This window comes from Novosphingobium sp. 1529 (assembly GCF_040544855.1).
Classification (GTDB): Bacteria; Pseudomonadota; Alphaproteobacteria; order Sphingomonadales; family Sphingomonadaceae; genus Novosphingobium; species Novosphingobium capsulatum.
The window spans coordinates 397,376-454,771 of sequence record NZ_JBEPKW010000001.1 but is presented as its reverse complement, the minus strand read 5'-3'; the positions used below and the strand labels follow the sequence as shown (position 1 = coordinate 454,771).

Annotated in this window: 51 protein-coding genes (2 of these 51 only partly in view); 32 read left to right on the top strand and 19 right to left on the bottom strand. The window is 66.2% G+C overall.

The window, feature by feature from the left end:
- On the bottom strand, positions 1-621 hold the beginning of the coding sequence (locus tag ABIC78_RS02080) for a TonB-dependent receptor (RefSeq protein ID WP_354487532.1). The gene continues 1,788 nt to the left of window position 1, outside the view; only the first 621 of its 2,409 coding nucleotides appear in the window; the start codon lies at positions 619-621; the stop codon falls past the left edge of the window.
- Between the two features lie 549 nt (positions 622-1,170).
- Between ABIC78_RS02080 and ABIC78_RS02075 the strand changes: the two genes are divergently transcribed.
- Genes ABIC78_RS02075 through ABIC78_RS02050 form a run of 6 tightly spaced genes read left to right on the top strand, consistent with a single transcriptional unit; the run spans position 1,171 to position 9,871 of the window.
- The gene (locus ABIC78_RS02075; protein WP_354487530.1) at positions 1,171-3,678 is read left to right on the top strand and encodes a GcvT family protein; all 2,508 of its coding nucleotides are present in this window, start codon (positions 1,171-1,173) and stop codon (positions 3,676-3,678) included.
- 5 nt (positions 3,679-3,683) lie between these two features.
- Positions 3,684-4,919: an aromatic ring-hydroxylating oxygenase subunit alpha gene (locus ABIC78_RS02070; protein ID WP_062785693.1), complete on the top strand. Its 1,236-nt coding sequence runs from the start codon at positions 3,684-3,686 to the stop codon at positions 4,917-4,919.
- Between the two features lies 1 nt (position 4,920).
- Positions 4,921-6,174 (top strand): sarcosine oxidase subunit beta family protein, encoded by a 1,254-nt coding sequence (locus tag ABIC78_RS02065; RefSeq protein WP_022675220.1) that lies wholly within the window; start codon positions 4,921-4,923, stop codon positions 6,172-6,174.
- Positions 6,175-6,196: 22 nt separating this feature from the next.
- A complete protein-coding gene (locus ABIC78_RS02060; protein WP_062785691.1) occupies positions 6,197-6,469 on the top strand; it encodes a sarcosine oxidase subunit delta in 273 nt (90 codons plus the stop codon).
- On the top strand, positions 6,466-9,348 hold the full coding sequence (locus ABIC78_RS02055; protein WP_354487527.1) for a 2Fe-2S iron-sulfur cluster-binding protein: 2,883 nt from the start codon (positions 6,466-6,468) through the stop codon (positions 9,346-9,348). Before ABIC78_RS02060 ends, ABIC78_RS02055 begins: the two co-directional genes overlap by 4 nt.
- A complete protein-coding gene (locus ABIC78_RS02050) occupies positions 9,341-9,871 on the top strand; it encodes a sarcosine oxidase subunit gamma (protein ID WP_084390952.1) in 531 nt (176 codons plus the stop codon). The genes ABIC78_RS02055 and ABIC78_RS02050 overlap by 8 nt, the downstream gene beginning before the upstream one ends.
- 18 nt (positions 9,872-9,889) lie before the next feature.
- On the opposite strand, the gene ABIC78_RS02045 is transcribed toward ABIC78_RS02050, so the two are convergent.
- Positions 9,890-10,873 carry a PAS domain-containing protein gene (locus tag ABIC78_RS02045; RefSeq protein ID WP_354487525.1) on the bottom strand — a complete coding sequence of 328 codons (984 nt, stop codon included), beginning with the start codon at positions 10,871-10,873 and terminating at the stop codon, positions 9,890-9,892.
- Positions 10,874-11,025: 152 nt separating this feature from the next.
- Positions 11,026-11,976, bottom strand: a complete 951-nt coding sequence (locus tag ABIC78_RS02040; RefSeq protein ID WP_022674616.1) for a LysR family transcriptional regulator — start codon at positions 11,974-11,976, stop codon at positions 11,026-11,028.
- 174 nt (positions 11,977-12,150) lie between these two features.
- On the opposite strand from ABIC78_RS02040, the gene purU reads away from it, so the two are divergent.
- The 5 genes from purU to ABIC78_RS02015 are packed head-to-tail and all read left to right on the top strand — an operon-like array spanning position 12,151 to position 16,582.
- On the top strand, positions 12,151-13,002 hold the full coding sequence (purU, locus tag ABIC78_RS02035; RefSeq protein WP_199223718.1) for a formyltetrahydrofolate deformylase: 852 nt from the start codon (positions 12,151-12,153) through the stop codon (positions 13,000-13,002).
- Positions 12,999-13,493, top strand: coding sequence for a prolyl-tRNA synthetase associated domain-containing protein (locus ABIC78_RS02030; RefSeq protein WP_171798334.1), 495 nt, complete (start codon positions 12,999-13,001; stop codon positions 13,491-13,493). Before purU ends, ABIC78_RS02030 begins: the two co-directional genes overlap by 4 nt.
- On the top strand, positions 13,490-14,881 hold the full coding sequence (locus ABIC78_RS02025; protein ID WP_354487522.1) for an L-serine ammonia-lyase: 1,392 nt from the start codon (positions 13,490-13,492) through the stop codon (positions 14,879-14,881). The genes ABIC78_RS02030 and ABIC78_RS02025 overlap by 4 nt, the downstream gene beginning before the upstream one ends.
- A gap of 22 nt (positions 14,882-14,903) precedes the next feature.
- A complete protein-coding gene (locus tag ABIC78_RS02020; protein ID WP_054130344.1) occupies positions 14,904-15,650 on the top strand; it encodes an electron transfer flavoprotein subunit beta/FixA family protein in 747 nt (248 codons plus the stop codon).
- The gene (locus ABIC78_RS02015) at positions 15,650-16,582 is read left to right on the top strand and encodes an electron transfer flavoprotein subunit alpha/FixB family protein (RefSeq protein ID WP_354487519.1); all 933 of its coding nucleotides are present in this window, start codon (positions 15,650-15,652) and stop codon (positions 16,580-16,582) included. Before ABIC78_RS02020 ends, ABIC78_RS02015 begins: the two co-directional genes overlap by 1 nt.
- A 125-nt stretch (positions 16,583-16,707) precedes the next feature.
- Here ABIC78_RS02015 and ABIC78_RS02010 read toward each other — a convergent pair whose 3' ends face one another.
- On the bottom strand, positions 16,708-17,172 hold the full coding sequence (locus ABIC78_RS02010) for a GNAT family N-acetyltransferase (RefSeq protein ID WP_354487517.1): 465 nt from the start codon (positions 17,170-17,172) through the stop codon (positions 16,708-16,710).
- 50 nt (positions 17,173-17,222) lie between these two features.
- On the opposite strand from ABIC78_RS02010, the gene ABIC78_RS02005 reads away from it, so the two are divergent.
- On the top strand, positions 17,223-18,164 hold the full coding sequence (locus ABIC78_RS02005; RefSeq protein ID WP_354487515.1) for an isoaspartyl peptidase/L-asparaginase family protein: 942 nt from the start codon (positions 17,223-17,225) through the stop codon (positions 18,162-18,164).
- A gap of 6 nt (positions 18,165-18,170) precedes the next feature.
- On the opposite strand, the gene ABIC78_RS02000 is transcribed toward ABIC78_RS02005, so the two are convergent.
- From ABIC78_RS02000 to ABIC78_RS01970, 7 genes are all read right to left on the bottom strand, one after another.
- A complete protein-coding gene (locus ABIC78_RS02000; protein ID WP_169041610.1) occupies positions 18,171-19,100 on the bottom strand; it encodes an RDD family protein in 930 nt (309 codons plus the stop codon).
- Positions 19,100-20,149: a stage II sporulation protein M gene (locus tag ABIC78_RS01995; protein ID WP_022674515.1), complete on the bottom strand. Its 1,050-nt coding sequence runs from the start codon at positions 20,147-20,149 to the stop codon at positions 19,100-19,102. Before ABIC78_RS01995 ends, ABIC78_RS02000 begins: the two co-directional genes overlap by 1 nt.
- The gene (locus tag ABIC78_RS01990; protein ID WP_354487512.1) at positions 20,146-21,522 is read right to left on the bottom strand and encodes a DUF58 domain-containing protein; all 1,377 of its coding nucleotides are present in this window, start codon (positions 21,520-21,522) and stop codon (positions 20,146-20,148) included. Before ABIC78_RS01990 ends, ABIC78_RS01995 begins: the two co-directional genes overlap by 4 nt.
- 22 nt (positions 21,523-21,544) lie before the next feature.
- A complete protein-coding gene (locus ABIC78_RS01985; protein WP_354487510.1) occupies positions 21,545-22,531 on the bottom strand; it encodes an AAA family ATPase in 987 nt (328 codons plus the stop codon).
- Between the two features lie 13 nt (positions 22,532-22,544).
- A complete protein-coding gene (locus ABIC78_RS01980) occupies positions 22,545-23,894 on the bottom strand; it encodes a DUF4350 domain-containing protein (RefSeq protein WP_309804760.1) in 1,350 nt (449 codons plus the stop codon).
- Positions 23,891-24,622, bottom strand: coding sequence for a hypothetical protein (locus ABIC78_RS01975; protein ID WP_354487508.1), 732 nt, complete (start codon positions 24,620-24,622; stop codon positions 23,891-23,893). The genes ABIC78_RS01980 and ABIC78_RS01975 overlap by 4 nt, the downstream gene beginning before the upstream one ends.
- A gap of 69 nt (positions 24,623-24,691) precedes the next feature.
- A complete protein-coding gene (locus ABIC78_RS01970; RefSeq protein WP_168351917.1) occupies positions 24,692-25,600 on the bottom strand; it encodes a prephenate dehydratase in 909 nt (302 codons plus the stop codon).
- A gap of 225 nt (positions 25,601-25,825) precedes the next feature.
- Here ABIC78_RS01970 and ABIC78_RS21510 point away from each other — a divergent pair, with 225 nt between their 5' ends.
- Entirely contained in the window at positions 25,826-26,776 is a 951-nt protein-coding gene (locus ABIC78_RS21510) for a c-type cytochrome (RefSeq protein WP_502915611.1), read from the top strand.
- Positions 26,777-26,863: 87 nt separating this feature from the next.
- Positions 26,864-28,201, top strand: coding sequence for an Nramp family divalent metal transporter (locus tag ABIC78_RS01955; protein ID WP_062783617.1), 1,338 nt, complete (start codon positions 26,864-26,866; stop codon positions 28,199-28,201).
- A 30-nt stretch (positions 28,202-28,231) separates the two neighbouring features.
- Here ABIC78_RS01955 and ABIC78_RS01950 read toward each other — a convergent pair whose 3' ends face one another.
- Positions 28,232-29,431 (bottom strand): LL-diaminopimelate aminotransferase, encoded by a 1,200-nt coding sequence (locus ABIC78_RS01950; RefSeq protein ID WP_354488111.1) that lies wholly within the window; start codon positions 29,429-29,431, stop codon positions 28,232-28,234.
- Positions 29,432-29,676: 245 nt separating this feature from the next.
- On the opposite strand from ABIC78_RS01950, the gene ABIC78_RS01945 reads away from it, so the two are divergent.
- From ABIC78_RS01945 to clpS, 3 genes are all read left to right on the top strand, one after another.
- A complete protein-coding gene (locus ABIC78_RS01945; protein WP_309804765.1) occupies positions 29,677-31,572 on the top strand; it encodes a PHA/PHB synthase family protein in 1,896 nt (631 codons plus the stop codon).
- 219 nt (positions 31,573-31,791) lie between these two features.
- The gene (locus ABIC78_RS01940) at positions 31,792-32,871 is read left to right on the top strand and encodes a TIGR01841 family phasin (RefSeq protein WP_354487505.1); all 1,080 of its coding nucleotides are present in this window, start codon (positions 31,792-31,794) and stop codon (positions 32,869-32,871) included.
- Positions 32,872-33,252: 381 nt separating this feature from the next.
- Positions 33,253-33,579, top strand: coding sequence for an ATP-dependent Clp protease adapter ClpS (gene clpS / locus ABIC78_RS01935; RefSeq protein WP_354487503.1), 327 nt, complete (start codon positions 33,253-33,255; stop codon positions 33,577-33,579).
- Positions 33,580-33,609: 30 nt separating this feature from the next.
- Here the strand turns inward: clpS and ABIC78_RS01930 are convergent, their stop codons facing one another.
- Positions 33,610-34,041, bottom strand: a complete 432-nt coding sequence (locus tag ABIC78_RS01930) for a hypothetical protein (protein WP_157088861.1) — start codon at positions 34,039-34,041, stop codon at positions 33,610-33,612.
- A 471-nt stretch (positions 34,042-34,512) separates the two neighbouring features.
- Here ABIC78_RS01930 and lptF point away from each other — a divergent pair, with 471 nt between their 5' ends.
- Both lptF and lptG read left to right on the top strand, forming a co-directional pair.
- On the top strand, positions 34,513-35,754 hold the full coding sequence (lptF, locus tag ABIC78_RS01925; protein WP_354487501.1) for an LPS export ABC transporter permease LptF: 1,242 nt from the start codon (positions 34,513-34,515) through the stop codon (positions 35,752-35,754).
- The gene (gene lptG, locus ABIC78_RS01920; protein ID WP_054131808.1) at positions 35,744-36,844 is read left to right on the top strand and encodes an LPS export ABC transporter permease LptG; all 1,101 of its coding nucleotides are present in this window, start codon (positions 35,744-35,746) and stop codon (positions 36,842-36,844) included. Before lptF ends, lptG begins: the two co-directional genes overlap by 11 nt.
- A gap of 64 nt (positions 36,845-36,908) precedes the next feature.
- Here lptG and ABIC78_RS01915 read toward each other — a convergent pair whose 3' ends face one another.
- Positions 36,909-38,069 carry a fatty acid desaturase family protein gene (locus ABIC78_RS01915; protein WP_354487499.1) on the bottom strand — a complete coding sequence of 387 codons (1,161 nt, stop codon included), beginning with the start codon at positions 38,067-38,069 and terminating at the stop codon, positions 36,909-36,911.
- Between the two features lie 156 nt (positions 38,070-38,225).
- Between ABIC78_RS01915 and ABIC78_RS01910 the strand changes: the two genes are divergently transcribed.
- The gene (locus ABIC78_RS01910; RefSeq protein WP_054131881.1) at positions 38,226-39,383 is read left to right on the top strand and encodes a GNAT family N-acetyltransferase; all 1,158 of its coding nucleotides are present in this window, start codon (positions 38,226-38,228) and stop codon (positions 39,381-39,383) included.
- Positions 39,384-39,525: 142 nt separating this feature from the next.
- Positions 39,526-39,975 (top strand): response regulator, encoded by a 450-nt coding sequence (locus ABIC78_RS01905; RefSeq protein WP_054131807.1) that lies wholly within the window; start codon positions 39,526-39,528, stop codon positions 39,973-39,975.
- A 251-nt stretch (positions 39,976-40,226) separates the two neighbouring features.
- Here the strand turns inward: ABIC78_RS01905 and ABIC78_RS01900 are convergent, their stop codons facing one another.
- Positions 40,227-40,919, bottom strand: coding sequence for a Crp/Fnr family transcriptional regulator (locus ABIC78_RS01900; RefSeq protein ID WP_051146283.1), 693 nt, complete (start codon positions 40,917-40,919; stop codon positions 40,227-40,229).
- 283 nt (positions 40,920-41,202) lie between these two features.
- Here ABIC78_RS01900 and ABIC78_RS01895 point away from each other — a divergent pair, with 283 nt between their 5' ends.
- Together ABIC78_RS01895 and ABIC78_RS01890 are read left to right on the top strand one after the other, a co-directional pair.
- Entirely contained in the window at positions 41,203-41,559 is a 357-nt protein-coding gene (locus ABIC78_RS01895) for a response regulator (RefSeq protein WP_062783602.1), read from the top strand.
- 122 nt (positions 41,560-41,681) lie between these two features.
- The gene (locus tag ABIC78_RS01890) at positions 41,682-42,482 is read left to right on the top strand and encodes a response regulator (RefSeq protein WP_022675674.1); all 801 of its coding nucleotides are present in this window, start codon (positions 41,682-41,684) and stop codon (positions 42,480-42,482) included.
- Between the two features lie 122 nt (positions 42,483-42,604).
- On the opposite strand, the gene ABIC78_RS01885 is transcribed toward ABIC78_RS01890, so the two are convergent.
- Complete coding sequence (locus tag ABIC78_RS01885) at positions 42,605-44,239, bottom strand: CHASE domain-containing protein (RefSeq protein WP_354487495.1); 1,635 nt, start codon at positions 44,237-44,239, stop codon at positions 42,605-42,607.
- A gap of 443 nt (positions 44,240-44,682) precedes the next feature.
- Here ABIC78_RS01885 and ABIC78_RS01880 point away from each other — a divergent pair, with 443 nt between their 5' ends.
- The 3 genes from ABIC78_RS01880 (at position 44,683) to ABIC78_RS01870 (ending at position 46,937) form a co-directional block, all read left to right on the top strand.
- A complete protein-coding gene (locus ABIC78_RS01880; protein ID WP_157088860.1) occupies positions 44,683-44,859 on the top strand; it encodes a NepR family anti-sigma factor in 177 nt (58 codons plus the stop codon).
- Positions 44,852-45,478 (top strand): sigma-70 family RNA polymerase sigma factor, encoded by a 627-nt coding sequence (locus ABIC78_RS01875; protein WP_028657704.1) that lies wholly within the window; start codon positions 44,852-44,854, stop codon positions 45,476-45,478. Before ABIC78_RS01880 ends, ABIC78_RS01875 begins: the two co-directional genes overlap by 8 nt.
- 187 nt (positions 45,479-45,665) lie before the next feature.
- Positions 45,666-46,937, top strand: coding sequence for an AI-2E family transporter (locus ABIC78_RS01870; protein WP_354487492.1), 1,272 nt, complete (start codon positions 45,666-45,668; stop codon positions 46,935-46,937).
- 75 nt (positions 46,938-47,012) lie between these two features.
- On the opposite strand, the gene ABIC78_RS01865 is transcribed toward ABIC78_RS01870, so the two are convergent.
- Entirely contained in the window at positions 47,013-47,627 is a 615-nt protein-coding gene (locus ABIC78_RS01865; RefSeq protein WP_022675669.1) for a superoxide dismutase, read from the bottom strand.
- A gap of 136 nt (positions 47,628-47,763) precedes the next feature.
- Positions 47,764-48,999: a dicarboxylate/amino acid:cation symporter gene (locus tag ABIC78_RS01860; RefSeq protein ID WP_354487490.1), complete on the bottom strand. Its 1,236-nt coding sequence runs from the start codon at positions 48,997-48,999 to the stop codon at positions 47,764-47,766.
- Between the two features lie 133 nt (positions 49,000-49,132).
- On the opposite strand from ABIC78_RS01860, the gene glmM reads away from it, so the two are divergent.
- From glmM to ABIC78_RS01845, 3 genes are all read left to right on the top strand, one after another.
- Positions 49,133-50,473 carry a phosphoglucosamine mutase gene (gene glmM, locus ABIC78_RS01855; RefSeq protein ID WP_354488108.1) on the top strand — a complete coding sequence of 447 codons (1,341 nt, stop codon included), beginning with the start codon at positions 49,133-49,135 and terminating at the stop codon, positions 50,471-50,473.
- Between the two features lie 14 nt (positions 50,474-50,487).
- Positions 50,488-50,712, top strand: coding sequence for a DUF1272 domain-containing protein (locus tag ABIC78_RS01850; protein WP_022675443.1), 225 nt, complete (start codon positions 50,488-50,490; stop codon positions 50,710-50,712).
- Between the two features lie 66 nt (positions 50,713-50,778).
- Entirely contained in the window at positions 50,779-52,017 is a 1,239-nt protein-coding gene (locus ABIC78_RS01845) for a DUF3422 family protein (protein WP_354487488.1), read from the top strand.
- Between the two features lie 36 nt (positions 52,018-52,053).
- Here the strand turns inward: ABIC78_RS01845 and ABIC78_RS01840 are convergent, their stop codons facing one another.
- Entirely contained in the window at positions 52,054-53,214 is a 1,161-nt protein-coding gene (locus tag ABIC78_RS01840) for an aminotransferase class I/II-fold pyridoxal phosphate-dependent enzyme (RefSeq protein ID WP_022675441.1), read from the bottom strand.
- A 171-nt stretch (positions 53,215-53,385) separates the two neighbouring features.
- Here ABIC78_RS01840 and ABIC78_RS01835 point away from each other — a divergent pair, with 171 nt between their 5' ends.
- The 3 genes from ABIC78_RS01835 to ABIC78_RS01825 all read left to right on the top strand — a co-directional run.
- Entirely contained in the window at positions 53,386-53,850 is a 465-nt protein-coding gene (locus ABIC78_RS01835) for a hypothetical protein (RefSeq protein WP_354487486.1), read from the top strand.
- A 101-nt stretch (positions 53,851-53,951) separates the two neighbouring features.
- Positions 53,952-55,109, top strand: a complete 1,158-nt coding sequence (locus ABIC78_RS01830; protein WP_107716485.1) for a helix-turn-helix transcriptional regulator — start codon at positions 53,952-53,954, stop codon at positions 55,107-55,109.
- Positions 55,110-55,224: 115 nt separating this feature from the next.
- On the top strand, positions 55,225-57,396 hold the 5' portion of the coding sequence (locus tag ABIC78_RS01825; RefSeq protein ID WP_354487483.1) for a TonB-dependent receptor. Its footprint extends 213 nt past the window's final position; only the first 2,172 of its 2,385 coding nucleotides appear in the window; it begins with the start codon at positions 55,225-55,227; its stop codon lies off the right edge, out of view.

Sequence of the window (57,396 nt, the reverse complement as noted above, 5' to 3'; positions counted from 1 at the left end):
GCCGGAATCGCGATCATACACGCCCGAAACACGGGCCGAGAGCGTCTGGGTCAGCCCGCCGGTGACCGCGCCTTCGAAGATCGACTGGTTGAAGCTACCGGTGGTGGCAGAGAGATAGCCGCCGAATTCGTGACTCGGCTGGTTGGAAATGAACTGCACCGCGCCGCCGGTGGCATTGCGACCAAACAGGGTGCCCTGTGGCCCGCGCAGCGCCTCGGTGCGGGCCAGGTCAAAGATCGGGAAGCCGGCGGTGGTGATCGAGGCCGCGTAGCTGTCGTCCTGATAGACGGCAACCGGCGGTTCCTGCTGGTCGCCATAGTCGTTCTGCGACACGCCGCGAATGTTGAACACCACCTGGCTCGAGCCATAGGCGTTGTATTTCAGGTTGGGGATCGCGCGCACGATATCGGTGGCATTGTTAATGTTGAGCGCGCGCAAGTCCTTGGCGGAAATGACCGAGACGGCGATGCCCACGTCATTGAGCTTCTGCTCGCGGCGTTGTGCCGTCACCACGATGTCGCCCGTGCCGTTGTCGGTTTGCGGGGCGGCGGCGGTTTCGGCCGGGGCGGGCGCCTGGGCCTGGGCCAGGCCGGGGATCAGCGCCGTGGCGGCCAGCGCCATGATGCGGATGCCCGATCGGCCATGGCGCGCACGCGCACCAAAGTGTTGGAGAACAGATTTTTGATTCAGGACAGTGCCCGAGAATACCAGGTGACGCATGACAGCTTCCCTCCAAGCCGGCCCCTCGTTCGGGGGCACAATACCTGCACCGGGATCGTGCATCAGGAACGCAGGCGCAGCAAGCCTTCAGCAACAGTGGAAAAGCTTTCTTCCGGCCTTGTGGGATTACGGTATCATAAAGATCAAGTATATGATTTTAAGATATAAAATTAACTTCACCAGTTTTGCTTGGTAATAACACCTACTTACTACTCTCATTAACTTGCCTAATGCCTACCGTGCCGGGCGCCGTGGCGGCAGGGCCGGGTGCGCGGGTTCGAAATGGCGCGGTGGCGGGACTCGAAACGCCGCGCACCCCGACCTTGGGGCAAGCATTATTTCTAATCCCTCGCATTAGTTTCCAAAATGGTGTGGCACCGTGATTGCGCCGGTTCCCGCGCTGGAATAGCCCTTCTGCAAATAGGCAGCCAAGCAAAGCCGAGGCATGACATGAAGACTAGTGCGCGCGTTGTGGTGATTGGTGGCGGCGTCGTCGGCGTCAGCACGTTGTATCACCTGGCCAAGATGGGCTGGTCCGATGTCGTGCTGATCGAGCGCAAGGAACTGACCTCGGGCTCTACCTGGCATGCCGCCGGCCTGCTGCCGCTGTTCAACCTGTCCTACTCGGTCGGCAAGCTGCACCAGTATTCGGTTGATCTCTATCCCAGCCTGGAAGCGGAAACCGACCTCAACGTCGGCTTCTCGCGCGTGTCGAACATTCGCCTCGCCAACAGCCCCGATCGCATGGACGAATACCGCTATTATGCGGGCGTGGCCAAGACCATCGGGGTGGATGTGAACTTCCTCACCCCTGAGCAAGTTCATGAAATCTGGCCCCTTGCGCAGATGGACGGGGTGCTCGGCGCGATCCAGCATCCCGCCGATGGCTATATCCAGCCGGCCGACTTGACCCAGGCCCTGGCCAAGGGTGCACGCCAGCGGGGCGCCACGATCATGCGCAATACCACGGTCACCGGCATCACCCAGAAGGCCAATGGCGAATGGGTGGTGGCCACCGACCAGGGCGATATCACCTGCGAGCATGTGGTTTCGGCCACCGGCAGCTTTGCCCGCCAGACGGGCGCGATGGTCGGCCTGGATGTGCCGGTGATCCCGGTCGAGCATCAGTACATCGTCACCGAACAGCACCCCGCGATCATGGAGCGCCGCGCCAAGGGCCTGCCCGAAATGGGCGTGCTGCGCGAAAGCGACTCGAGCTGGTACATGCGCGAGGAAGCCGGCGGCCTGCTGCTTGGCCCGTATGAAGTCGGCGCGCCCGCCTGCTATGTGAAGGGGCCGGCCGCTAACAGCGAATATGAACTGTTCCCCGATGCTCTCGAACGTTTGGAGCCCTATATCCTCTCGGCGATCGAGCGCGTGCCCGCCTTTGGTGAGCTGGGGATCAAGAAGGTTTACAACGGCGCCATTGCCTACACGCCCGACGGGTCGCCCATCGTCGGTCCTGCGCCGGGGCTGAAGAACTTCTGGCTCAATGAAGGTCACAGCTTCGGCATCACGGCAGCCGGCGGCGCGGGTTGGCAGCTGGCCCACTGGATTGTGGACGGCGAACCCACCATCGACATGATGGGGGTCGATCCGCGCCGCTTCGGCACCTATGCCGACGAAGGCTATCTCATCGAAAAGAACGAGGAAGCCTATGCCAAGGTGTTCACCGTTCACTATCCCGATGAAGAGCGCGAGGCTGCCCGCCCGCTGCGCCAGACGCCGTGCTATGACCGCATGAAGAAGCTGGGCGCGGTGTTCGGCAGCGTGTTCGGCTGGGAGCGCCCCAACTGGTTCGCGCCCGAAGGCTATGAACTGACCGACGCCGATCTCGACCGGCCTGAAACGCTGCTCAACCACAATCATCCCGATGTGCCGGGTGCGCCGATCCGTGAAAAGTGGTCGTTCCGCCGCTCCAACTATTTCGAGCATGTTGGCAATGAATGCCGCCATGTGACGGAAAAGGTTGGCATTCAGGACATGAGCGCGTTTGCCAAGTGCCTGATTTCCGGCCCCGGTGCAGAAGAATGGCTGGGGAAGCTGTTGTCCAACGCGGTGCCCAAGAAGATCGGCCGCGTAGCGCTGTCGTATCTGCTGACGCCGGCTGGCGGCGTGCGCAGCGAGTTCACCGTCTACAAGCGCGGGCCGCAAAGCTATTACCTGGTTTCGGCCGGCGCGCTGGAGCAGCACGATCATGACTATCTGATCAAGGCGCTGCCCGCCGACGGTTCGGTCAAGTTCGAGCGGCTGACTACGGCAATGGGTGTGCTGGTCCTGGCCGGGCCGCGTGCCCGCGACGTGCTGGCCAAGGTGACCCGCACCGATCTGTCGAACGAGGCGTTCCCGTGGCTGACGGGCAAGCGCATCTCGATCGGCGCGGCGCCGTGCGATGCGCTGCGCGTCAACTTCATCGGCGAGCTGGGTTGGGAATTCCACCACCCGATCGAGATGCAGAACTACATCTTCGACAAGCTGATGGAAGCCGGCGCCGAATTCGACATCAAGCCCTTTGGCATCCGGGCGATGACGTCGATGGCGCTGGAAAAGAGCTACAAGCTGATCCCGCGCGAACTTTCGGTGGAATACAACGCGCTGGAAAGCGGGCTTGAACGCTTCATATCCATGAAGAAGCCGGACTTCGTTGGCCGTGACGGGCTGCTGGCGAAGAAGGAAGCCGGTCTTTCTTCTACTCTGGTTACCCTGGAGGTGCTGGGCGTCACCGATGCCGATGCCCGCGGCTCCGAAGCGATCTATCGCGATGGACAACTGGTTGGCCGCGCCACTTCGGGCGGCTATGGTTGGCGCACGGCCAAGTCGCTGGCGCTGGCGATGATCGCACCTGAACACGCAAACCTTGGCACCGAACTCGAGATTTCCATTCTCGGAACGATGCACAAGGCCGTGGTGATCCCAGACTCGCCCTTCGACCCCGAAAACCTTGCATTGCGGAGCTAGTTCCCATGCGCAATTTCGCTTCGATTGCCGAACTGCTGAACCAGGATCGCCCCGGCTACACCCTGCCGCAGGCGCTTTACACCAGCGAGGAAGCCTTTCGCTTCGATACCGAAGTGATGCTCAAGTCGGTGTGGCTCTATGCCTGCACCGTGGCCCACGTGAAGAACCCTGGCGATTTCTACGTCTTTGAAATGGCCAACAACTCGGTGTTCATCGTGCGTGGCCGCGATGGCGAGGTGCGCGCGTTCTACAACACCTGCACCCATCGCGGATCGCGCATTTGCCAGGTCCAGGCCGGCACGATGCCGCGCATCATGTGCCCCTATCACTTCTGGACATTCGGGCTTGATGGCAAGCTGATCGCCGCGCGCGGCATGCCCGACGATTTTGACAAGGGCGCGCACAACCTGCGCCAGGTGGCGCTGGAAAACTGCGGCGGCCTGCTGTTCATCTGCCTGGCGGACAATCCGCCGCCGATCGAACCGGCCAAGCAGGACATCGCGGCCGCGATCGGCATCTACAACATGGACAAGCTCAAGGTGGCCGCGGTCGAAGACCTGCATGACACGGCCAACTGGAAGCTGGTCATGGAAAACAACCGCGAGTGCTATCACTGCGAGGCCAACCACCCCGAGCTGCTCAATTCGCTGAGCGGATCGGGCTTTGGCCGGGGCAACCCGGAAGACGGTGACGCTGCCGACGAGGACGATATCACTGCCCAGGTGGAGCGCTGGAAGGCCATGGGCGTGTGGCGCGACCTGGTGGAATTTCCCGATGGTGGCTGGCATCGCGTGGGTCGCCTCAGCCTGGCGCACGGGGCGCTGTCGCAGACCATGGATGGGCAGCCGGCTTCCAAGAAGCTGATCTGGCCGGTCGAGCACGCCGAACCGACCAGCGTTTCGGTATGGACCCAGCCCAATTCCTGGCACCACTTCTGCTGCGACCATGTGGTGACATTCAGCGTGATGCCGCAGGGGCCGGATCGTTCGATCCTGCGCACCTCGTGGCTGGTGCACGAAGACGCGGTGGAAGGCGAAGACTATACGGTCGAGAACCTGACCCACGTGTGGAAGGCGACCAACCGCCAGGACCGCCACCTGGCAGAAATGAACCACGCCGGCATCGTTACCGATGGCTATCGCCCCGGGCCCTATGCGCTCGAGGAAAACCTCGTCGATGCCTTCAAGACCTTCTACGTCGAGCGCGCCAAGGCCGCGCTGGAAGCGGCAGGACAGCCATAAGATGATGCGCTTTTCCGGGCTCAATCTCATCGCGCAGGCCTTTTCGGGGCACCAGTCGTGGCCGGAACAATGGCCCGACAAGGCACCCAAGGCGGCCTATGACGTGATCATCGTGGGCGCGGGCGGGCATGGCCTGGGCGCGGCCTATTACCTGGCGGCCAAGTATGGCATCACCAATGTCGCGGTGATCGAGAAAGGCTGGCTCGGCGGTGGCAACACCGGGCGCAACACCACGATCATCCGCTCGAACTACCTCTACGATGAAAGCGCCCACCTCTATGACCATGCGGTCAAGCTGTGGGACGGGTTGAGCCAGGAGCTCAACTACAACGTGATGTATTCGAAGCGCGGCGTGCTGATGCTCGCGCACAACGTGCACGACATCCAGAGCTTCAAGCGCCACATCCATGCCAACCGCCTGAACGGCGTGGACAATGAATGGTTGAGCCCGGAAGAATGCCAGGCCTATTGCCCGCCGCTCGATATCTCGCCCAATGCGCGCCATCCGGTGCTGGGCGGGGCGTTGCAGCGGCGCGGCGGCACCGCGCGGCACGATAGCGTGGCCTGGGGCTATGCCCGCAAGGCAACGGCGCTGGGCGTCGATATCATCCAGAACTGCGCCGTCACCGGCATCCGGCGCGGGCCCGATGGCGCGGTGCTGGGGGTGGAGACCGAGCGCGGCTTTATCGGCGCGAAAAAGATCGGCGTATCGGCGGCGGGCAATACCTCGGTCGTCATGAACATGGCCGGCCTGCAATTCCCGCTGGAAAGCTATCCGCTGCAGGCCCTGGTGTCAGAGCCGGTCAAGCCGATCTTTCCCTGTGTGGTGATGTCCAACACCGTGCATGCCTATATCAGCCAGTCCGACAAGGGCGAGCTGGTGATCGGCGCGGGGACCGACCAGTACACCTCGTATTCGCAGCGCGGCGCGTTCCACATCATCGAGCATACCCTGGCGGCGATCTGCGAGATCTTCCCGATCTTTACCCGCATGCGCATGCTGCGCACCTGGGGCGGGATCGTCGATGTGACGCCCGATCGCTCGCCGATCCTGGGCAAGACTCCGGTTCAGGGCCTCTATGTCAACTGCGGTTGGGGCACGGGCGGGTTCAAGGCGACGCCGGGCGCGGCGGATCTGCTGGCGCATACCATCGCCCACGATGCCCCGCACGCGATCAACGCGCCGTTCACGCTCGATCGGTTCCGCAACGGGCGGATGATCGACGAGGCGGCCGCAGCCGCCGTGGCCCACTGAGCAAGGCGCAGGGAACCAAGCCATGCTGTTGATTCATTGCCCCTATTGCGAAGAAGACCGCCCCGAGGTGGAATTCGTCTATGGTGGCGAGGCGCATATCGCGCGCCCGCTCGATCCCGCGACGCTGAGCGACGAGGAATGGGAGCACTATCTCTACATCCGGCGCAATCCGCGCGGGCGCCATCACGAACGCTGGCGGCATACCCACGGTTGCGGGCGTTTCTTCAATGCCGTGCGCGATACCGTGAGCGATCGTTTCGAACAGACCTACAAGGCCGGGGAACCGCGTAAATGAGCGGCTATCGTCTTCCTGCCGGTGGCCGCGTCAACCGCGCCGCGCCGCTGGATTTCACCTTTGACGGGCGCGCCCATCGCGGCTTTGCCGGCGACAGCCTGGCTTCGGCGCTGGTGGCATCCGGGCAGATGCTGTTCGGCCGCTCGTTCAAGTATCATCGCCCGCGCGGCATTCTGGGCATGGGGACGGAAGAGCCCAATGCCTTGGTGACGGTGGACCGCGGCGGGGCCGGGCCGGGTTGGGGCCGGCGCACCCCCAATCTCCGCGCGCCATCCGTGCCGCTGTATCAGGGCCTTACCGCGCAAAGCCAGAACCGCTATCCCTCGCTCAAGTTCGACCTGGGCGCGGTCAACGATCGGCTTGGCGCGTTCTTTCCGGCCGGGTTCTACAACAAGACATTCATGTGGCCGCGTTCGGCTTGGGAAAAGCTCTATGAGCCGGCGATCCGGCGCATGGCCGGGCTGGGCACCAGCCCAACGGAGCGCGATCCAGATCATTATGACGCCACTTATGCCCATTGCGAAGTGCTGGTGGTCGGCGGCGGCCTGGCCGGGATCGATGCCGCGCTGGCGGCGGCGGCCGACGGCGGCCGGGTAATCCTGATCGACGAGCAGGACGAGTTGGGCGGCGGTGCCCTGTCGGACCAGGCGCTGTGGGGCGAGGTGGCCGACAAGACCATGGCACTGCGCCGGCTCGGCAACGTGACGGTGCTGAGCCGCACCACCGCGTTCGGCTATTACCACCAGAACTTCGTGGGCGTGGTCGAGCAGCTTACCGACCACCTAGCCCCGGCGCAGGCCAGCGGCGCGCGCGAGCGGCTGTGGCGCATCCGCGCCGGCGAGGTCATCCTGGCCCAGGGCGCGATCGAGCGCCCGCTGGTGTTCGATGGCAACGACGTGCCGGGCGTGATGCTGTCGAGCGCCGGGCGCACGCTGGCGGTGCGCTATGGCGTGGCGGTGGGCCGCGCGGTGGCCGTGATGGCGGTGCATGACAGCGGCTGGCGTGATGCGCTGGCGCTCAAGGCTGCTGGCGTCAACGTGGTGGCGGTGATCGACTTGCGGGGCGAAGTGGCGGCCGATCTGGTTGCTGCCGTGCGCGGCGCGGGGATTGCCGTGCATCTTGGCCATGCCGTCACGCAGGTGGCGGGCCGCCATAGGGTGAGCGGTGTGACCTTCGCCCCCGGCGGCACCGGGCAGGGCCAGCAACTGGCGGTCGATGCCCTGCTGATGGCCGGTGGCTGGACGCCGACGGTGCATTTGTGGAGCCACGCCAAGGGCAGCCTGCGCTGGGACGATACCTGGGGCGCCTATCTGCCCGATGTGGCGCAGGAAAACTGCCGCGCGGTGGGCGCCGGGGCAGGCGCCTGGGACATGGGCGCGGGCCTGGCGCTGGGCACGCTGCCTGGCCCCAAGCCGATCTGGCAGACCAAGGCTTTCGTCGATTTCCAGAACGACGTGAAGGCGCGCGATATCGATCTGGCGGTGCGCGAGGGCATGCGCTCGATCGAGCATATCAAGCGCTATACCACCAATGGCATGGCCACCGACCAGGGCAAGACCAGCAACCTCAACGGCTTGCAGATTGCCTCGGGCAGCCTGTCCAAGCCGGTGACCGATATCGGCCTCACCACGTTCCGCCCGCCCTATACGCCGCAGACGTTCGGCGCGCTGATGGGGCATCACAAGGATGCGCTGTTCCAGCCGATCCGCAAGACGGTGATCGATGGTTGGGCCGATGCGCGCGGGGCCGTGTTCGAGAACGTGGCGCAATGGCGCCGTGCGCGCTATTTCCCCCAAGGCGGAGAAGACATGCACGCCGCCGTCGCGCGCGAGTGCGTGGCGGTGCGCCAGCAGGTGGGCATGTTCGATGCATCGACCCTGGGCAAGATCGAGGTGGTCGGGCCCGATGCCGCCGAATTCCTCAACCGCATGTACACCAACCCGTGGAAGGCGCTGGCACCCGGCCGCTGCCGCTATGGGCTGCTGCTGCGCGAGGATGGCTTCATCACCGACGATGGCGTTTCGGCGCGCCTGGCACCCGATCGTTTCCACCTGACCACCACCACCGGCGGCGCGGCGCGCGTGTTGGCGATGATGGAAGACTATCTCCAGACCGAATGGAGCGATCTCGACGTCTGGCTGACCAGCACGACCGAGCAGTGGGCGGTGATCGCGGTGCAGGGCCCGCTCGCCCGCGCCGTGATCGCGCCGCTGGTCGAAGGCATCGATCTGGCGCCTGGCGCCTTTCCGCACATGGCCATTCGCGAGGGCCGCATCTGCGGCGTGCCGACGCGCCTGTTCCGCGTGAGCTTTACCGGCGAGCTTGGCTATGAAGTCAACGTGCCGGCCGAGCATGGGCGCATGGTGTGGGAGGCGATCCACGCCTCTGGCCAGGCCCACGGCATCACCCCCTATGGCACCGAGACGATGCACGTGCTCCGCGCCGAAAAGGGCTATGTCATCGTCGGGCAGGATACCGACGGCACGCTAACCCCGGATGACGCCGGCATGGCCTGGGCCGTGGGCACCAAGAAGCCCGATTTCGTCGGCAAGCGCTCGCTCGCCCGGCCCGACATGAGCGCGCCGGGGCGCAAGCAACTGGTCGGCCTGCTGACCGAAGACCCGCAGGAAGTGCTGGAAGAAGGCGCGCAGATCGTGGCCGATCCCGATCAGCCGGTGCCGATGACCATGCTCGGCCACGTCACCTCGTCGTATCACAGCGCCACGCTGGGCCGCTCCATCGCCATGGCGGTGATTGCCGACGGCCGCGCGCGCGATGGCCAGGTGATCCATGTGCCGATGCCGGGCCGCACGATCCGCGCGCGGGTGAGCGCCAGCACCGTGTTCTATGATCCGCAAGGGAGCCGCCTCGATGTCTGATGTCCTTGCGATCCCCGCCCTGGCCGTGGCCGGCACCGATCTGGCGCTGGAGGCCCAGGCAGTTACCGCCTCGGGCGTGGCGCTGACGCTGGAAGCGCCGGCCAGCCGCTGGTCGCTGCGCGCCCGCACGGCGCAGGCGCTTTCAGGCGTGATCGGCCGCGCTGTACCGGCGCGCATTGGCGAGACGCTGGATGGCATCGCCTGCCTCGGGCCAGACGAATGGCTGGCCGATCTGCCTGCCGGCACCGCGCTGCCCGATGGCGCCGGGCAACCGGTGAGCGTGGTGGACATTTCCGCGCGCGGCGTGGTCATCCGGGTGGAGGGGGCAGGGGCGGCCACTGTCCTCTCATCGGGATGTCCGCTCGATCTCGACCGGTTTGCCGTGGGCCGCGCCACCCGCACCGTTTTCGAAACGGTGGAAGTGATCCTGTGGCGCGAAAGCGCAACCGTGTTCCGCGTGTTCGTGTGGCGCAGCTTTGCCCCATGGTTGTGGCACGCACTCAAGGCGGCGGAACGCGGCTAAGCAGAATTGGCCTGAAATTCAGGCCGCCACACCGCCCTTGAAGCGCAGGCGCGCGGTCAGGCCATCGGGCTGCCAGTCCAGGTCGATCGCGCCCTCGCGCAGCCGTACGATGCGGTTGATGAGGTTCAGCCCCTGGCCGCCATCGCGCGAGGTTGCCTGCACGGGGCGGTTCGAAACCTCGTGCCAGGTGATCACGATGTCGCCGTCCTGATCCTCGCTCGACAGCGTGATCGCGCCGCCATGCGCGATCGCGCCATGCTTCGAGGAATTGACCGCCAGTTCACCCACGACCAGGGCGATCGTGTCAGCCAGGGGGCGCGCAATCGGCATGTCGCGCACCTGGTCGGTCGCCACCGGGCAGAACGCACTGCCAAAGGGCAGGACCAGCGCATCGATCAGTTCGACCAGGCTGCACGGCACGTCCAGGCTGGTGAACAGGGCCTGGGCGCGGCCCATGGCGATCAGGCGTTCGGCCATCTGCCCGGCAAAGGCATCGTTGTGCGCGTCGCCACGGGCAAAGCCGCGGATCAGGCTGGAAATCATCGTATAGGTGTTGCGCAGCCGATGGTGCAGTTCGCGCGTGGCGGTTTCCAGCACCTGGCGGGAGAGTTCGGCATCAGTCACGTCGCGCGACACGGCCAGATAGCTGATCAGCTTGCCAGTATCGTCACGCAGCGCCGAAACACTCACGTCCCACCAGCGGCTGTTGCCCTTGGCCGTGGGGCAATGGGCGCGAAAGCGCGAGACACCGCCGGCCTGGGCCGTGGCAAAGCCGCTGGCGATATGCGGCCGGCCTTCTTCGGGCCAGAGCGTGTCCCATTGCTTGCCCAGCACGTCGGACGGCGTATCGATCTCCATGGCGCACAAGCCATTGGGGTTGACATAGGTTACCGCGCCATCAAGCCCGATAACCTTGACGCAATCCACGCTCTGGTCGAGCGCCGCAGCCAACGAGAGTTGCGAGATTCCGGCAACCTGCCGTGAAAGTTCGTTGTTAGTCATGATTACTGCCGGAGTTCCCCAACACCCGGTCAGGCGTGCCCCACGCGCACCTTCGCGACAGCACCATAATCGTTAGTTAATGTAAAAGTTCCAGCAAAAATTGGCGGAAAAGCGCACTTTTCGGGCTTGCGGCGATTCCGCTGCCGGCGGCATCACCCCAGCAGTGGCCCGGCCCAGGGCAGATTGGTCATCAGTGGCGGCAGCACCTGATCCAGCAGGGTCTCGCGCGCCAGGGCGGCCGTCTGGCCGGGCAGGTCGCCCAACTCGCCCATGCGTGCTACCACCTGGATGCGGCGGGCAAAGCGGCCGCGCGGCAGGGGTTCGACGCGCAGCTGCGGCATCAGCTGGGGCAGGGCCGCGAGGCACAGCAGCGAGGTTATGCTCCAGCCGATGCCCATGCCCACCGTGGTCAATTGCTGGTGGATGATCTCCACCTCGATCACATTGGGCAGGCGCAGCTTCATGCGGGTCAGCTGGCTTTCGATGCGCTGGCCCATGCCGGTATCGAGCGAATAGCGCACGAACGGCATGCGTTCGGCCACGTCGGCCGGATCGATGCTGCCGCTGTGGTCGGCCGGAAATATCATCACGAAGGGATCATCGATCACGTCGTGATGCTCGATGCCCGGGTGTTTTTCCAGGGTATTGCTGCCGGTCACCAGCATGTCGCAGCGCCGGGCCAGGAATTCCTGCTGCTGGCGCAGCGAAATGCCCGATCGCACCCGCCATGAACCCACGCGCATGCCGTGCCGGCGCAGCAGCGGCGCGGTGAGCAGGTTGGCGAGGCTCTCGCTCATGCCCACGGTCAATTGGTCGATCGGCTGCTGCGCGCCTTCGCGCACTTCGTCGTAGGCAGTGCGCGCGCTGGCCAGCAGCTTGCGCGCGCGCTCGTGCAGGGCGCGGCCCGATGGCGTCAGGCCCAGTGGCCGCAGCGAGCGATCGAACAGCGGCGCGCCGATGCCCTGTTCCAGCCGGGTGATGGTTTGCGAAACCGCCGACTGGGTGATCCGCAACTGTTGGGCGCAGGCGGTCATCCCGCCCAGTTCCACCGTCAGGACAAACACTTCCAAGCCGTGCAGATCGAATTCGGCGGGCAGGCGCATGGGCATGATCCTTTGGGTGCGCGCCCTCTCGCGCCCCCGTGCTGCACTCTTGTGCCATCATGATGCCTGAACTACCAGATTATATCTGCTTATTGTCTGCGCTGCCCCGTTCCTGTTGCGGGCAAGCCGTCCTACAGATGGGGCAACCAGCGAAAGGGAGCTGACGTGGCGCTTTTGAAACCCGATTTCGTCCTGCTTGTCTCGTGTGTGGATCGCAAGGGCCTGGTGGCCGCGATCGCCACGTCGATTTCGGCGCAGGATTGCAACATCGTTGAAAGCGCGCAGTTCGATGATGCCGTCACCGGCCGCTTCTTCATGCGCGTGGCCTTCACCGCGCCCGAAGGCATGACGGTGGATCGCTTCAACGCCGCGTTCCTCTCGGTCGGCAGTGCCTATGGCATCGATTGGAAGGTCTTTGATCTGTCGGTCAAGGTGCGCGCCCTGGTCATGGTGTCAAAGGGCGGGCACTGCCTGAATGACCTGCTCTATCGCACCGCCACGCGGTATCTGCCGATGGAAGTGACCAGCGTGGTGTCCAACCATACCACCTGGCAGCGCCGGGTGGAGCACGAGGGCATCCCCTTCCACCACCTGCCGATCACGCCGGAAAACAAGGTGGAGCAGGAAGCAAAGCTGCTGGACATGATCGCGCAGCAGAATGTCGATCTGGTGATCCTGGCGCGGTATATGCAGGTGCTGTCCGACACCACTTGCCGCGCCCTGGAAGGCCGCGTGATCAACATCCACCATTCCTCGCTGCCGGCGTTCAAGGGCGCGATGCCCTATCACCGTGCCTACGAGCGCGGCGTGAAGATGGTGGGCGCCACCGCCCACTACGTAACGCCCGATCTGGATGAAGGGCCGATCATCGCGCAGGATGTCTCGATGGTGGACCATGCCGATACCGTCGATGACCTGATAGCCCAGGGCCAGGAAACCGAAAGTCGCGTGCTGACCCGCGCGGTCAAGGCCCATTGCGAGCACCGCGTCATGCTCAATGGCCACCGCACCGTGGTGTTCAAGTGAGCGAGGCCCGGCTCTACGCCGATCTGGCCGCGCTGGGCGTGGTATGGTCCAGCCTGGAACACGAGGCAGTGTTCACCGTGGAGGAAAGCGAAGCGATTCACGCTGCGCTGCCCGGGGCGCATACCAAGAACCTGTTCCTCAAGAACGCCGATGGCAGTTTCTGGCTGGTAACGGTCGACCATGCCAAGCGGGTGGACCTCAAGGGGCTGGCTGGCGCGGTCGGCGCCAAGAAGTTCAGCTTTGGCAAGCCGGAAGACATGGAGCGTCTGTTGGGCGTGACGCCCGGCGCGGTGACACCGCTCGCGGTGATCAACGATGCCGATGGCGCGGTTCGCGTGGTGATTGACGCGGATCTGGTTGACGCAGAACGGGTTCACGTTCATCCCTTGCGCAACACAGCAACGATCGGTCTTTCCGGTGGCGATTTGTTGCGCGCCCTGGAAGGGTGGAACCACTCCGCGATCGTGTCTGGCATTCCGGAGCGGCCATGACCGTAAGCACGTTTGATCTGTTCAAGATCGGCATCGGGCCATCGAGTTCCCACACCGTGGGGCCGATGGTCGCCGCGCGCCGCTTTACCGAGGCGCTGGAGGCTGCGGGCCTGCTGGCGCGCACGGCGCGGGTATCGGTCGATCTCTATGGGTCATTGGCATTGACCGGCAAGGGCCACGCCACCGACGTGGCGATTATCCTGGGCCTGGCGGGGCAAGTGCCTGCCACGGTCGATCCCGATGCGGTGGCGGGCATCGTTGCCGCGGTGGAGCAATCGGGTCGCGTCGCGCTGCTCGGGCAGCACGAGGTTGCGTTTGCCCCGGCGCAGGACATGCGCTTTCTCCAGCGCGAGCGGCAGCCCTATCACAGCAATGCCATGGCGCTGGCAGCGTGGGACGAAGCGGGCGAGATGCTGACCCGGCGGCTGTACTATTCGGTGGGCGGCGGCTTCGTCCTCGACGAGGACGAGGTGATCCGCAACGCGCCGGCGCTCGATGTGCCGGAATTGCCCTATCCCTTTGCCTCGGCCGCGCAGCTGATCGAGATTGGCGAGGCAACCGGCCTCAGCTTTGCCCAGATCATGCTGGCCAACGAACTGGCGTGGCGCAGCCCGTCGGACGTGGATGCGGGGCTCGATCTGCTGGCCGATACCATGGCCGCCTGCATCGATCGCGGCTGCGCGCAGGGCGGAATCCTGCCCGGCGGCCTGAAAGTGCGCCGCCGCGCCGCCGCGCTGGCGCAGGAATTGCAGCACCGCCAGCAGATGTCGCTGTCAGAGCCGCTGGCCGTGCTCGACTGGATCAACCTGTGGGCGATGGCGGTGAATGAGGAAAACGCCGCTGGTGGCCGCGTGGTGACGGCACCCACCAATGGCGCGGCCGGGATCATTCCCGCAGTGCTGCGCTATTACGAGCGCTGCTATCGCGGCGATCGTGCCGGGCGGCGCACGTTCCTGCTGACGGCGGCGGCGATCGGTGCGCTTTACAAGCGCAACGCTTCCATTTCCGGCGCCGAAGTGGGCTGCCAGGGCGAAGTGGGCGTGGCCTGTTCGATGGCGGCGGCGGGCCTCACGGCGGCGCTGGGGGGCAACAATGCCCAGATCGAAAACGCTGCCGAAATCGGCATGGAGCACAATCTGGGCCTGACCTGCGATCCGGTGGGCGGCCTGGTGCAGATCCCGTGTATCGAGCGTAATGCCATGGGCGCGGTCAAGGCGATCGACGCCTCGCGCCTCGCCATGCTGGGCGATGGCCAGCACATGGTGAGTCTTGACAAGGTGATCGAAACCATGCGCCAAACCGGCGCAGACATGCGTGACAAGTACAAGGAAACCTCGCAAGGCGGCCTGGCGGTGAACGTCGTGGCGGTCAACGTGGTGGAATGCTGAGCGAGTTCGAGGAGATGTATCGATGAAAGCCCTGGTCTGCGTGAAGCGGGTGATCGACTACAACGTGAAGCCGCGGGTGAAGGCGGATGGCACGGGTGTCGAGCTGGCGAACGTGAAGATGAGCATGAACCCGTTCGACGAGATTGCGGTCGAGGAAGCCATTCGCCTGAAGGAAAAGGGCGTGGTGAGCGAGATCGTGGCGGTGTCGGTGGGGCCGGCGAAGGCGAGCGACACGCTGCGCACGGCGCTGGCGATGGGTGCGGACCGCGCGATCCTGGTGCAGTCTGACGACGAGGTTGAGCCGCTGGCCGTGGCCAAGATCGTGACGGCGATCGCGGGCGAGGAACAGCCGGGCCTGATCATCACCGGCAAGCAGGCGATCGACGACGATTCGAACCAGGTTGGCCAGATGGTGGCCGCGCTGCTTGGCCGGCCGCAGGGCACGTTTGCCAATGAGGTCAGCGTCGAAGGCGATCATCTGATCGTCAAGCGCGAGATCGATGGCGGCCTGGAAACGGTCAAGCTGGCGCTGCCGGCAGTGGTGACCACCGACCTGCGCTTGAACGAGCCGCGCTATGCCTCGCTGCCCAATATCATGAAGGCCAAGTCCAAGCCGCTCGCCACCAAGACCCCGGCGGACCTCGGCGTCGATGTGGCCCCGCGCCTCAAGACGCTGAAAGTGGCCGAGCCGCCGGTGCGTGCGGCGGGCGTCAAGGTGGCCGATGTCGATGCGCTGGTGGCCAAGCTCAAGGAACTGGGAGTCGCGTGATGGGTAAGGTTCTTCTCTGGGTCGAGCATGACGGCGCGGCGATCAAGGACGCGACGCTGAGCGCGGTGACGGCAGCGGGCCAGCTTGGCGACGTGGTTGCGCTGGTCGCGGGCGAAGGCGTCGATGGCGTAGCCCAGGCCGCCGCGCAGATTGCCGGCGTTGCCGCCGTGCTCAAGGCCGATGACGCCGCCTATGCCCATGCGCTGGCGGAAAATGTTGCGCCGCTGATCGTCGACCTGATGGCCGACCACGATGCTTTCGTGGCGCCGGCCACGACCACCGGCAAGAACGTCGCGCCGCGCGTCGCCGCGCTGCTCGACGTGGCGCAGGTATCCGACATTCTCTCGGTTGAAGGGCCCAAGACCTTCACCCGGCCGATCTATGCCGGCAACGCCATCGCCACGGTCGAATCGAGCGATGCCAAGCTGGTGGTGACGGTGCGCGCGACGGCCTTTGCCAAGGCCGAGGCGAGCGGCGGCAGCGCCAGCGTGGACGCGGTGAGCGGCGCAGGCGATGCTGGCCTCTCCAGCTTCGTCGGCGCGGAAATCGCCAAGAGCGAGCGGCCGGAACTGACCAGCGCCAAGATCATCGTCTCGGGCGGTCGTGCCCTGAAAGACGCGGAAACCTTTGCCGCGACGATCACCCCGCTAGCCGACAAGCTCGGCGCCGCGATCGGCGCGAGCCGCGCCGCGGTGGACGCCGGCTATGTGCCCAACGATTACCAGGTCGGCCAGACCGGCAAGATCGTGGCGCCGCAGGTCTATCTCGCGGTGGGCATTTCCGGGGCGATCCAGCACCTTGCCGGCATGAAGGACTCAAAGACCATCATCGCCATCAACAAGGACGAAGACGCGCCGATCTTCCAGGTGGCCGACGTGGGCCTGGTGGCCGACCTGTTTACCGCCGTGCCGGAGTTGGTGGGCAAGCTTTGAGCCGATAGATCGCTCAAGGTTTCCACCACCCCCAAACCCCCTCCTCTGAAGAGGAGGGGGCTTTTTTATGTTCCCCTCCCGCGTGCGGGAGGGGTTAGGGGAGGGCATGTTTCAGGCAAGCTCCCTCACAAAGCCAGCGTCAGGCACTGGCTGAAATCATCCACCACATAATCGGCAAACGCCCCGCAAGGCACGAAGCCGTGGGCGCGATAGAGCGCGATGGCTGGTTCGAACGCCGCACCGCGCCCGGTTTCCAGGCTGACCCGCGCCATGCCCATTGCCCGCGCCGTCGCGAGCAGATGGCGCAGCATGGCCTTGCCGATCCCCTGCCCCAGCCATTGCGGCGCCACGCGCATCGATTTGAGCTCACCCTGGTTGCCCGCCAGCATCTTGAGCGCGCCCATTCCCGCCAGATCATCGCCCACCCAGGCGGAAAAGAACGTGACACCGGGCGCGCGCAGCGCATCGAGCGGCAGGGCGTGGACCTTGCACGCCGGAGAATGGGCATGCATGCCGCCCAGGTGCAGCGCCACCAGCGCCTGGATCGCCGCACCGGAAAGATCATCCTGGCGTATCGTCACCTCAGGCATTGCACGCGCTCCATCTGGCCAAACCGGTTGCATCTGCTATCGCCGGCGGCATGACCGATGCAACGCATTCCTCTTCGCGCTGGAGCTTGGCGATCCATGGCGGCGCTGGCGCCATGTCTCCTGAAATCATGGACGAGACCATGGCGGCCGACTATCGCGCGGCGCTGGCCCAAGCGCTGGACGCCGGCACGGCCGTGCTGCGCGCCGGCGGCACGGCGATCGACGCGGTCACCGCCGCAGTCTGTGCGCTGGAGGATGACGCGCATTTCAACGCTGGGCGCGGCGCGGTGTTCACTTATCACGAAACCAACGAACTGGATGCCGCGATCATGGACGGGCGCACCCGCGCGGCAGGCTCGGTCTGCGCCGTCACCCGCACGCGCAACCCGGTGCGCTTGGCGCGCACGGTGATGGAACAGGGGCCGCACGTGTTCCTGGCCGGGAGCGGGGCCGAGGAATTTGCCCGTGACCACGGCATGGAGGAGGTGGACCCGGCCTGGTTCGCCACCGACGAGCGCCGCCGCCAGCTGCACGAGTTCAAGGCCCGCAAGGACGGCTGGTTCGATGCCGATCTCAAGTTCGGCACGGTGGGCGCAGTGGCCTGCGACGCGGACGGCAACCTTGCCGCTGCCACGTCCACCGGCGGCCTGACCGGCAAGCGCTGGAACCGCATCGGCGATTCGCCGGTGATCGGCGCGGGCACCTATGCCGATAACCGCGCCTGCGCGGTGTCGTGCACCGGCACGGGTGAGGTATTCATCCGCGTGGGCGTGGGCCACGAAATCGCCGCGCGCGTGCGCCTGGCCGGCGAAAGCCTGGCCGACGCAACGCAAGCCGTGCTGCGCGAAGTGGGCGAGATGGGCGGCGTGGGCGGCATTATCGCGGTCGACGCGCAGGGCAACCTCACCCACGCGTTCAACACCAAGGGTCTCTATCGCGGCTTTGCCGATCACACCGGCCGGGCCGACGTGGCAATCTTCACCGGGGAATAACGCGGCTCACGAAAACTTGTCGGCCTTGCGCTGGCCAAAGCGCATGCCGCGTTCCAGGCGGGCGCGCAGCTGGGTGTAATAGGCTTCCAGAAACGCGCGCTCGTCACCCCGGCCACTGTTCCAGCCGATCTTGGCGCAGATCGCCTGCGCCACATCGACCATGGCTTCCTCGCGGTTTTCACGCAGCACGCGTTCGAGCACCTGCAGCTCGTACTCGCCATAGATCGCGAGTTCCGCCTCGCCGAATTCATAGCGGTTTTCGGTCAGCGTGCTGCGCCCCTGCGCGCCTGCCCCGGTGGACAGCGCCGCCTTCAACCGGTCGCGCCCGGCTTCCACCACCCAGGTGCCGGCTACCACGTCTCCGGCGCGCAAGGCGTCGCGGTTGAAGAACGGAAAGAACGCGAAGATCAGGAACCACGCCGCCCCGGCCCAGCCGGCAACGGTGGCATCCTCTCCCTGGATCAGCGCGGTCGACACGAAGATCACCGGCAAGGTCAGCTCGATATCGCGCAGGAAATTGCGCGCCACCACCGCCTCTGTCGTCAAGCGCCCACCATCGCGCGCTGCCACCCGCAAGCCCAGCGCGCGCTTGCCCGGCGTGGCCCCGCGCGGGCCGAGTTCGAAATAGAGAAACCAGATGTGGCGGAACAGGAACATCACCACCACCCACACCACGACCACCGCCTGGCCGACGAAATCGCCATTGGCGTTGGCCTTGAGGTTGATAGCCCGGGCCAGCGAAAACAGCAGGTAAGACAGGCCCGCCATGGTCGCCACGATCAGGATCTGATCGAGCAGCAGCGCCAGGGCTCGTGCCCCTCGGGCGCCGATGGTGAAGGGCAATGGCACGCCTTCGGGCGTGACCACCTGGCGCTGACGGCGATCAGGCGCGGGGCGGCGCGGCACCTGGGCGGACGAGCGTGGGCGCCGCGCCATCAGTTGCTCACCCGCGCCCGAGCCGGGCGATAGGCAAAGAAATAGGCGTTCCACAGCGCCAGCATTGTGCCGCCGATGGCCAGCCGGGTCGTGGTCGAATCGATCAACTGGCGGCCAAAGCCTTCGAGCAGCGCCGCCAGCACCAGCATCAGCACCACCCCCACCATCACCTGCGCGGCGCGCCGCCCCGCCACCGCTGCCGCGGTCAGGACCGGCAGATCGCCGGGAAAGGCCATGGCGCGTCCGATATGGATGCCTGCCGCGCCCGCCAGCAGGATGGCGAACAGTTCCGTCGTGCCGTGGATCGCCAGCCAGCCGATGAGGTCCAGCGTCAGGCCCTGCCCGTGATAGAGCCACAGCAGCGCGCCCAGCCCGGCGGTGTTGTGGATCAGCAGCAGGACCGACGGCACGCCAAAGGCAAAGCCCAGGGCAAAGGCGAACAGCGAAACCTGTGCATTGTTGCTGAACAGGAACGCGGCAAACATCGACAGGCCGTTCTGGTCCTGCTGGCCAAACAGCGTGTGGCGCAAGGCCTCGCGCGTGGCGCCGGGCACCCGCACATCGTCGCCCATGCCGCCCATCAGGCTGTAGAACCAGTCGGGATTGCTCGACACCAGCAGCCAGCCGACCACCGTGCCCAGCACCATCACCGCCAGCGCGATCAGCAGGTCGCGGCCCAGTCCGCGCACCGCCGCGCTCCACCCGCCCCGGAAAAAGCGCGCGAGCCAGGCGCCCAGCCCTTCGCGCGGGCCATAGACGGCAAACCACGCGCGCCGCGCCAGCCCTTCCAGATAGCTGATCAGCGCCTGGTCGAGCGAGGTTTCCCGCGCAATCGCCAGGCTGGAAACCACCGTGCGGTAAAGCGCGGGCAAGGCCAGCAGATCATCGTCGGACAGCTTGCGCAGGCGCCCGCCCTCGATCCGCGTAACGATCGCGTCCAGCCGCTGCCAATCGCCCTCGCGCGCCTGGCGAAAGCGATCGGAGCGCAGGGCGGCCGCTTCCACCGCAGCATCCTGCCCGGCGTTCTTGCCAAACCAGCGCGCGATCATCCCAGGCTCCCTTCGCGTTTCACGCCCAGATAGGCATCGATCAGCCGCGTGCCGATCTGCTCGTACGGGGCCTCGACCACGCGCACGCCCATCTGGCGCAGGCGTTGCAGCACCAGCGCGCGCTGGCGTTGCAAGGCCGTGGCCGTCACCGCGCGGGCCATGGCATCGAGCGTATCGGGGCTGGCAGTGGCCAGGCCCGCCAATTCGGCATCGGCCATGACCACGAACAGCACCCGGTGCCGTTCCATCAGCCGGCCCAGGCTTTCGATCATCAGTTCGGCGCTGGTCGGATCGGTGAAATCGGAAAACACCACCACCAGCGAGCGGCGCTGCAACCGCGTGGCGAGCGTGGCCATGGCAAAGGTGAAATTGGGCTCTTCGCCATGATAGTCGAACCCGGCGGCGCTGCGTTGCAGGCGTGCAAAATCGCGCGTGGCGGTGACGAACGGCGAGAGCGCGAGGGGCCGCGCGGCAAAGCCATAGACCGCCACGCGATCCTGCGCTTTCAATGCCACCCAGGCCGTGGTCAGCGCAGCGGTGATCGCGCGGTCTAGCCGGGGCAATCCGCCCAGTGGCTCGATCATCGCCTGCCCGCAATCGAACGCGAACACGATCTGGTTGTTGCGCTCGGTCTCGTATTCCTTGGCAAACAGGCGGCCATGGCGGGCCGAGCTTTTCCAGTCGATGCGGCGGCGATCCATGCCCGGCTCGTAATCGGCCAGGGCCTCGAACTCGGTCCCTTCGCCGCGAATGCGCCGCGCCACGAGGCCAAAGGCGGCATCGCGCAGGAAGATTTGCAAGGCCGGGCTGCGCACCGGGGCGATATCGGGCCACACCCGCAGCGCCCGATCCAGCACGCGGCGCACCTGGCGATGGCCCAGCCCGAGCGGCCCGCTCCAGCGCAGCCACAGCGTATCGATCCGCGCCGTACCCCGGCGTGACGGAAACAGGCTGCCCTGCGCAGACCAGGCACCCTCACCGGCAGGATCGCGCACCAGCGGCACGGCGATGCGGCCACCATCGGCCAGGCGCGGATCGCAGGCGATCGCCGCCATCGGCGCGCCACTGCCGCCGGCAAGCGCGGCATGCAGGGTAAAGCGCACGTCCTGGCCCACCTCGGCATCGGCGGCCATGGCCAGGCGCGCCTCGTGCAGGCGGCCGGCCATCAGCGCATCGAGCAGGACCAGCGCGATCAGTGCCGCACCGGCCGCCGGCGCCACGATCCAGGCCTGTGGCGCCAGGGTGGCGAGCAGCAGGCCAGCAGGCGCCGTCAGCGCCAGCAGCAGCACCGCCCGCGCTGTGGGATAGACGGCCAGGCTCGGCCAGGCAGCAGGGCCGGAGGGGCGCAGGCGGGGAAAGCGCAAGGTGGGCATGGGGCCGTGTCAGCCGGGCCGGTCAGCGCGGCGCCGGGGTGCGCTGCACCAGATCCGCCACGATCGCTTCGGCCTGGCGCCCCTCAATCTCGGCCGCCGGGCTCAACACCATGCGATGGCGCAGCACGGCCGTGGCCAAGCTCTTGATATCGTCAGGGATGGCATAGTCGCGGCCCGCCAGCGCCGCGCGCGCCCGTGCCGCGCCCGCCAGCAAGACCGCCGCGCGGGGCGATGCCCCGGCCAGCAGATCGCCATTGTCGCGCGTGCCGCGCACCAGCGCGACGATATAATCGACCAGCGGCTCGGCCAGGGTAACGGCCTTGAGCTCGGCCTGCGCGCTCGCCACTCCGCGGGCATCGGCCACAGCCGCAACGCCCATCTGTACCGGATGAAGGCCGGTGCGCCCCTCGCCATAGCGGGTGACGATGCGCGCCTCTTCTTCGGCAGAAGGATAATCGACCAGCAGCTTGAACAGGAAGCGGTCGAGCTGCGCCTCGGGCAAGGGATACACGCCCTGGCTCTCGATCGGGTTCTGCGTGGCCACAACCATGAAGTGCGCCGGCAGCAGATGGGCGGTGCCATCCAGCGTCACGCGGCGTTCCTGCATCGCTTCGAGCAGGGCAGCCTGCGTCTTGGGCGGGGTGCGGTTGATTTCATCGGCCAGCACGATGTCGTGAAAGATCGGCCCGCGCGTGAGCGTGAACTGGCTGGTCTGGAAATTGAACAGGTTCGATCCCAGGATATCGCCCGGCATCAGATCGGGGGTGAACTGGATGCGCCCGAAATCAAGCCCCACTGCGGTGGCAAAGCTTTGCGCCACCAGCGTCTTGGCCGTGCCCGGCGGGCCTTCCAGCAAGACATGGCCGCCCGCCAGCAACGCCACCAGCAAGTGATCGACCACGCTGTCCTGGCCAACCACGGCCTTGGCCACTTGCGCGCGAATCGCATCGGCCAGCGTGCGCACGTCTTCCAGGCTGAACGCGCCGGGTTCGAAAGCTGCCTCGGTCATAGGGTTTCCTTGGTCACGCAAGATCCTTTTCCAGGGTGTGCAGCGCCTGGGCCGCGCGCACGGCATCGGCCGGGCGATGTGCGGCGGCAAGCTGGGCCGCCGCGATCGAGAAGGGCACGCTGTCGGGATGCAGCCGCGCAAGATGGGCATCGATCAGCGGATCGACCTGCTCGGCCGCCGCCCCGCGCCGCAGCCCGAGCCGCGCCACCAGCCGCTCGCGCAGGGCATCCACAAAGGGCACGGTCAACAGGTGCAGGCGCCCGGCGCGGCGAATCAGGGCCGCGCTGTTGGCCACCAGCGTGGTCTTGCCCGGCGGGATCGATGGCGGCGCGGTGCGCGGCGGGCCAAAGCGGCAGAATGCGCGCCACCCCACCGCCAGCAGCGTCAACAACAGGCCAACCGTTGCCGCCAGGAACGGCGGCTCGAACGCCAGGGTCAACAGGTTGGGACGGCCACCCAGCCCAGCGAGGCTCAGGTCGAAGGTGATCGCGCGGCTGCCCGAATCGACCGCGGCGGCATGCAGGATATCCAGCGCCAGCATGGCGGTTTGCCGGTTGGCCAAGCCGTAATTGTCCATCAGGTCAGGCTCGAACACCAGGATCACCGGGTGCAGATCCATGTTGCGTCCGCCATCTTCGCCTTCCGGGCCCGAAGGCTCGACCGTGGGCGGTTCGACATCGGCCAGCCGGTCGAGCGAGGGATAATAGCCGTTGTCATCACGATAGGCGGCCAGCGTGCGCCCGTCGGAGGTGGTGACCAGCGGGACCAGCGCCTGGCCGGTGCCCGAAACCACCAGCTTGTCATTGGGCAAGGGGCCGCTGCGGCCATCGGCGGTGCGCCAGCCGTGCCCTTGGGCACCCTTTTCGCCGTTGAGCGACACTGTCACGTCATCGGCAAAGCCGGGCCATTGCGCCAGGCTCACGCCGTTGATCCGGGTCCAGCCGCGCGGGCGCTTTTCCTTGCGGGGCAAGAGGCTGGCCTGCCACTTGGGCGTGATGATCACGGTGGGGCCGATCGTGCGGCGCTTGTCGACAATGCGGGCGATCGCCTTGCCATCGGCATCGGGCAGCGGGGTCAGCACCAAGACACCCGGCTGCTCCATCCCGCTCTCGCTGCGGGTACGCGCCACGGTGTAGCCATCTTCCTGGGCCAGCGCTGCCAGCGCGGCATAGCCGTTGAGCCCGCGCCCGCTGGCATGGCCGCCGCCATTGTTGGCCGGCGACGCGGCGTGGCCGAGAAACCACAAGAGGCCCACGAACAGCGCTGCGCCGACCAGCAGGAGGGCAAGCACGGTGCCGCGTGCAAAGGGGGCGCTGGCGCCGCCCGCGCTCGATCCGCCGGCGTGCGTGTCCGCCGTGCTCATGCCTGCGCCTCCAGCGATTGCAGGGCAAAGGCGGCATAGGCGCCGCGCGCACGCTGCCATTCACCCAGGCCCGGCGCGCGCAGGGCATAGCGCGCGCGCTCTACTTCGTCGGCCATGGTGGCAAAGGCCTGGCGCGCCTCGACCGGCAGCACGGGCAGCACGGCGATTTCGCGGGCCGTGCTCGACGGGGCCAGCCAATCGGGCCGCGCGGCGCCGATATCGGCCACGCTGCGCTGCAAGAGCAGGTGCACTGCCTCGGCATAGCGGCCCTGCGCGGCCAGGGCATCGGCATCTTCCAGCAGGGCCAGCGCGGCCTGCGGCGTCGGGCTCCATTCCGGCGCGGTCACCCCGGCGCGGGCACGGCGCGCGCGCAGCCAGGGCGCCAGCAACGACCACGCCAACCAGACCAGCGCCGCCAGCCCGACCACGCAGATCATCACCAGCAGCAGCTGTTCAGACCGGGCGAGGGCAAGGCCCAGCGGCAGGAACACATGCAGGTTGATCCATTCCAGCACCTGCGCCAGCGCATTGACCAGGGCCTGCAACCAGTGCGGCGGCACATAGGGGGGATCGGCGGGAGGCGGCGGCACCGGCGCAAACTGGATATCGCCCATGCCCCGCACCGTCTGCCAGGCGTGCTCGGCACGGGCAGCATCTGCCTGCGCCGTTGTGGCGGGGCCTTGCGCGGTGGCGGTCACGGCCCTTGCGGCCGCTGCAACGGTGCTCACATCTCCGTTCGTTGCATGCCGCCGCGCGCGCCGCAAGCGCAGATTGGACCGCTTGCCCGAAGGCCCGGTTCAACCCCGCTCACGCTCCAGCGGATACGAGCCAAGAATGCGCAAGTCCTTGGCAAAATAGGCCAGTTCTTCCAGGGCGCGGTCCACCGCAGGATCGCCCGGGGCGCCGACGATATCGGCATAGAACATCGTGGCGGCAAAGCTGGCGCCCTTTTGATAGCTTTCCAGCTTGGTCATGTTGACGCCGTTGGTGGCAAAGCCGCCCAGCGCCTTGTAGAGCGCGGCGGGAATGTTGCGCACCTCGAACACGAACGTCGTCAGCGCCTGGCCGGCGCGCGAATCCCCGTTGAGCGTGGCCGGATCGCGCGGCGTTTTCGACAGCAGCACGAACCGCGTGGTGTTGTCGTGCGCGTCCTCGATGTCTTCGGCCAGCAGGTCCAGCCCATAGAGTTCGGCAGCGATGCGCGGGGCGATGGCGGCAATGCCGGCCTCACCGCTTTCGGCCACCAGCGCGGCGGCGCCGGCGGTATCGGCATAGGCCATCGGCACGATTCCCCGCTCGCGCAGGTAGAAACGGGACTGGCCCAGCGCCTGGGGATGGCTGTAGGCCGCGCCGATCTGCCCGGCGCCAGGCCGCGCCATCAGGCAGTGGTGAATGTCGAGGAAATGCTCGGCCACGATCGACAGCCCGCTTTCGGGCAGCAGGAAATGGATATCGGCCACGCGGCCGTGCTGCGAATTCTCGATCGGGATGATCGCCTGGCCGGCGCGCCCGTCCTTTACCGCATCGAGTGCATCCTCGAACGAAAAGCACGGTAGCGGCAGTCCATCGGGCATCACTTCCATTGCCGCCCGGTGCGAATTGGCGCCCGGCGCCCCCTGAAACGCCACGGCGCGGCCCGGATCGGCCGCAGCAGCGGCACTCATGCGATCGACAAGCAGGCGGGCGGGTTCAGGAAAACTTTGCATGGCTGCTGCCGTTAGGCGCAATTTCGGCCCTTGGGCAAGCGCAATCCCGCGCAAATCCTGGCCAGAATGCGGCCGGGACAAGCATGAAATTTGTTCTGGATCACAGACGCAGTTTCCCTTGCGGCTCTAATCGCACTTGCGCCGGCGCGGGGGGCTGATTATCCCACCCGCAAAAGGTGCGTATCGGCAGCGGGCCGAAAATGCGTGCGATAAATGGGGCTGGGAATGGACGACCGTTTCAATACGATCGCAGGATGGACCTTGTTTGGTGGTATCGTGGCCCTTGGCCTTTCAACGTTGTCCGCCCATTATTTTCTTGCTGACAAGCACGAACGCCCGGAAAAGATGGGCTATGCCATCGCCGGGGTAGAGCCGGAAGGCGGCGCTGCAGCGGCCGCTGTGGTCGAGCCGATCGCCAACCGCCTGGCCAAGGCCGATGCCGCCAAGGGCGAGGCGATCTTTGCCAAGTGCAAGGCCTGCCACACGATCGACCAGGGCGCGGCCAACGGCATTGGCCCCAATCTGTGGGGCGTGGTGGGCGATGCCCGTGCCGAAGGGCGCGGCGGCTATGCCTTCTCCGATTCGCTCAAGTCCAAGACCGGCAATTGGGATTTCGCGTCGCTGGATGAATGGCTGACCAATCCCAAGAAGTTTGCCGACGGCACCAAGATGTCGTTCGCGGGCCTGTCCGATCCGATGGATCGCGCCAACGTGATTCTCTATCTCAACTCCAAGGGCTCCAACCTGCCCTTGCCCGCGCCCGAAGCGGTGCCAGCAGCTGGCGCAGCGCCGGCGGGCGCAGCAGCCCCGGCGGCGATGGTTGGCGATGCGGCCAAGGGCGAGAAGGTCTTTGCCAAGTGCATGGCCTGCCACACCATCGAGCAGGGCGGCGCCAACGGCATCGGCCCCAACCTCTATGGCGTGGCCGGTGATGCCATTGCCGAGGGCCGGGGCGGCTATGCCTTCTCCGATGCGCTCAAGGCACACAAGGGCGTGTGGGACCAGGCCACGCTGGACCAGTGGCTGAGCGGCCCGGCCAAGTTCGCGCAGGGCACCAAGATGACCTTTGCCGGCCTCACCAGCGCGCAGGACCGCGCCGACGTGATCGCCTATCTCAACAGCAAGGGTGGCAAGCTGACCCTGGGCGCAGCACCGGCGGCCGCGCCGGCCAAGTAAGCATCCCTGGACTGACGTTGACCCGGAAACCCCGCCTGCCCGCCAGGCGGGGTTTCTTCTTTGGCGCGCAGCGCTAAGGCTCGCGCCATGTCTTCGCTTGCGTCTCTGGCCAGCCGCCTTTCGCTGCCCACCACCGCCACGGCCCCGTTCTGCCCGTCAGAGGTGCGCGGCACCGTCGCCGTCGCCCCACAAGGCCCGTGGTGGCGCGTGCTGTGGCAGGCGGCGGGGCCCGGCCTGCTGGTGGCCGTGGGCTATATGGACCCGGGCAACTGGGCCACCGATATCGCCGCGGGATCGCAGTTCGGCCATGGCCTGCTGTTCGTCGTCCTGGCCTGCGGGCTGGCGGCAATCGTGCTGCAATCGCTGGCGATGCGGGTGGGCCTGGCGAGCGGCCAGGATCTGGCCCAGCTTGCCCGCCGCCATTACGCACCGGCGGTCTGCCGCGTGCTGTGGCTGCTGGCCGAACTGGCGATCATTGCCACCGACATTGCCGAAGTGCTGGGCGCGGCGCTGGCGCTGCACCTGCTGTTCCGCGTGCCGCTGTGGGTGGGTGTGCTGCTGACCGGGCTGGATACGCTGATCGTGCTTGGCCTCAAGGGCCATGGCTTTCGCCAGCTCGAGGCGATCGTGCTGGGCCTGATCGCCACGATCACATTGTGCTTTGGCGTGCAACTGGCGATCGTCGGGGTGGATGGTGCCGCGCTGGCCGCTGGCGCCGTGCCCGATCTGGCGCGCCTCGCTCAGCCCGGCGCGCTCGTGCTGGCGATCGGCATCCTGGGGGCGACAGTCATGCCCCACAATCTCTACCTGCATTCCAGCGTGGTGCAGACGCGGCTGGGCGATCGGTCAGAGCAGGGCACGCGCCGCGCCCTGCGCCTGGCTGGCGCCGATACAGTGGTCTCGCTGCTGCTGGCAACACTCGTCAACGTGGCGATCCTGGTGCTGGCGGCAGAAGCCTTCCACGGCCATGGCCATCGCGATGTCGGCTCGATCGAGGATGCCTGGCGGCTGCTGGCGCCGATCACCGGGGCGGGCCTGGCGCCACTGCTGTTCGGGGTGGCGCTGCTCGCCGCCGGGCAAAGCGCCACGTTCACCGGCACTGTGGCGGGTCAGGTGGTGCTGGAGGGTTTCCTCAACCTCAAGATTCCCTGCTGGCAGCGCCGCATCCTGACCCGCGCGCTGGCGATCGTGCCAGCGCTGGCCGGGGTGCTGTGGCTGGGCCAGGGCGCGGTGGGGAAATTGCTGGTGGCCACCCAGGTCGTGCTGTCGCTGCAATTGCCGTTCGCGATCTGGCCGCTGCTGCGCTTTGCCGGCAACCGCCAGGTGATGGGCCGCTTCGCCGCGTCGCGGCTCATGCTCGCGATCGGCTGGCTGCTGTTCGCGCTGATCCTGGCGGCCAATCTCGCGCTTGTTGCCGGGCTGTGAAGGGGGCGCGTTGCCCCCTTCACCCCTGCCTTACGCGGCCGAGGCGTTGACGCCCATGCTGGTGAGGTAGCGCTTGATATTGCGCGCGGCCTGGCGCAGCCGCTGTTCGTTTTCGACCATGGCGATGCGAACAAAGCCCTCGCCATCCTCGCCATAGCCCACACCCGGTGCCACGGCGACTTCGGCCTGGGTCAGCAGCTGCTTGGAAAACTCCAGGCTGCCCATGTGCTTCAACGCCGGCGGCAGCGGCGCCCAGGCAAACATCGAGGCCTTGGGGCTGGGAATCTCCCACCCGGCGCGGCCGAACGCTTCCACCATCACGTCGCGGCGCTTCTGGTAGAGCTTGCGGTTCTGCTCGACGATATCCTGCGGGCCATTGAGCGCGGCGCAGGCCGCCGCCTGGATCGGGGTGAACGCGCCGTAATCGAGATAGGATTTCACGCGGGTCAGCGCGGCGATCAGGCGCTTGTTGCCCACGGCAAAGCCCACGCGCCAGCCGGCCATGGAAAAGGTCTTGGACATCGAGGTGAATTCCACCGCCACGTCCTTGGCGCCGGGCACTTCCAGAATGGAGCGGGTCGGCTGGCCATCGAAATAGAGTTCGGAATAAGCGAGGTCCGACAGGATCCAGACCTTGTTTTCCTTGGCCCAGGCGACCAGGCGTTCGTAGAATGCCAGGTCGACCGTCTCGGCCGTGGGATTGGACGGATAGTTGACGATCAGGATCGACGGGCGCGGCACGGTGAAGGCCATCGCGCGATCGAGCGATTCCCAATAGCGTTCATCGGGCGTGGTCGGCACCGACCGGATCGTGGCACCAGCGATGATGAAACCGAAGGTGTGGATCGGGTAGGATGGATTGGGCGCCAGCACCACGTCACCAGGCGCGGTGATCGCGGTGGCCAGGCTCGCCAGGCCTTCCTTCGATCCCATCGTCATGACGACTTCGGTTTCCGGGTCCAGCTCCACGTTGAAGCGGGTGCCGTAATAGTTCGCCTGCGCCTTGCGGATGCCGGGGATGCCCTTGGACGCCGAATAGCCATGGGCCGAAGGCTTTTGCGCCACTTCGCACAGCTTTTCGATCACATGCGCGGGCGGCGGCAGATCGGGGTTGCCCATGCCCAGGTCGATGATGTCCCGTCCGCTGGCGCGGGCTGCGGCCCGCATCGCGTTGACTTCGGCGATGACATAGGGCGGCAGGCGCTTGATGCGGTAGAACTCTTCTTCCACGGGCATGACTCGTAATGCTTGCCGGCAGGATTGCCGGGACCGCCCCCTTACGCCAATCGATCCGCTTCGCCAATCATGGGCTGCACCGCGCGCCTTGTTGCAGCGCCGCTCTCGCGCTTTGCGACGCAAAGCGGCTTGCCGCCCGTGCCGCCCGCGCGCAAAAGGGCGAACGTCCATGGTCCGGGTATGCCACGGTGACCGGCGCCAGGTGACAGGGACCGAAAGTCACGAGGGAAAGTTCGTCCATGCGCGAAACGGGTAATGCCAAGACGCCGGTTGCCACCGACAACGCGGTATTCGAAGACCTTTTCCGCCTTCAGGCCGAAGCGATGCAGGCCCTGGCCGCGCCGTTCCTGCCCACTGCCCATGCCAAGGCCCCCGATCCGGGCGATTTCCAGCACTGGGCGATGTCGGGCGCCAAGCTGCAGAAGATGTGGCTGGATTTCATGGCCGAACAGACCGCCGTGGCAGAGCCGGCCTGGCTACGCATGGTCGATGGCGGCCGCTGGAAGCAGATGTTCGATGAATGGGCCGGGACGATGCCGATCACCCAGGCCGAAACGCAGGCGCGGCTGTGGGACGAAAGCCTGCAATTGTGGAACCGGGTGATCGAACTCTATGCCCCGCAAGGGGCGGTGCCGGCCAAGGCTCCGGCCGACGTGGCGCCCGATGCCCTGCCGCGCCGCGATCGCCGCTTTGCCGATCCGCGCTGGCGCGAACAGCCGTGGTTCGCCCTGCTCCACCAGACCTATCTGCTGCTGGCCGAACGGCTGGAAGACATGGCGCAGGAGATTTCCGGCCTGGAGCCCGAGCGCCATGGCCAGGTGCGCTTCATGACGCGGCTGATCACCGAGGCGCTGTCTCCAGCCAATTTCCCGATGACCAACCCGCTGGTGATCGAACGCACCCTGGCCACGCGGGGCGAAAACCTCGTCAAGGGGGTCGAGCATCTGCTGGCCGATCTGCGCCGCGGACAATTGAGCCACACCGATGGGGAGGCGTTCGAGGTGGGCCGCAACATCGCCACCACGGCGGGCAAGGTGGTGCACGAAACGCCGCTGTTCCAGCTTATCCACTACACCCCCACCACCGACCAGGTCGCGGCCGTGCCGCTGCTGATCTTTCCGCCGTGGATCAACCGGTTCTACATCCTCGATCTCAACCCCAAGAAAAGCTTCGTGTCGTGGGCGCTGGACCAGGGGCTGAGCGTGTTCATGGTCTCGTGGAAATCGGCTGACGCCAGCATGGCCGATGTGACGATGGACGATTACGTGCGCGCCCAGATCGAAGCGATCGACGTGGTACGCCAGAAGCTGGCGGTGCCCACGGTGCACACCATCGGCTATTGCGTGGCCGGCACCACGCTGGCTGCCACGCTGGCCGTGCTGGCCCGGCGCGGCGAGGCCGACAAGGTCGCCTCGGCCACGTTCTTTACCGCGCAGGTCGATTTCAGCGAGGCGGGAGAGCTGTGCCACTTTGTCGACGACGCGCAGTTGCGCTGGCTCGAAAGCCTGGAGACCGATGGTTATCTCGACGGGCGCTATCTCGCCGCGACGTTCAACCTGCTGCGCGGGCCAGACCTGATCTGGAACTATGTGATCAACAACTACCTGCTGGGCGAGGATTATCCGGCGTTCGACCTGCTCTACTGGAACGGCGACACCACCAACCTGCCCGCGCGCTGGCACCGCGCCTATCTGAGCGAGCTATATCGCGACAACCAGCTGGTAGTGCCCGACGCGCTAAGCGCCGATGGCACCCCGATCGACCTGCACCGCATCACCACGCCCTGCTATATCCAGGCCGGGCGGGAAGACCACATCGCCCCGGCGAACAGCGTGTGGAAGCTGACCCGGCACCTGGCCGGGCCGTGGAAATTCGTGCTGGCCGGATCGGGGCATATCGCCGGCGTGGTCAACCCGCCGGCCGCTGGCAAGTATCAGTACTGGACCAACCCGGGCGAACCCGCCAGCCTCGAGGCGTTCGTGGCTGGCGCCCAGGAAACCAAGGGCAGCTGGTGGCCGGATTGGCGCGCCTGGCTGGCCGATCTGGACGGTGACACGGTGCCGGCCAAGGGCGCCCGCGTGCCCGGCCGCAATGCAATAGAAGACGCGCCAGGGCGATATGTGCGCATGCGATGACGGCGCCGCAACAAGCCGGGCGACACGTTTAGGCAACGTTGCGCAATTACCTCCAAGATGGATATTGTGCACTGCACAAAAACCTTGACTTCCGCCAGCGCATTCCTATTTTTTGCAATGCAGCAGAGGTAAGGCCGTTCCCGGCTTGAGTCGTCGCCGTGGTGCGACCCTCGGGCCAATCCGGTCCCTGCCTCGCCGCATTGCAGGAGCCGTAACGCCATGGCCGATCAAACCAAGGACGAAGGGACGCTTCCCGACGTGACGCCCAGCCCCGCCCCCCAGGCGGATGGCGCAGCGCCCGTCGTGGCTGCCGATCCCGCCCCCGCGGTCGAACCGACCGTCGCAGCGGCACACGCGACGGAGCAGGCAGAACCGACAACCGCCGCCCGTCGTGCACGCAAGCTCGTGACCCCTGCAGTGGCATCGGCAGAGCCGGCGCCCGCCACACCCCCCGCCCCTGCGGCAGAGCCCACCGTGGCTGCGCCAAAGGCCGCGGAAGCAGTGGCAGCGCCGGACGCATCGCCCGTTTCGGAGCCAGTTCCCGCCAAGGCGCGCAAGCCGCTCGCCAGCCGCGTGACCAAGCCCGAACCGGCACCGGCCACCAAGCCGGTGAAAGCGATCGCGGCCAAGCCGCTGCCGGCCCGGACCGTTGCCGCCAAGGTGGCGCCGGCCCAGCCTGCCAAGGCCACGCCGGCCAAGCCCAAGCCCGCCCCCGTGGCGGCGCGCGGGCCGGGCAGCGCAAAGCCGCCGGTCACGGCACCCAGACCAGGAACCGGTATCCCCCACGCGATGGTGCCGGCCCCGCTCAAGACCCGCGTGAACCATGCCGCCGCGCCCGCGGCTTCCAGGAAGGAACACCCTATCATGACCACCGCCAACGAATTTTCCGACAAGTTCCAGTCCGCTTTCAAGGACGCTTCTGACAAGGCCAAGGCCGCCTTCGAAAAGAGCCAGGCCGCCTTTGGCGATGCCGGCGAATTCGCCAAGGGCAACGTCGAAGCCGTCGTGGAATCGAGCAAGATCCTTGCTTCGGGCCTGCAGGAACTGACCAAGGGCTATGCCGCCGAAGGCAAGTCCGCGATGGAAACCCTGACCGCCGAAATCAAGGAACTGGCCAGCGCCAAGTCGCCGACCGAATTCTTCGAAAAGCACACCGCCCTGATGCGTAAGCAGTTCGACGCAGCCGTGGCGGCCAGCAGCAAGCACAGCGAAGCCGTGCTCAAGCTCGCCAACGAAGCGTTCCAGCCGATTTCCAACCGCGTCAGCCTCGCGGTCGAAAAGATGAAGGTCGCCGCCTGATCGGCACCTGATTCGCCCGGCCCAGCCTGTCTTGCCCACCAGGGCAAGGCGGCTGGATCGGGCCACTATCCTGGACAAGCACCAGCGGCATCAAGGCAGCCGACGCCCCACCATGGCGGCGTGGCTGCCTGTTTGCTTTGATGCGCGGCGCTTTCCTGGCCCCCACCGGGCCCACTGTGTATCGCAAACAGGGCGCGATTTGCCGTTTCGGTAACGTTTTTCGGGCAGGGCTGCCCGAACGCCCCCTTGTCGCGGGGCGGCTGCGATGCGATATTCAGGGTTCCGATGCACAGATCCGCTTCTCACTCGGCGTCCGCCGCCCCCCTGCCGCGCGCTGCCCGCGCCCCTCTTGGCGTGCGTCCGGCGTCCGCAGCACCGCTCATGGCGGGCGACAACGGCGATACCGACGATGGCGACATGATCGGCCTGGCCACGCGCACCCGCGCCCGGCCCAAGAAGCCCAGCATGTTCAAGGTGCTGATGCTCAACGATGACTATACCCCGATGGAATTCGTGGTGATGGTCCTCAAGCGCTTCTTTCACATGGATCTGGAGCAGGCCACCCGCGTCATGCTGCACGTGCACCAACGCGGCGTGGGCGTGTGCGGCATTTTCCCTTATGAAATCGCGGAAACCAAGGTGAACCAGGTGATGGATTTCGCCCGGCAGAACCAGCACCCGCTGCAATGCACGCTGGAAAAGGCCTGACGCCAGGGAGTCGCTGACGCTGCGTTAGCGTCAATGCAGCCGGCTTTCCTCGATCATCTCACGCGCCAGGGCGCGCAACAGCGCGGCGAGCCAGGCCATCGCCAGTGACTTTGCCTCGCGCGAATGAGCGCCGGCGCCACTGGGCAGGACAATCTGCGCGGAAAAGCGCCCGTCTTCCAGCCGCCCTCCGCTGAATGCCGCCGCCGGCGGGATGAGCGCCAGCGCCGCGCTTTCATAGGCACCCGAATCAGCCAGCAGGCTTACCCAAAGGCTGTCATTGTCGCCCGCCACGCCTTCGGGTGCGAGGGCGACATCGCCCAGGGCGCGCAGCGTGCGTTCAAAGCCCAGGCGCTGTTCATCGGGCGCCAGGGTTTCGCAACGATCGGCCAGCGCGGTCAATTCCTCTGGCCGGGCGCTGCACCGCGCCAGCCGCCCTTGCCACCACTGTGATCCAGACGTCACGAAATTCACGGCCTGTTCCCTTGTCCGTGGCGCCAGCCCGGCAGGAATCAACACGGCATGATGGTGCCTTGTCATCACGCCTTCCTGATCGCCCGGTCCAGCGCGGAAGCGTTTTGTCAGTTCTACATCCACAGATGTCCCGCGCCGCAGGCATTTCGGCCTCGGTGCGTTGTATTTTGGCGGAACCCACCGCAGCCATGGGCGTTCCCGATGGCCAGCGGCAACCTTTGCGCCTTGTGCCAAACGCCGCGCCAGGAGGCTCGCGTGGCAGCACTATTATCAATCAAGGGGACAGGCAATAACTTTAGTTATTAAACGCCCCTTTGTCACGGCAGGGGCAGCCAGCCCCGCTGGTGCGGCATTTTCGCCTTTCGCATCGCCGCGAAGCGGGCTAACCGACACGGACACCTGCACGGCGCCCCCGGGCGACGTTGCTTGCCCCTTGACGCCCACACGGTGAAACGCCCGAACGTGAAATTCCTCAGCGCCATCGACAGGTACATCGCCCGCCTGGTGATCGTGCCCATGCTGGCCGTGTTCGTCCTGGCAGCATCGCTGCTGGTGCTGGACAAGATGCTGCGGCTGTTCGACTTTGTCGCCACCGAGGGTGGGCCGGTCACCGTCGTGTTCAAGATGCTGATCAACCTCTTCCCGGAATATGCGAGCCTCGCCATTCCGCTGGGGCTGATGCTCGGCATCCTGTTCGCCTTCCGCAAACTGGCGACCAGTTCGGAACTCGACGTGATGCGTGCGGTGGGCCTGTCCTATACCCGCCTGCTGCGGGTGCCCTATCTCTTCACCCTGGTGCTGGCTGGGGTCAACCTGCTGATCGTGGGCTATATCCAGCCCCTGAGCCGCTACTACTACGAGGAATTGCAGTACGAGCTGGGCTCTGGCGCGCTGGGCGCCTCGATCAAGGTGGGCGAATTCAACGCGTTGCAGGATCGCACCGCACTGCGCGTCGATTCCAGCCGCGACGACGGGCGCGATCTGGAGGGTATCTTTGCCCGCCTGGTCACGCCCAAGGGCCAGACCATGACCATCTCCGCGCGCGAGGGGCAGTTCTTTGCCAATCGCGAGAACCGCGACACGATCATCCTGCGCCTGACCGATGGCCAGATCGTCCAGGATGGGCCCGACCTGGCCTCGCCGCGCGTGCTGACCTTCGCGTCACACGATCTGCCGATCGACCTGCCCAAGATCGCCCAGTTCCGCCAGCGCGGCGACAAGGACCGCGAATACATCCTGCCCGAGCTGCTCAAGATTGGCTGGAACAAGGCCTATTCGCAGGACATGCGCAACAAGAGCAAGGCCAGCCTCAACTACCGTTTGGTGGAAGTGGTGATGATGTTCCTGCTGCCGCTGCTGGCCGTGGCCCTGGCCGTCCCGCCCAAGCGCTCCACCTCGGCGTTGGGGGTGTTCCTGTCCATCGTGATGGTGGTGGCCTATCACAAGGTCAACGAATATGGGCAGGATGTCGCCAGCCTGGGCCGGCTGGATCCTGCCCTGGCGCTGTGGGGACCGTTCGCGCTCTTTGCCGCACTGATCATCTGGATGTACTGGCGCCTGGCCTATGTGCCCGGTGGCCAGCCGATCGGCGCGCTCGAAACCGCCTTTGCCAAGGTTGCCAGCCGCGTGCGCAAGCTGTTCGCGCGCCGCCGCCGTGGCGACATGATCGACCCGCCAGCACAGGACGATAGCCTTGCAGCTTGATATCTTTCCATCCGCGACGATGACGCGCTACATCGGTAAGATGTTTGCCGCGCGCGTCGTCGCCGTGCTGCTGATGCTGGTCCTGGTCCTGCAGATGCTCGATCTGCTGGGCGAAAGCGGCGAGATCCTGGCCCATCCTGGCAATGGCCAGGCGCAGCTGCTCACCTATGTGGGCCTGCGCGCGCCGCAGCTGGTGGCCAAGTTCCTGCCCTATTCGGTGCTGCTGGCCACGATCATCACGCTGTTCACGCTCAACCAGAACAGCGAAGTGATTGCGATGAAGGCCTCAGGCCTGTCGGCACACCAGGTGCTGGCGCCGCTGTTCCTGGTGGCCGGCGTGATCGCGATCGGCAATTTCGCGTTCAACGAGCGGATCGTCACGCGCTCCACCGCCACGCTCAAGGCCTGGCAGGCGGCCAATTATGGCCCCCTGCCCACCGATACCCAGGTGCGCAGCAACGTGTGGCTACAGGATGGGCCTAACATCCTCTACGCCCGCACGGTGACTGGCGAGGGCAATGCCATGCGCATGACCGACGTGACCTGGCATCGCCGCGATCCCACCGGCATGGTCACCGAGATCGTCCGCTCGCCGGCCGCCACCTATGCCAATCCCGGCTGGCGCCTGACCCGGCCGACCACGTTTGACGTGCAGAGCGCGCGGCGTACCCAGGATAATGGCGATGCCGTGTTCGCCACCGGCGTTACGCCCACCCAGATCCTGATCCGCAAGGCCGATGCCGATGCCGAATCGCTGTGGCACCTGACCGGCTCGATCCAGGCGATCCGCGCTGCCGGGCACAGCACCAGCGAGCTGGAAAGCCGCTGGTGGCACAAGATTTCCGGGCCGCTGTCGGCCATGCTCATGCCGCTGCTGGGCGCGGTGGCCGGCTTTGGCCTGGCCCGCTCGGGCCAGCTATTCATGCGCGCGGTGATCGGCATGGCGCTGGGCTTTGCCTATTTCGTGGTCGACAATGCCGCGCTCGCCATGGGCAGCTTTGGCGGATACCCGCCGCTGATCGCGGCCTGGGCACCCTTCGTGCTGTTCTTCCTGATCGGCGAGGCCGTGCTGATCCGCACCGAGGAATGAAAAAAGCCCCACGCCGGACAAGACCGGCGCGGGGCTTTTTCAGGGCGCGACTGCTGGTGAAACGTCAGCCCTTGGCGCGCGTGCCCATGGTCGAGCGCACCAGCCGCGCGAGCAGCGGGAACAGCCCGGCATAGTTGGCCCGCTCATAGGTCGATTCCAGCCCAAGATGGCCGCGCAGCCGACGGTGGCATTCGGCCAGCGAGTGATAGGGCATCGACGGCAGCAGGTGGTGCAGCGCGTGATAGCGCAGGCCCACCGGCGCCCACATCGCGCCCCATACGCCCGGCGGCGGCACGTTGACCGAATCGAGGTATTGCCCGGTCACGGTCATCTGCTCGCCTTCGTTCTCCCACAGGTGGGCCACCAGCGTGCGCACCTGGTTGAGCAGCGCGGCCAGCGCGATCACGCCCAGCGCGATCAGCAGCGGCAGCCAGCCATGCGTGGCCGACCAGCCCAGCACGGCCCAGGCCCACAGCGTGGCGCCCAGTTCCTGCCAGAACACCATGCGCGCCATGGCGCCTTCCGGCTTGCGCCGGCGGAAGCCGGGATTGATCGAGAGCGAAGAGGTGCGCTCCCACACCAGCGTGCGCAGCGGCGGCACGATCACGCCCAGCGGCACCAGCACGGCCGAACGCAGCAAGAGGCCGACCGGCAGCAGCAGCGCGGTGGCGGTAAACAGCGGCAGCGACCAGGGCTTCATCAGCGCCAGAGGCAGGTATTCCGGGTCTTCGCTGGTGCCATAGCGGATGCGCGAATGGTGCAGCGAATGCACGCCTTCATACATGAACGAGGGCATCAGCACCGGAATGCCAACCACCAGATTCCAGACGAAGCGGAAACCCGGCAGGGCATCGCGATGCATATGCGTCAGTTCATGGATGAACAGCAGCGCGCGATAGAGCGCCAGTGCCGAGAACACCCCGAGCGCCACGACCACGCCCCAGTTGCCGCCGCGCAGCGCGGTGGCAATCGCCAGGCCCAGCGCGCCATAGCCGAGCAGCGCCGACACCAGCATGTCGGGCCAATAGATTTCCGGCCGGGCGCGGGCGATATCCCGCGTCAATTCGGCCGCAGCGCGCAGCATCTCCTTGTCCTCGGGCGTGCCGGCAAGGCCGGGCGCGCGATGGGCAGGCGTGGACGTCGCAGCGGGGAGCGTGGCAGCTGGCGCAGCGGAGGCCGCAGCAGCAGGTGCGTCGCTCTGTTCAGCAAATTCGGTGACAAGCATGGCAAAAACGGTTCCCAAGAAACCCATGTTACACCAGGCAAAAAACCTGCCTGGCGGGTGATCGCCGGTCCGCCTGGGCTCGTCCGGCTTGACAAGTCACCGGATAGCACCGCAGGCATCCGGGACAGCGCGCGTATAACTCAAAACAAAGGCGATATCGTGGCAGGCGAAGTAGTCATCACCCCCGTTGCAAACAAGGCCGAACGGGCCGCCTTTGTCGATCTGGCCTATCGCATCAACGCATCTGACCCCAACTGGGTGCCGCCGCTGCGCATGGAAGCGATGGAACTGATCACTCCGGGCAAGAACCCGTTCTTCGAACACGCCGATGTGCAGCTGTTCCTGGCGCGGCGCGACGGGCGCATCGTTGGCCGCATTTCCGCCCATATCGATCACCTTGCCGTGGCGATGGACCCGGTACAGGGCATGGGACCTGGCACCGGCAACTGGGGCCTGCTGGAAGCGGAAGACGAAAGCACCGCCCACGCCCTGATCGCGCGGGCCGAAGAGTGGCTGCGCGCCAAGGGCATGACCCGCGTGCTCGCGCCGCTGTCGATGTCGGTCTGGGAAGAGCCGGGCCAGTTGACGCTGGGCTTTGACCATCCGCCCACGGTGATGATGGGCCACCAGAGCGAACGCTATCAGCACTATATCGAAGCGCTGCCCTATACCCCGGCCAAGCAGTTGTTGACCTATGAGCTGGACATCACCAAGCAGTTTCCGCCGCTGATCCAGCGCATCGTGCAATCGGGCGAGAAGAACGCCAAGATCCGCATCCGCAATGTCGACAAGAGCAAGTTCGACAGCGAAGCGGCGATCATCCTCGACATCCTCAACGATGCCTGGTCGGACAACTGGGGCTTCGTGCCGTTTACCCAGACCGAGATCGGCTATGCCGGCAAGAAGTTCAAGCCGATCGTGCGCGAAGACCTGATCATGGTGGCCGAGTACGAAGGTGAGCCGGTGGCCTTCATGATGACGCTGCCCGATCTCAACGAAGTGATGAAGCCGATGGGCGGAAAGCTGTTTCCGTTCAACTGGATCAAGCTGCTGCGCTGGCTGAACAAGCCGCGTTGCCGCACCATGCGCGTGCCACTGATGGGCGTACGCAAGAAGCTGCAATCCTCGCGCCTCGCGAGCCAGCTGGCCTTCATGATGATCGAATATATCCGGCGCAATTCGGTGCAGCACTATGGCGCCTCGCGCGGGGAAATCGGCTGGATCCTGGATGACAACCAGGGGATGATCGCCATTGCCGACGCGATCGATAGCCACGTCAACAAGCGCTATACGATCTACGAACGCGCGCTTTGATCCACCGCCCGCGCCTGCGGAACGCGCGGGCGCAACAGGCGTTGTTCCCGGCGGGTTAGCCTTGCATAGGCCAAGGCAAGCCCCACTTGGGCGCCGGCCCTTGCACCCGCGTGCAAGGCGGCCGGAGAAGGGAAAGCAGGCCATGCAATTGTTCGGTCATCCCGGCGCGCCATCCGGCCCGGCCGGCGGCGGGTTGGGCAATGCCCTGGTGGTCGAGGATGAGGCCATCGTGGCGCTGGCCATGGCCGACAGCCTGGCCCAGGCCGGGGCGGATACCGTGGCTACCTGCCACACCACCGCCCAGGCCCTGATCGAGATGCAGCGCCTGCGTCCCTCCATCCTCGTGCTCGACGTGCACCTGGCCGATCGTGACGACGGCTGGGCCCTGGCGGAACTGGCCATGGCGATCAGCCCGAATCCACCGCTGATCATCTTTTCCACCGGCACGCCGGAAAGCATCCCACCGCACATCGCCGAACTCGGCCACGTGCTGGCCAAGCCCTTTCCACCCGATGCCCTGGCCAGCCTGGTGCAGCGCCATGGCCGCCAGGCCGGCCTGCTCGGCCGCCTGCGCAATGCTTTGACGCGCTGATCACGGTCAGGGGTTGCAGCCACCGGGCGCACCGCGTGTGTCGCTGTGCGTACACGCCCACGAAAAAGGCCTCCGCCGGGGATTGGCGGAGGCCTTCGGGATCGTATCACCAGCCGCTTGGACGGGAGGGGGGGTCTCGGCGGTGACATGCCTTTAACGGGGTGCCCCGAAATCGGTTCCCACCTCGCCGAAAAAAATCGGCATTATTTTGCAATTTCGCCCCAATCCCCCAAATCCTCGAGCCAAGCACCTTAGATGTAAGGTCTTTTCGGCAAGCCCTGGGGATCGAAACCAACCATCGCCCGCACATTGTCCAGGCGGGGAATGTGGATGCCCGTGCCCATCCAATCCACCTGGCCAGCCTTGCGCAGCGCCTGCAACGTGCGGTTGGTATGCACCAGCGACAGGCCCAGCATATCGGCCACCTGGCCCTGCGTGATCGGCACGCGCAACGTGGCAGACGGGCCGATCTGCGGCGCGATGCCGGTCTGCAAGCCGCGCTCCACCAGCCACAACGCCAGATAGGCCACGCGCTCGCGCGCCGGGCGCTGGCCCAGCGCCACCAGGTGCTGCTCCAACGCATCTTCCTCGCGCGCCGAAAGCCAGATCACGTCATAGGCAAAGCGGGGTTGCGCCGTAACCAGTTCCATGAAGCGATCGCGCGGGAACATGCACAGCCGCGTATCGGTGAGCGCGGTGACGCCATGGCTCATCTCGCCATCGAATGCGGCCTGCAGACCGACCAGATCGCCCGGAAACATGATGTTGACCACCTGCCGGCGCCCATCCTCGAGCAGGCGATAGCGCATCAACACGCCTTCCAGCACGGTGAAGAGCCGATCGCCCGGCGCACCCTGGCGCAGCACTTCCTCGCCGCGCGCCACGCTGCGTTCGCCACTGCGATGGCGCTCGATCCATTCGCGCTGCGCCGTATCGGGGGCCACCAGCCCGGGCCGATCGCGCAGCGGACAGGTACGGCACGCTTGATTCAATTGCCGGATATCTACGGCACCCTGGCCGCCGCCGGCGCTTCCGCCTCCTCTGTGCACGCTGTCTTACACTCCTGCCTACCCGGCAACGGCCACCCTGTTGGGCGCCATGATCGGGCATGTCCGGTCCCACGGCTATGTCAAATGACATAAACGAGTTCCCGGTTCCCGGATAGAGCGCGCCGCCGCAGGCCAGCCAAGCCCCCCACCCGCTGCCTGCGCGCCGGAGCGCGTTGCAATGATTGCCGATTACATTCTGGTGCTGGAAGACAACGTGCTGGTTGCGATGGAAATCGAGGACGAGCTGACCGAACGCGGATTTCGCGTGGCCGTGGCCGTGGACATTGCCGAAGCCGAAGCCCTGGTCGCACAAGAGACGCCGCGGGCTGCCCTGCTCGACCTGCGCCTGCCCGATGGCCATTCCGCGCCGCTGGCGCTGCACCTCGTCGCACAAGATTGTACCGTGGCACTGATTTCCGGGGCAGATTCGGGCATGATCCCGGCCTCGCTGGCGGGCGTGCCGCGCTTTCCCAAGCCGGTCGGCGTTTGGGAACTGGCCGATTGGGCTACCGGTGTGTTCGATCCGCAAAAGTGAGCGGCACAGCGGCGTGCCCATCGGCATGCCGCACCCGTCGATGCAAAAACGCATATTGGTTCGGGAACCGAAACCGGCGTAAGGCATTGAGGGGTGCATTGCGTATCCAGGAAGGGGTTTAAATGTCGCTGGGCGCCAAAGTAGCTACCAATCTTCCCTATCTGCGCCGCTATGCCCGGGCTTTGACCGGAAGCCAGCAGACCGGCGATGCCTTTGTGCGTGCCACGCTGGAAGCGGCTCTTGCCGATGCAGACCTGCGCAGTGCCATCGGCGAAGGCCGCGTGGCGCTCTATCGAGCCTTCAACAAGGTCTGGTCGAGTGCGTTCGTCGATACCCTGGATCATTCCGGCGGTAGCGATCTGGGCCTGCACGAAACCGCCGCGCAGGAACGCCTGGCGCACATCACGCCGGCCAACCGCCAGGCGCTGCTGCTGGTCACGCTCGAAGATTTCTCGGTTGCCGAAGTGGCCGAAATTCTCGACCGCACGCCGGCCGATGTCGAAGCCCTGGTGCAGGAAGCGATCGAGGAAATCGACCGCGAGTCCTCGACCAGCGTGCTGATCATCGAAGACGAGCCGCTGATCTCGATGCAGCTGGAAGATCTCGTCCGCTCGCTGGGCCACGATGTGTGCGGCATGGCCGCCACCCGCACCCAGGCGCGCGACATTGCCAGCCGCGAAACGCCGGGCCTGGTGCTCGCCGATATCCAGCTGGCCGATGGCTCTTCGGGCCTCGACGCGGTGGACGATATCCTCAAGCTGGTCGATGTGCCGGTGATTTTCATCACCGCCTATCCCGAACGCCTGCTGACCGGTGACCGGCCCGAGCCGACCTACCTCATCACCAAGCCGTTCCAGGAAGCGACCGTGCGCGCCGCGATCAGCCAGGCGCTGTTCTTCGGCTCCAGCCGCCCGCTCTCTTGATTTAGCGGCCACCCCGCCAGGGGTGTACTTACAGTTCCCTCGGGAAAGGCCGGGCCAATTTGGTCCGGCCTTTTTCATGCGCCATTTCCGCGCTCGCGGGCGGCGCCCTTGATGAACCGGCCTTAGGTGGGTCGACCCTCGCGGATGGCAAAAGAGCCACGCTCGCGCACCGGAATGATCAGGGTGCAACGCACACCGTCGGCTTCGAACCGCAGGTCCACCGGATTGCGCAGTTCGTGGGCGACGATCTTCTCGATCAGGTCGGTGCCAAAGCCGCGCTTGCGCCCCGCCTTGGGATCGATCGCCGGTCCGCCATGCTCCCGCCAGGAAATGCGCGCGGTGGTTTCGCCCGCCAGTTCCCAGCGCACCTCGACCCGGCCCCCCGGCACGCTGAGCGCGCCATACTTGGCCGCGTTGGTCGCCAGTTCGTGAATCGCCAGGCCCAAAGACAACGCATCGTTGGGCGCCAGTTGCACATCGGGCCCGCCCATGTCGACATGGTGGTCGGTGCCCTGGGCATAGGGAGCCAGTTCGGCCCGAATCACCAGATCCACCGGCGTGGCGCCCCAATCCGACTGGGTGAGCAGATCGTGCGTGGCCGAAAGCGCGCGAATGCGCCCTTCCAGGCTTTCGACAAAGCTGTCGAGATCGCGCGCGCGGCGGCGGGTCAATGCGATGATCGACAGCACGTTGGCCAGCGTGTTCTTCACGCGGTGGTTCAATTCGCGCGTCAGTGAATCGCGGATAGAGGATTGCTGTTCGAACCAGGCCAGGGCCACGCGGTCTTCGGCGACCTGCTGGCTGACCAGCCGCGCAAGGACCAGCAGCAGCGTTGCCACCAGCAGGCCGAACAGCAGCGTCATGACCGACAGCATGCTCAGCACCATAGCCGGCGGCGCTTCCACCACCAGCAGCCAGCGCCGGCCCGCCACATCGACCCAGCGGCGCACCACCCGCCCCGACCGCGCGGCAGGGCTTTCCTGGGCAAGCAGATCGGCATTGGTTTCGGTGCCATCGTAGAGGCGCACGCCCAGCGGCGTATCAGGATCGGTTGGCAGCGAGGTCCGCAGGAATTCATCGGCGGCAAATGGCGTGAACACGAACCCGCGCAGGGTGCGGCTGCCGTCATCACGGCTGGCGCCGAACACCGGCATGTACATGACAAAGCCAACCTGGTCGCTGACATGGCCGGCATGCACCAGCTGCAGCTTGCCCGAAACGATCGGCCGCTCTTCCAGCTCGGCGCGATCCATGGCGATGCGGCGCACCGGATCGCTGGCCATGTCAAAGCCGATCGACTGGCGGTTGCGCGCGGTTTCGGGCACCAGGTACATGACGGGCACGGCATAGCCACGCTTGGCAAAATCGGCCGGCCGCACCGCAAACGGCGGCGTTGGCAGCATGGGCGCACCGTCTGCATGGCCGCCGCCGCTGCGCATCACGCGCTCGACCATGGGCACGTCTTCGCTCGCCACGCGCATGCCCCAGCCAAGGCCGTTGACGCCGCTGGCGCTGCCTTCCATCTGCAACTGGCCGACGAAAGAGCGGAACAGCGAGGCTTCGACCGAGCGGCGCGTGGCAAACAGGGCGGCGGCGGAACGCAGATAGGCGGCGTTGCCGTTGGCACGCCGTTCAAGGCCGGACGAGACCTCCTGGGCCACCTTGTCCAGCTGGGCAATCTCGCGCTGACGGTCCGCGCGCTCGATCGCGAAAACGCTGAGCGCGGTCACGGCCATGGTCAGCGTGAAGATTCCCACCGGCAAGGCCCGCGGAAAGCGCTCGTACCATCTTGGGGCCAGATTTTTCTGGGAGAGCAGTTTCTCCACGTGCCCGTGCGATCCCTTTACCTTGCCATACCCAAAACGTGCGGCGTGCGCCTGCGTAGCCCATGCCGCCTGATCATGCCCGATGCAACGCACGGCGCAAGCACCTGTGCCCGCAACTGGCCGACAATTATGTGGTTTTCACAGCGCAAAGCGCCGCGCCGGGCTTCCGGCACGGTCTTGGTGATTTTCACGGGAACCGATTGCGAGCGGTTTCGTTCCACATGCGCAACAACCCAAGACCGATAACCCAAGACATCGGGCACCTGTGATTCTGGCGGCCCCATGGTCTATGCATGGACAAACGGCCAGCCACGTCAGGCGCATCCGATCCGTTCATCCGCAAGACCCATGGGGGGAGGCGAAGCCGAAAGCGAATGTCGAAAGATAAACCTATGAAAAACCCGGGGACCCGACGTCGCACCAGCGCGCGGGCGAACTCGCCCGAGTGGGCGGACGGTTTGCGCAAACTCTACGATTCCGTCGTAGAAGAACCCTTGCCCGACAGCTTCGCGCAGTTGCTCGACAAGCTGGACGGCGATGCGCATGGCTGATGCCCCACGCCCGTCGGCAGACACCAAGGGCGATACCGCTGCCTCCGCCCGCAACGCCGTTGCGTTCAAACGCGAACTGACCGGTGTCATTCCGCACCTGCGCGCCTTTGCGCGTGGTCTGTGCGGCCGTCCCGACCTGGCCGACGACCTGGTGCAGGAAACTCTGCTCAAGGCCTGGGCCGCGCAGGAACGGTTCGAGCCGGGCACCTCGATGCGCGCCTGGACCTTCGTGATCCTGCGCAATGCTTATCTCACCGACATGCGCCGCAACCGCTTTCGCGCGGAGTATGACGAGACAGTGGCCGAACGCGTGCTGGTCGCGCCTGCCGGACAGGAAAGCCCGCTGCACCTGTCGGACATGCACCGCGCACTGCTCACCCTCCCGCCCGAGCGGCGCGAGGCCCTGCTGCTCGTCGGCGCCGGTGGTTTCTCCTACGAAGAAGCCGCGCAGATTTGCCAATGCGCCGTGGGCACGATCAAGAGCCGCGTCGGCCGCGCCCGCGCTGCCCTTGCGCAGATGATCGATACCGGGCAGCTGCCGCGTCGCAGCACGGGTGATGCCGTGGCACACGATGCGATCATGCACGAGCTTGATACCACGGTTCAGTCTGGCCACTGACGGTTACGCTGGCGGTTCTGGCCCCGGCCCGCGATCGGGCTGGGGCCGCCCCTGCCTTGGCTTGGGCAGCACTGCACCAGTCACGCGGCAAAGCGCGGCCGCATCACCGCCAGCCCCTTGATTGCGCCCCGGCGCAAGCCCAAGACGGCGAAAGGCGAATCACCGCCAGATTCAGGCCGTGCCCCCCTTGTCCATCAGCGATTCCATCAGCGATGCCGATCCCCTCTCCGCCGCGCCGCCTGCCGCGCCGGATACGCTCTTGCACGCCGAACCGGGGGTGCAGACGCAGCAAGCCCGCCTGCAATCGGCCATCCTGCTGTTGCTGGGGCTGGGGCTATTCTTTGGCCTGCCATTCGTGCTGTCGATCGGATCGGTGGTGTTCCTGCCCCCGGTCACCGCGATCGTGCTGACGATCGTGCTGGCCCCGGCGGCGGATCGCCTGGTGCGGCTGGGCCTGCCCAACATGCTTGCTTCGTTTCTGGCCCTGCTGCTGCTGATCGCGGTGGTGGTCGTCGCGCTGTCGCTGATCCTGCAGCCGGCCTACGACATGGTGGACCAGGTGCCGGCGATGGCGCGCCGCGTCTCCCTGCGCTTTGCCGAACTGCGCAGCAACCTGGCGTGGATGAACGACATCAACCGCCAGATCGCGCGCCTGACCGGCTCTACAGCCACGCGCGAAGTGGTGGTGGCATCACCCTCGGTGATCGAGCAGGTGGCCTTCGCCACGCCCAGCGTGCTGATCGAAGTGCTGCTGACCTTCCTGTTGACCTTTTTCATGATCGAATCGCGCATCCGCACCAAGCGGCGCCTGCTGTTCGATCGCCACAGCTTTGGCGCCTCGGTCCGCATCGCCCGGGTGATCCGCGCGGTGCAGGATCGCGTCGCCTCGTACATTCTCACCGTCGCGCAGATCAACCTGGGCGTGGGCACGATCGTGGCCGCAGGATCGTGGGCATTCGGCTTTTCTGCGCCGATCATGTGGGGCGGGCTCGCCTTCGTGCTCAATTTCCTGCCCTATGTCGGGCCACTGGTCATGGTCGCGCTGCTCACCCTGGTCGGTGTCGGCACGGCCAGCACAGTGGCGCTGGGCCTGCTGCCGGCGCTTGCGTTCCTCGGCCTGCATGCGGTGGAGGCCAACTTCGTCACGCCCTCGATCCTGGGCGCGCGGCTCACGCTCAATCCGGTCTCGATCCTGATCTCGATCAGCTATTTCTCGTGGATCTGGGGCACGCTGGGGGCGCTGCTGTCAGTGCCGATCCTGCTGACGCTGACGGCCCTGGTCGATCACCTGGGCCGGCCGAACCTGGTCGGCTTCCTGTTTGGCGAGCCGCTGTTCCAGCCGGGCCTGATCGCGCAGGATGAATTGCGCCATCCCGAAGACTATGCCGGGCACGAGGGTGATATGGCCAGCGACGAGACCGGCCGCCCGTTGCACCCGCGCACGCCACAAGGCGCCTGACCCAACCGCGCCGCATACAAAAAAGGGCAGGCCGCGCGGCCTGCCCTTTTTCATGTCGTCATCGCGGTGCGATGATCAGGCCGGATAGGCCCAGAGCGAACCACGGCCGAGGTTTTCGGCGGCAAAGCCCCAGTTCAGGTGCTTTTCGATCACGCCCTTGAGATAGTCGGGACGCAGGTTCTTGTAATCGACGTAATAGGCGTGTTCCCACAGGTCGATCACCAGCAGCGGGTTGCCGCCCAGGTCGGAATAGGTGGCAGCGTCGTGGGTCTGTTCGACCACCAGCTTGCCATCCTTGGCCACCAGCCACACCCAGCCCGAGGCAAAGTGCGCGGCGCCCTGCGCGGCCAGTTCAGCCTTGAGCGCATCGAGCGAGCCGAACGAGGCTTCGATCGCGGCGGCAAGGTCGCCGGTGGGTTCGCTGGTTTCGGGGGTCAGGCTGTGCCAGTAGAAACCGTGGTTCCAGGTCTGGGCAGAGTTGTTGAACAGGCCCTTGTCACCCTTGGCTTGCGCGGCAGCGACGATGTCTTCCAGGCTCTTGTCGGCCAGATCGGTGCCGTCGATGGCGGCATTGGTCTTGTCGACATAGGCCTTGTGATGCTTGCCGTGGTGGGTCTGCAGGGTCACTGCCGAGATCGTGGGGTCCAGCGCGCTGTCGGCATAGGGCAGCGGGAGAAGGGAAATCGCCATGGTCGCTCCGTTTCGTCAGGGAAAATCGGCAATGCCAAACCAACGCCTCAGGCGGGCATCGGTTGCCATTGCGGCCTATGGCATTTGACAGCGATTTCCAGTGAATTTTTCTGATCGTGCTGCAAGCGCAAACTGATCAATCCTCGTGCGCGGCCACGGCGGCCGTCACCGCCACGTCCATCGTCACATTGCCCAGCGTGCGCATCAGATCGGGCAGCATTTCCACCGCCACCAGCAGCGCAAGCGGTTCCACCGGTACGCCCATGGCCAGCGCGATCGGGCCGATCGAGGTGACGAAGCTGATCGTGCCCGGCAGGCTCACCGCGCCAAAGCTCATCACGCTGGCCACGGCAAAGCCGGCCAGCATGTGCCAGCCATCCACCGGCACGCCAAACCAGTGCGCCACATAGATCGCCACGGCAAAGTTCATGGCCGGCCCGGTGCCGCGAAACAGCGCCACGGCCAGTGGCAAGACCAGTTCGCTGGTCGCGTCGCGCATGCCCAGCGTGCGGCAGGCGTTGAGCATGGCCGGCAGCGAGGCGAGCGAAGACTGGGTGGACAGTGCCAGCGCCTGCGCCGGCAGCATCGCGCGGGCAAAGCGGATCAGCGGCAGGCGCCCGCCCAGCACCGCCAGCGGATAGGCCGCGAGGAACACCACCGTGCCGGTCAGCGCCACGATCATCACATAGTGCGCCAGCGCGCCGATCGCGGCGGTGCCGCTCTTGGCCGCCACCACCAGGCTGAGCGCGAAAACGCCCACCGGCCCGCACCACAGCACCCAGCCGATCACCACCAGCATCGCCCCGGCAATGCCTTCGAAAAAGACCGTCAGGCTTTGCCGTTGCGCGCTGCGCAGCCGCGTGGCCGCCATGGCGAACACCCCGGTGAACAGGATCACCGGCAGGACCGCATCGGCCGCTGCGGACGTGAACACGTTGACCGGCACCATCGAGGTGATGAAATCGCCGAACGCCGGCATGGTCGTGGCCGTGCCCGCGGCCGCCGCGCCGACATTGGCGCGCAGCGCCGCGCCCGCGCCTTGCGGGATCGGCACCAGCGCCAGCAGCGTGGGCGTGAACAGACCGGCCATGGCCGAGCCGCCCACCAGCACGACCATGAACCAGGCCAGCGCCCGCCGCGCCATCGCCCCGGCGCGGGCCGCCGCTACGGTCTGTACAACGCCGGTGAACAGCAGCGCCACCACCAGCGGCATGATCGTGGCCCGCAGCGCGCGCAGCCACAGATCGCCCACCGGCCCGGCCACGGCCAGGATCGGCGGCAGCGCGGCCGGCGCGGCAAAGGCGAGCGCCAGGCCCAGCGCCAGCCCGCCGACCAGCCCCAGGAAAATCCACAGGGCCGGCACATGGGCCATAGGTGGAAGCCCCCCTTCGGGAGCGGATGACGGATCGGTAATCGCTTGGTTCATGCCATGGTGAGAATAATGGTGTAGGAGGCACATGCAATGGCGCCTTGGTGGCGCCACGCAAAGGGACAAGATCTTCGCGATGGGACGAAAATTCTTCGGCACCGATGGCATCCGGGGCCGGACCAATGCCGGGGTGATGACCGCGGCAACCGCCATGAAAGTGGGCCAGGCCGCCGGCACCTATTTCCAGCGGGGCGATCATCGCCACCGCGTGGTGATCGGCAAGGACACCCGCCTGTCGGGCTATATGCTGGAAAACGCGATGACCGCCGGGTTCACCAGCGTGGGCATGGACGTGGTCCTGCTCGGCCCGATGCCGACGCCCGCCGTCGCTATGCTCACGCGCGAAATGCGCGCCGATGTCGGCGTGATGATCTCGGCCAGCCACAATCCGTTCGAAGACAACGGGATCAAGCTGTTCGGCCCGGATGGCTTCAAGCTTTCCGATGAAGACGAACTGGCGATCGAGGCCATGCTGGAGGATGAGCTTGACCTGGCGCCGGCCAGCGAAGTGGGCCGTGCCCGCCGCATCGAGGATGCGCGCGGTCGCTATATCCACGCGGTCAAGGCCTCGCTGCCGCATAACCTGCGCCTCGACGGGCTGCGCATCGTGGTCGATTGCGCCAATGGCGCGGCCTATACCGTGGCGCCCTCGGCGCTGTGGGAACTCGGCGCCGAAGTGATCGCCATCGGGGTTGAGCCCAATGGCAAGAACATCAACCTCAATGTCGGCTCCACCCACTTGGACGCGATCAAGGCCAAGGTGCGTGAAGTGCGGGCCGACATCGGCATTGCGCTCGATGGCGATGCCGACCGCCTGATCGTGGTCGATGAAAAGGGCCAGACGGTCGATGGCGACCAGATCATGGCGCTGATCGGCAGCCAGCTCGCCGCACGCGGCGCGCTGACCGGCGGCGGCGTCGTGGCCACCGTGATGTCGAACCTGGGCCTCGAACGCTTCCTGCGCAGCAAGGGGCTGGACCTGGTGCGCACCGCCGTGGGCGATCGCCACGTGCTGGAAAAGATGCGCGAGGGCGGGTTCAACGTGGGTGGTGAACAGTCCGGCCACATGATCCTGACCGATCACGCCACCACCGGCGATGGTACGATCGCGGCGTTGCAGGTGCTGGCCGCGCTGGTTTCCAGCGGCAAGCCGGCCAGCCAGACGCTGCACCTGTTCGATCCCGTGCCGCAACTGCTCAAGAACGTGCGCTTTGCCGGCGGCAAGCCGCTCGAGGCCGAAAGCGTGCAGGAGGCTATCGCCGAGGCCGAGGCGCGGCTCGCTGGCCGCGGCCGCCTGGTCATCCGCCCCTCGGGCACCGAGCCGGTGATCCGCGTCATGGCCGAGGCCGACGATGCCGAGGAAGTGGCCGAAGTGGTCGACGCCATCTGCAATGCCGTGCGCAAGGCTGCGGCCTGAGCGGAGAACCAGACATGCTTGCCATGCACCCCGATTGCCAGAACTGCGGCACCGAGCTTCCCGCCGAAGCGCCCGGCGCTTTCATCTGCTCGATGGAATGTACGTTCTGCGCCGAATGCGCCGAGGACCTCGATGACCGCTGCCCCAACTGCCAGGGCGAACTGATGGACCGCCCGACGCGGGCCAAGGCGCTCCACGCCAAGTACCCGCCCGCGCGCGAACGGCGCTACAAGCCTTAGACCCTAGCATACTTGCACGCCCTCTCCCCTGCGCGCATGATCGCGCCAGGGAAGAGGGCAACAGCCATGCACGAACACGAATGGCGTCGGCAGATCGTGAACGAGATGCATCTGCGTCGCTGGCCCGTGCTGCGCGCGCCGATGCAGGTGGTGCAGCAGGTGCGGCTGGTGGACGATGCCGCGCGCGATGCCGAATGGGCAGCCTGGGCCGCCATGCCCGAAGGTGGCGAGGTACGCCGCGCCGATCGCCGCCACGTTTCGGGCACCCTGGCCGGTGGCGTGTCGTTCACCTGGGAACGGCATAGCGAGGCCAGCACCCAGACGCTGTTTGCCCCGCTCGATAGCGATATTTCCGCAGCCATCGCCTGGATGGAAAGCCTGCCCGGCGCGACGGTGCGCGCCACGCGGCTGGTGATCGTGGCCGACGAGGCCGCCGCCGCCCAGGTGATGCCGGCCATGGGCCTGGTGCACGATGACCTGGTCTCGTGCCACGTGGCCGGGCCGATGCGCATCTGGTCAGACTTTCACATCGGCGAGGATGGCTATGGCCGCATGCTGGTGGCCGCATGCGGGTTGGAAGGGGGCGACCTGACCCGCGCGGTGCAGCGGTTGCAGGAATTGAGCAGCTATCGCAACCTGGCACTGCTCGGCCTGCCAGTGGCGCGCGCGGCCTGGCCCCGGCTGGACCAGGCCGAAGCAGACCTGCGCCGCCTGGGCGAGGCGCTGACCCGCGACGATGTGCGCGACGATGACCTGATGGACCAGCTTTCCGGCCTGTCGCTGGCGATTGCCGCCGTGGCCAGTGCCACCGACTACCGCATGAGCGCGACTGCCGCCTATGCCCTGCTGGTGGAAGAACGGCTGGCCGATCTGGCGCCGCGCCCGATTCCCGGCTTTCTCTCGCTGGGCGAATTTACCCAGCGCCGCTTCCTGCCGGCGGTGCGCACTTGCGCCGCATTTTCCCGTCGCGAACGCCAGGTGGCGGCGCGCGCCGGGCAGTTTACCGCCCTGCTGCGCGCCCGCATCGAGACCCGCATCGAAAACCAGAACGGCGCGCTGCTCGCCTCGCTCGAACGCAGCGCGGTGCGCCAGTTGCGCCTGCAACACCTGGTCGAGGGGCTGTCGGTGGTGGGGATCAGCTATTATGCCACGGCGCTGATCGGCCATGTGCTGGAAGGCGGGGAAAGCCTGGTGCACTTCGATGCGCGCCTGGCGGTGGGGGTGGTCACCCCGCTGGTGATGCTGGCCACCTGGCTGGCACTGCGCCGTGCCCGCCGCCAGGTACTCGATCACCCCTCACCGTGATATTTTCACTACCCGTGATATTATCGATATTACGGGTCAGACCGCTGCTTCGGCCATCCGCGCGGCAAACCACGGCTTCATCCGCGCCAGCGCGTCTTCCACCTCGGCGGTGGAAACGGCGAAGCTGATGCGGAAGAAGCGGCGCCCTTCGACCGGATCGAAATCAATGCCCGGTGCCGTGGCCACACCGGTATCTTCCAGCAGCTTGAGGCAGAACGCCATCGAATCGTCGGTCAGGTGGCCGATATCGGCCCAGACATAGAATGCGCCATCAGGCGGCGCGATGCGGGCCAGGCCCAGCGCCGGCAAGGCGTCGAGCACCAGTTGCCGATTGCGGGCATAGGCCGCGACATGGCCCTGTAACTCGTCCTGGCATTCGAATGCCACCAGCCCGGCATTCTGGCTGAGCACCGGCGGGGTAAGGAACAGGTTGCCCATCCGCGCACGGGCCTGGTCGACCAGCGCGGGCGGCACCACCAGCCAGCCAAGGCGCCAACCCGGCATCGAGAAGTACTTGGAAAAGCTGTTGATGATCACCGCCTCGGGATCGACGGCAAGCAGGGTCTGCGCCTGCGCCCCGTCATAGGTGAGGCCGTGATAGATCTCGTCGCTGATCACCGCGATGCCGCGTGTCTGGCAGACCTTGATGATGGCCGCCAGTTCATCGGGTGCGATCACTGTGCCGGTGGGATTGGCCGGGCTGGCCAAGATCAACCCGTCAGGCGCCGGCTCCATCGCGGCCAAGGCGGCAGCCGTGACGTTGAAGCGTTCCTGCGGGCCACACACCAGTTCGACCGGCTCCATGTGCAGCGCACGCAAGGTATTGCGATAGGCCACATAGCCGGGCCGGGCGATCGCCACCCGCGCGCCGGGGGCAAAGCGCAGGGTCAGCGCCATGACCAGTGCCGGCGAGGCACCACAGGTCAGCACCACCTGCGACGGATCGACCGTGACGCCGGCGGTTTCGTGGTAATGCCGGGCAATGCGCTCTTTCAGCGCCTGGCTTTCCCAATAGCCCTGCGCCTGGGTATCCAGCACGTGGTGGGCACGGGCAATCGCGGCCGCGGGCGCGCTGGTGGACGGCTGGCCGAATTCCATGTGGATCACCGGCCGGCCGGCCGCAGCCGCGTCGGCGGCGATACGGTGCGCCAGGGTGGAAACGGCAATGGCGTGAAAGGGTTCGATCTGTGCAGTCATGGGCATGGCGCGGGTAACACGATTCAGGCGGCGGGTATATCCACCCATGGTGATGGCTGCGCCTACGGGACTGACAGGCGGATGAACCAGCCGTAATCTGCCCGCCATCGGCGGTTTGGCGGGCATCAGGCACCTGCCTTGCCGGTAACACCACACAACAGGCGATGATCGATGGCACACTCTGGGCAACACCGAGACGCCGCCACGGCGGGGCAGAGCCAGGACAACGGCATTCCCGCCGGGCCGGCCACGCCGGTCAACGCCGCGCAGACCACCGACCTTGCCGGAAACCCGCTGGACACGGCCAATGCCAGCGGCCCTTGCACCACGGCCCAGGCACGCGCCAGCCTGGCACAATGCCGAACCGCCACCGGCAGCGGCATTCCTGCCGCGCCGCTGGCGCTGGTCGCGCTGGCCTGCGCCCTGCTGGCGGCCGGCGTGTGGACCTTGGCCGGGCAGGAAATCCGCAAATGGATCGATGGCCAGGGATGGGATTGGCAGGCCGCCTCGCAGCGCACGGGCAGCCATGGCCGCGCCGCCCGTGCGCTGCGACGGCGGCGACGCCTGGCGCTTGCCATGATCGTCGTTGCGCTGGCGCTTGGCATCGTCGGCCTGGTCGCCGCGCCGCAGGGCTGAACGCCCCGCCGCCCTGGGCGTGGTGGGCAACAGCGACCCTTTGCCTTGGCAGCGGGCATGGGGTACAGCAACATCCTGACATAGCCCGGACCAGGCTGCCCATGACGCATTCGGACTCTTCGCTGCTGCTCGACCTCTACGGCTCGGTAGAGCATGAGGCGCGTTGGCAGGTCGTGCTCGATACGCTGCGCGATCGCATGGGCCTGGAAAGCGTGGTGGCGCAGGTGCTGTCTTCGGCCCGCTCCTGCCTGCAACAGGTGTGGACGGCGCGGGATTCGGTATCGTTGCGCCATGCGGCCATTCACGATTCCTGGGCCAATTCCGGCGCCAATCCCCGCTTTCATCGCCAACGCGCGCTGCGCCATCCCGATACCGGGATCGGCAGTGATTTCCAAAGCCTGGATCATTCCGAAAACGAACATCGCGCCATGCGCGAAGGGTTGGCGCGCTGCGGATTGGGGCCGGCGTTCTGGGTCGATTTCGGCCTCAGCCCGAACAGCCATTTCTCGCTGGTGTTCCATCGCAAGCCCGGTGATGACCGCGACGTCAACGCCGGCGAGGTGGAATTCCTGCAGCAGTTGCAGCCCCACCTCAGCCAGGCGGTCAGCCTGTGGCTCAAAACCTCGGAAAACGCGGCGCGGGTGCGCACGCTGGAACAGGCGATCAGCGCCACCGACCTGGCCATGACCAGCTGCGATCGCACGCTGCGCGTGGCATGGAGCAATCCGGTGGCCGAGACGCTCCTCGCCTATAACCGGCACCTGGGCGTGCGCAACGGCATGCTTACCGCGCACAACGCGCAAGCCAATGCCGCGCTCAAGGCGCTGGTTGCCGATGCCGCCGTCGGCCATGCCGATGTGCTGGCATTGGGCAGCCCGGGAGACGATCCGCTGCATGTGCGGGCCGTGTCGGGCGCCAACCAGGCCGGCATCGGTGCGGCCGCGCGCGATGAAGTGCTGCTGCTGATCGCGGCGCCGGAACGCCGCGTCCAGATCGTGCCATCAGCCTTGGCGCGCCTGTTCCGCCTGACAGGAGCAGAAGCGCAACTGGCCGCTGCCCTGGCCGCCGGCGACACGGTCAGCGAATATGCCGCCCGCCGCGGTATTACCACCGGCACTGCGCGCATCCAGCTCAAGCAGCTGTTCGGCAAGACCGGCACCGGGCGCCAGGCCGATCTCGTTCGCCTGATCCTGCATTCGCTCTCGGCCCAGGGCAACGGCACCCTGCCCCCGGTACCCGTTCCGCCACGCCCAAACTGAGATCGCAGACTATATCCCATATGGGAGGTGCAGGGCCGCAACCTCTGGCCCCATCATCCCCCGCGACAAGGCGGAACGGACGCGTTCCAAACCGCCGCAGCATGAGGGATAGAAGATGCAGCCCAGACATTTCCATTCGTTCGCAGGCGCTCCCGTGGCCCTGGCCATGGCCCTGGCCTGGAGCAGCGGGCCGGCACTGGCGCAGGATGGCAGCGGCACGCCGGCAACTGCAACAAGCGCCGATGCCGCCCCCGGCGAAATCGTGGTCACGGCCACCCGCCGCGCCGAATCGCTGAGCAAAGTGCCGCAATCGGTCACCGCGCTCAGCCAGGCCTCGCTCGATGCGCGCGGCATCAAGGACATTTCGGGCGTCGTGCGGCAGACGCCGGGCATCCAGTTCGATCCCAACGGTTTCGGCAACCAGACCAACATCGCCATTCGCGGCATCAGTTCCACCGTGGGGGCGGCCACCACCGGCGTCTATATCGACGATACCCCTATCCAGAGCCGCGTCGTGGGCTATTCAACCACCAACGCCTTTCCCGCGGTGTTCGATCTGGCGCGCGTGGAAGTGCTGCGCGGGCCGCAGGGCACGCTGTTCGGCGCCGGTTCGGAAGGCGGCACGGTCCGCTTCATCACCACCCAGCCCAGCCTTACCGACACGCATATCTATGGTCGCGCCGAAGCCTCGGCCACGCAGGGCGGCGCCGCCTCGGGCGAGCTCGGCGTGTCGATTTCAGCGCCGCTGGTGCGCGACAAGCTCGGTCTGGCGGCCAGCGTGTGGTATCGCCACGATGGCGGGTGGATCGACCGGCAGGATGCCAATCCCATCCTGACCAACGCGCCCTATCTCAAGAACGTCAATTCGAGCTGGACGCAAGTGGCGCGCTTTGCGCTCAAGTGGGCGCCGGTCGAAGGCGTCGAAATCACGCCCTCGCTCTATTACCAAAAGCGCGTCAACAACGACACCAGCCCATGGTGGGAAAACAACGGCCTCGCTCCCAGCGATCCGGGCTACAAGGCGCTGTCCAACCCCAGCAAGGGCCAGTACGTCAGCGGGGCGCCCAATGGCTCGCCCGATCGCGATCGCTTCTATCTGCCCGCGCTCAACATCAGCGCCGATCTCGGCGGCGCACAACTGATCAGCAACACCTCTTACTATGTGCGCGATCAAAGCGGCGAGATCGACTATTCCACGATCTGGCCGGCGGTCTTTGCCGGCACGCCCTGGGTCGGCACTGATCACAAGGCCCTGGCCTATATGCGCAACGACCAGCGCACCTTCACCCAGGAAGTGCGCCTGCAATCGAACAACAACAATGCACCGTTCACCTGGGTGATCGGCGGCTTTTATGCCAAGTCGGTCCAGCATTTCGCCGAACAGGTCTATGACCCCAACTTTGCCGACATTTTTGGCGGCGTGCCGCCCGAAGTGGTGCTCGGCGTGCCGCTGGTCGATGGGCTCTATTCGCTGGCGGGGAGCGGGCGCGGCGCCGACGAACAGCTGGCCGGTTTTGCCGAAGGGTCGCTCAAGCTGACCGACACTCTCAAGGTAACCGCCGGGGTGCGCGTGGCGCACACCAAGTTCGAAGGCAATTCGCTGTTCCAGGGTCCGGTCTCGGGCTATCAGTTGCAGGACCAGCAGTCGGTCAGCGAAAACCCGGTCACGCCCAAGTTCGCGCTCAACTGGCAGGCCACGCCAACCACGCTGATTTATGCCACGGCGGCCAAGGGCTATCGCATCGGCGGCACCAATGCGCCGGTGCCGCTCAGCCAGTGCGGGACGGACCTTGCCAACTATGGCTTTGCCAATGTGCCCAGCACCTACAAGTCCGACAGCCTGTGGAGCTATGAAGCCGGCGCCAAGACGCGCGTGGGCGGGGTAAGCCTGGCAGCCAGCGCCTACCACGTGGATTGGAGCAACATTCAGCAGAACGTCTATCTCCAGCATTGCGGCGCGCAGTTCACTGCCAACCTGGGCAAGGCACGCAGCCAGGGCTTCGACATCCAGGCGACGGCCCGGATCAGCCCCGCGTTCACCCTGGATGGAACGCTGGCCTATACCGACGCGCACCTGACCCAGAATGTCAGCGGCCAGCCCAATCCCCAGGCCGGCCAGCTGATCGCCGCAGTGGGTGATCACCTGGAAACCCATCCGTGGACGGCCACGATCGGCGCCAATTATGAAGCGCCGGTCGGCAGCGCCACGGCCTATCTGCGCGCCGACTATTCGTACAAGAGCAAGGCCAGGATGTCGGCCGTCACCGACAGCAGCACCAGCAGCTAC

Bases quoted from the DNA above. Each gene is read 5' to 3' on its own strand.
- ABIC78_RS02075 (WP_354487530.1), top strand. From the start codon at position 1,171: ATGAAGACTAGTGCGCGCGTTGTGGTGATTGGTGGCGGCGTCGTCGGC.
- ABIC78_RS02070 (WP_062785693.1), top strand. From the start codon at position 3,684: ATGCGCAATTTCGCTTCGATTGCCGAACTGCTGAACCAGGATCGCCCC.
- ABIC78_RS02065 (WP_022675220.1), top strand. From the start codon at position 4,921: ATGATGCGCTTTTCCGGGCTCAATCTCATCGCGCAGGCCTTTTCGGGG.
- ABIC78_RS02060 (WP_062785691.1), top strand. From the start codon at position 6,197: ATGCTGTTGATTCATTGCCCCTATTGCGAAGAAGACCGCCCCGAGGTG.
- ABIC78_RS02055 (WP_354487527.1), top strand. From the start codon at position 6,466: ATGAGCGGCTATCGTCTTCCTGCCGGTGGCCGCGTCAACCGCGCCGCG.
- ABIC78_RS02050 (WP_084390952.1), top strand. From the start codon at position 9,341: ATGTCTGATGTCCTTGCGATCCCCGCCCTGGCCGTGGCCGGCACCGAT.
- ABIC78_RS02045 (WP_354487525.1), bottom strand. From the start codon at position 10,873: ATGACTAACAACGAACTTTCACGGCAGGTTGCCGGAATCTCGCAACTC.
- ABIC78_RS02040 (WP_022674616.1), bottom strand. From the start codon at position 11,976: ATGCGCCTGCCCGCCGAATTCGATCTGCACGGCTTGGAAGTGTTTGTC.
- ABIC78_RS02025 (WP_354487522.1), top strand. From the start codon at position 13,490: ATGACCGTAAGCACGTTTGATCTGTTCAAGATCGGCATCGGGCCATCG.
- ABIC78_RS02020 (WP_054130344.1), top strand. From the start codon at position 14,904: ATGAAAGCCCTGGTCTGCGTGAAGCGGGTGATCGACTACAACGTGAAG.
- ABIC78_RS02015 (WP_354487519.1), top strand. From the start codon at position 15,650: ATGGGTAAGGTTCTTCTCTGGGTCGAGCATGACGGCGCGGCGATCAAG.
- ABIC78_RS02010 (WP_354487517.1), bottom strand. From the start codon at position 17,172: ATGCCTGAGGTGACGATACGCCAGGATGATCTTTCCGGTGCGGCGATC.
- ABIC78_RS02005 (WP_354487515.1), top strand. From the start codon at position 17,223: ATGACCGATGCAACGCATTCCTCTTCGCGCTGGAGCTTGGCGATCCAT.
- ABIC78_RS02000 (WP_169041610.1), bottom strand. From the start codon at position 19,100: ATGGCGCGGCGCCCACGCTCGTCCGCCCAGGTGCCGCGCCGCCCCGCG.
- ABIC78_RS01995 (WP_022674515.1), bottom strand. From the start codon at position 20,149: ATGATCGCGCGCTGGTTTGGCAAGAACGCCGGGCAGGATGCTGCGGTG.
- ABIC78_RS01990 (WP_354487512.1), bottom strand. From the start codon at position 21,522: ATGCCCACCTTGCGCTTTCCCCGCCTGCGCCCCTCCGGCCCTGCTGCC.
- ABIC78_RS01985 (WP_354487510.1), bottom strand. From the start codon at position 22,531: ATGACCGAGGCAGCTTTCGAACCCGGCGCGTTCAGCCTGGAAGACGTG.
- ABIC78_RS01980 (WP_309804760.1), bottom strand. From the start codon at position 23,894: ATGAGCACGGCGGACACGCACGCCGGCGGATCGAGCGCGGGCGGCGCC.
- ABIC78_RS01970 (WP_168351917.1), bottom strand. From the start codon at position 25,600: ATGCAAAGTTTTCCTGAACCCGCCCGCCTGCTTGTCGATCGCATGAGT.
- ABIC78_RS21510 (WP_502915611.1), top strand. From the start codon at position 25,826: ATGGACGACCGTTTCAATACGATCGCAGGATGGACCTTGTTTGGTGGT.
- ABIC78_RS01955 (WP_062783617.1), top strand. From the start codon at position 26,864: ATGTCTTCGCTTGCGTCTCTGGCCAGCCGCCTTTCGCTGCCCACCACC.
- ABIC78_RS01945 (WP_309804765.1), top strand. From the start codon at position 29,677: ATGCGCGAAACGGGTAATGCCAAGACGCCGGTTGCCACCGACAACGCG.
- ABIC78_RS01940 (WP_354487505.1), top strand. From the start codon at position 31,792: ATGGCCGATCAAACCAAGGACGAAGGGACGCTTCCCGACGTGACGCCC.
- clpS (WP_354487503.1), top strand. From the start codon at position 33,253: ATGGCGGGCGACAACGGCGATACCGACGATGGCGACATGATCGGCCTG.
- ABIC78_RS01915 (WP_354487499.1), bottom strand. From the start codon at position 38,069: ATGCTTGTCACCGAATTTGCTGAACAGAGCGACGCACCTGCTGCTGCG.
- ABIC78_RS01905 (WP_054131807.1), top strand. From the start codon at position 39,526: ATGCAATTGTTCGGTCATCCCGGCGCGCCATCCGGCCCGGCCGGCGGC.
- ABIC78_RS01895 (WP_062783602.1), top strand. From the start codon at position 41,203: ATGATTGCCGATTACATTCTGGTGCTGGAAGACAACGTGCTGGTTGCG.
- ABIC78_RS01890 (WP_022675674.1), top strand. From the start codon at position 41,682: ATGTCGCTGGGCGCCAAAGTAGCTACCAATCTTCCCTATCTGCGCCGC.
- ABIC78_RS01880 (WP_157088860.1), top strand. From the start codon at position 44,683: ATGTCGAAAGATAAACCTATGAAAAACCCGGGGACCCGACGTCGCACC.
- ABIC78_RS01875 (WP_028657704.1), top strand. From the start codon at position 44,852: ATGGCTGATGCCCCACGCCCGTCGGCAGACACCAAGGGCGATACCGCT.
- ABIC78_RS01865 (WP_022675669.1), bottom strand. From the start codon at position 47,627: ATGGCGATTTCCCTTCTCCCGCTGCCCTATGCCGACAGCGCGCTGGAC.
- ABIC78_RS01860 (WP_354487490.1), bottom strand. From the start codon at position 48,999: ATGGCCCATGTGCCGGCCCTGTGGATTTTCCTGGGGCTGGTCGGCGGG.
- glmM (WP_354488108.1), top strand. From the start codon at position 49,133: ATGGGACGAAAATTCTTCGGCACCGATGGCATCCGGGGCCGGACCAAT.
- ABIC78_RS01850 (WP_022675443.1), top strand. From the start codon at position 50,488: ATGCTTGCCATGCACCCCGATTGCCAGAACTGCGGCACCGAGCTTCCC.
- ABIC78_RS01845 (WP_354487488.1), top strand. From the start codon at position 50,779: ATGCACGAACACGAATGGCGTCGGCAGATCGTGAACGAGATGCATCTG.
- ABIC78_RS01840 (WP_022675441.1), bottom strand. From the start codon at position 53,214: ATGACTGCACAGATCGAACCCTTTCACGCCATTGCCGTTTCCACCCTG.
- ABIC78_RS01835 (WP_354487486.1), top strand. From the start codon at position 53,386: ATGGCACACTCTGGGCAACACCGAGACGCCGCCACGGCGGGGCAGAGC.
- ABIC78_RS01830 (WP_107716485.1), top strand. From the start codon at position 53,952: ATGACGCATTCGGACTCTTCGCTGCTGCTCGACCTCTACGGCTCGGTA.